This window comes from Verrucomicrobiota bacterium (assembly GCA_016871495.1).
In the GTDB taxonomy this organism is placed as follows: domain Bacteria; phylum Verrucomicrobiota; class Verrucomicrobiia; order Limisphaerales; family VHDF01; genus VHDF01.
The window spans coordinates 1-57,671 of record VHDF01000004.1 but is presented as its reverse complement, the minus strand read 5'-3'; the positions used below and the strand labels follow the sequence as shown (position 1 = coordinate 57,671).

Here is a 57,671-nt window from a genome sequence, read left to right as displayed (position 1 = left end):
AGGTGATGTCATATGTCTGCCATTGCAAAGGGGGCAAACAGGCATTGCCGCTGGCCGCTTTCACTCCATAGATGCTGCTGCAGTCGTTGATTTGCAAAGGCAGCAAACCGAAAGAGTCGAGCACCTGCACTTCGTAAATGGATTGGAGATACACTCCGCTGTTACCGCGGGCCTGGCCGCGGGCTTTGGGCATGAACGGCGTCTTGAATTCCAGGTGAAGCTTGAAACTCCCCAATTTCTCGGAAGTCACAATGTTGTTGCCCCCGACTTCCATGGCTCCGTCCCCCAGGACCTTCCAGTTGAAATTGGTAAACCTGCTGGTGTCCTTGCCGTCGAACAAGACAATCGCGTCCGAAGGCGGCCTGGCTCCCAAGCTGTCCGGTTGCCGGACGATTTTGTCTCCGCGAAAATGGCCCTGTCCCAAGTCGCCCGAGAACGTGCCTTCGAAGATTCCGTCTCGGAGGCGGGCTTCCACGGTTACCTTGGGCTGCAACTCGCCGCCGGGTTTTGCCGGCAGCGACAGGCCGGAAATTTTCACAGCCCCGGATTCGTTGGCACCGCCCGACTTCAGTTGCACCGCGGCGACATGGTTTTTGTCACGGATGAGGAGCAGGAAGCCGTCGTATTGTCCTGATCCCAGCGATCGCACCTGGGCGCTGAGTTTGAATTTGCCGTCCGGCGCCGTCCAGGTGCCTTCGTAGTTGCCCATCAACGGATCGGGAGTCAGCACCGACTCGAACTTCTCGGCGGCTTGCGGTTGGATCAGTGTCAGGAGGCCCGAGAGCAGGAGGAAAAGACGGGAGGCAAGTCGTGTCGAGTGCATAGCCAAGGATTAGCCCGTGGCGAGCGGGGGAGGCAATGGAAAAGGCGGTCTTTCCGAGGGGTGCGCTCCAGGAAACTTCAGGTGCTCAGCAGATCCTTGATTCCGGCCGTCAGCAGGGCATCAATGCTGTCGGCGCTGAAAGCCATGGAAACTTCATAACCGCCGCGAGGATATTCGTCACGGGTGGGAATATACCAGGGGCCTCCATCACCGTAGGCTGCCGAGGCGACGAATTGGCCCCGGCGCATCGATTGGGCGCGAAGTTGATACTCGACGAAACATTCGGAAGGCAGGTGAAGGATGGAGCCTTCATTGAGTTCCAAGGCGGTGAGCAGGATCGGTGCGTGATTTCGCAACCGCTCCGTGTAGGCGAGCCGCATGGCGGAACGGATGCGGTCCACCCGGGAAGCATCGGTCTTCCGGACGATGGCACGGAGTTCGTCCATGGCGGGCTGAGGCGGAGCTTCAGGGCGGAACCGATGGGTGCGCCAGCGCACTCGATCGAGCGGGCTTCGTGGCATGGCCGACTGCGAGGATTTCAAGGCCTCGAACAGTCGCTGAGTGAGCTGAATTCGCGCGGCGGGCGAGCCGTCGTTGTATTTCCCGGCCGCCAGATTGCCGGCACACCCCGTGAAGTAGATGTGGTGGCAGTCAGGTTCCTCCGCTTGCAGTCGCTTGCGGGCGAGCCCGGCAAAATCCGAACTGACTCGGCCCTGCCCATAATGGCTCATCGGATGGGTCGCGTAATAATGGCACGCCGCGATCTTTCGGTCTTCCTCGAAAAACGCGACCGTCCTCAAGAGGGGATCTATCAGGCCTTCAGGCATGGCGATCAAGTCCGCATCGCGGCAGGAGCTGCCTCGCATTTTGCGAACTTTGCCATCGGGACCTTGATCGACCCTACGGTTGCTCGCGATGCGGTCCACCACCGCGGATCCGAATCCCACGTGCGTCACGGGGCGGGCTTTGGGCAACGCCTCGCGTACCGCGGCACGACCCGCGGATAGACACCGGTGAAAAAAATCGAGAGCGACGACGCTCAGCCCGCTGCGGGCTTCATCGAGCAACCTCTGCCCGGCCAGGCAGACGAAAGGCGCGTCGTGTTGATGCACACACTGGACCGCTACCCGGTCCGGCGTGGTGCCAGCCGCCTCTGCCAATGCAGACCTCCAGACCTGATACGCGTCGTTAAGCAAACCGGTCCAGTCCACCGCACACACGACAATGGGGTCCGATGCGCCGAGGAGAACGAATCCCACCGCTTCCAGATCGTCCTCGATGGCTGCCACCGGGGCAATCCAGCCACCGCAAAGCGGGTGTCCCACGGGAGGCGTCACCGGGAAGCGGAAGGGCGCGATGCGGAAGCCGGGCTTGGACCCGCTCCACGCGGGTGACGGGATGATCGATGCGGCGGATGCTGCGCTGACGCGTTGAATGAAACTTCGTCGGGAGGAATCGGAATCGCGGATCATGCCGGTCATCATGCCCAACGTCGTGATTTACTCAAGCGATGAAGCTGCTTCGGAAACGCGGACGGTGTATCCCGATGTTGCCGATGTTGCCGGTGATGCAGGTAGGGCGCGTCCGTCCCGGCGCGCCGCCGGAGCATGATGTTTTGCATCCCGTGGGCGGCGGGCTGGAACAGGCCCGCCCTACCAACAACATCGGGATACACGGAGACGCGGATGAAAGGATTCGAACCGAGTGCAGGTGCGAATCGGCGTGGGCGGTTGCGGGTCATCGCGGCGGCACGGACACAAATGAGGTTCCGATCGGAACACCGTCTTTTCTGACCGACCCCCCGTCATCCCGGTGTGCGGCTGTTCGCCCCGGCATCGTTGCATTGTATAGCCCGCCAAAAATCTGCCGTCGGCCTGCCGGTTCGAGTCCGGTCCGCAGTGGGTCGGCTCCTCGCTCCGAGGATTTCAGTTGGCCCTGGCGCCCGCAGTTTGGATCTCTCATTTCCTGCTTGAAGTCTGGGGCGGAACGGTCGAGACCAAGGCGTGACTCACCGTGCAAAGAGCTTTTACGATCCCGACCGATACATTCCGTCCTTTCTCGAATTTTCGAAGGGACTTGGCACGGCCAGTGAGCCTTCGACGAACTTCCTCATTCCGGTGATGCAGTCCGAGGACGCTTCGGTCGAGCCGAGTGGCTTTGCACGATCTCAAATTCCTTTTGTCCATGGCGAGGACGTCAAGTTGTGGAATGCGCCGCCACTCCGGGAGTTATGCCGCGGGGAGGCGAAGCCTCCTGAGCTAAGAGACTACCCCTCGGCCTATTTGATGGAGTTCTCCATCTTCGACCAACACCTGACGCAGTACACACGGGTCGTGAAGCCGCCCCGAGACGCCGAGCTGGAAGAGATTTTCGTCGCGTTGCGCAAACGGCCCGACGGCAAGAGTCTCGGATCTCTGCATGACTATCTTTGGCGCGTTTCCGCCCTCATTCTCGCCACGCGTCCATTGAGTCTGGCCGAATTTGAGGCCATTGTCGGTCGCTTGGAAAAGTCGGCCCGAACCTTTGGCATGGGCTCGACCTCCCGGAATATGGCCAGCTCCATTGCTGGGTTGTATTGAGAGGGTGGATGCAGGCGCCAACCCGCCTATTTCACACTCGAGCTTGAATTCGGGAAAGCGTGCCGCGTGAGGGCACGCGGCCTATAATCGCGACGGCCTCTCTGTTTGGAGGCCCGGTGTCCTCACCGGGCGTCTCGTGCGTGAAATAGGCGGGCTAAGCGACTCCGCGTTCCGCCAAGGCCGGGATCAGGGCCGGGAGTTGGGCTTGAATCCAGGGCAGGCAGATTTCGCGAATGCCTTGCACCACACGATCCCGTCCGAACTCCTGCGCCGCGTCTCCGCGTCGTCGCTTTTCATTGCTGTCCAACTGCTTGGATGAAAGGTCCAGGGTGTCCGGGGCGACGCCAACGAACCTTGCCACTTCGTCCACTCTTTGTGTCAGTTCGTGCGTGAAGACCAGCAGCAAGCGATCGGGTGGCACCGCCTTCAGGATGCGGTCGCAGTGATCAACCCAGTATCGTAGATAAGCCTGCAGCGGGAATAGCCGCGCGTTGGCGGGCAGAACAGGCGTTTCGCCCGGGCGCACCCGGCCACTGTAACGGTGCTCTTCGTATTCCCGCCATTCCCGGCCCGGCAAGGCGTCGGTCACTAAATTCTGGGTCATTTCCGAATCCAGCCAACTCGCGGGTTCCCTCACCGTGAACACGAACCTCGCCCGCGGGAACAATTCCGCCAGCATCGGGGTCGAATAAACCAAGAAGTGGGAAGCCTCCACCTCAAACCCCAGATGGCGGTCTCGAAGGAGGAGAAAGGTTCGGTGTGTTTCATCCGTGCGTTTCCCCTGTTGCCATAACCGGATTTCCCGGAGCGTCGTCGCCGCCAGAGGTTCGTGTTCGGACCTCAGGGACCGTCCCAACAATCCGGCGATGGAATGAGTGCCGGGACGCGGAAGTCCGACTCCATAAGCATGTACCCGGCGCATCGGTTCGGGCTTCCATCGATGGGCGCGAAGGAACCTGAGCCACTGAGAGCCGTGGTTTGAAAACGCGAGATCCAGCAGTTTGCGTTTGAAAGGTTCCTTGTTCACGACGCGTTTTCAGATGACGGACAAGTCAACAAGATGCCAACCGACGATCAAGCCGTGGACACGGCTTGAGTCTGCCTGCCTTGACGGTCCCATCCTGATCGGCGCTTAGGTTCAGGTCCATGTCGGATCTTCTGGGCTGGCTTGGTCCCGTTCTCGTCAGGCTTGGTTTTTCTCCTGCTTTTGGTTCCGTTCCTGGAGCGGTTCGACTCGTTTCACTCCACCCGTTCGATCCTTGGTGGATGACTTTTGAAAAGCGTTCCGAACAATCGACAGAAATTCTCTTCAAGTTGCGAGCAAAGAATCGCGAGATCCTGGCCCAGCCACCCCGCGAGGAACTCCGCCACCGCCGCCAAGTTCGCCGGATGATTGGGAGTTCGCCCACCCGCGACGGGTTCCAGGCGGAATCGAATTCGATCCTCAGGCAACGGCTGGTCTGGCGCATCCGTTTCGATCAATAACCGGTCCGCAGGCACGACTTGAAATGCCGCCCGCTGCCGCGCTTTGCGTTCGTGCATGAAGTAGCCGGGAAACGAAAAGTAAGCTCCCAGTTTGACGAGGGCGGGAATCATTTCCACCGGTCCTCCATAGGAATGGAGGAGAAATCCCGGTCGCGGGACCGGGCCCTGCCGCAAGAGTTCCAGCAGTCGTCCCCAGGCTTGAAGACAATGGATGGAAGCCGGCAGTTCGCGGTCGGCGGCGAGCGCCAGTTGTTCAAGGAAGACCGGTTCTTGTCCGGCATAGTCGAGCCCGGTTTTCCAGCGATCCAGTCCGATTTCGCCGATTCCTCCAGGCGTGGACTCCAGTTGCTGCTGGAGCACGGCCTTCCATTCCGGAGTTCTCTCGTGGATGGACCACGGATGATATCCAAACGACGGGAGAACCCATCCCGAATTCTCTTGGGCCAAGCGGGCGACGAGCGGCCAATCTTTCTCGCATGAACCATTGACCACCATGGCTTGAACTCCGGCGGCGCGTGTTTCGCGAATGATGGCGTCACGATGGGGCGCCAGTCGATCGTCCTGGAGGTGATTGTGGGCGTCGAAGAGGCGCACGATGAGTCCTAGAAAAGTTCCAACTGGCCTTTGGATTCCCGGAGCGATTTGAGCACTCGCGGAGGGACCTGAAAGGATGCGGAGGAGAGTTCGGGTCCGCGAGGGGCAAGTCCCGAGCGAGTCCGCGAGATGCGGAACCAGTCGCGGAGGCGTTGTGCGGCGGGACCTGTTCCTCGCATGCGTTCTCCAAACTCGCTGGAATTCAAGTGTCCATCGCGGACATCGCGGAGGTTGGCCAGAATCTTGTTCTTTCCGAGAGGCGCCGCGCGGTCGAGCCATTCGAGAAAAATGGGTTTCACCGCGAGGGGGAGGCGGAGGAGGGTGTAGGATGCGAAGGAAGCGCCGGCTTCGGCCGCCGCGTTGAGGATGGCGGGGATTTCGGAGTCGTTCAATCCGGGGATGATGGGAGCGGTCAGCACCCCGACGGGAATGCCTGCCTTGCGAAGCGCGCGGATGGCCGCCAGTCGTCCTGCGGGCGGCGAAGTGCGAGGTTCGAGCCGCGAGCGAAGTCCGGGGTCGAGGGTGGTGATGCTGACATAAACCGAAATGGCGTGGTATTCCGCGAGTATTGCCAAGAGGTCGATGTCCCGCGCGACCAGTTGGTTTTTGGTCACAATGGTGACGGGTTGCCGGAATTCCGCCAGCACTTCCAAACAGCGGCGAGTGATGGTCATCCGGCTCTCCACCGGTTGGTAAGGGTCGGTGACCCCGCTCAACGCCATCCACTTGGGCTGCCAGCCTGGCGCGCACAGTTCGCGAGCCAGCAACTCCGGAGCGCGCGGCTTGAACATGATTTTCGACTCGAAATCGAGTCCGGCGGAAAAGCCCAGATACTCATGGGTGGGCCGCGCGTAACAGTAGGCGCATCCATGCTCGCAGCCGCGATAGGGATTCAAGCTGACCTCGAAACCGAGGTCGGGGCTGTCGTTGCGGCTGATGACCGTGGCCGAGTGGTCTGGCAGAAACTGAGTGGCTGGGGCGTCAGGCGGGGATTCGGCTTCGGGATCCGGTTCGAGATGAAGAGGGGAGAATCGATTGGCGACCCGCGAGTCCGTGCCCCGGCGAGAAGCAGCCTTCGGGGGAGTCGTCGGTCCGGAGTCGTTCATGTCCGAAATGTAGAATTGGGAATTGAAAATTGGAAATTCCGAAGTGAAATGCGGGAAAGGTCATGTCCAATCACGATTCGAATCTCGAGGTGCTGCTGGGCGACGGCATCCGTGTGTTGATGCTTCAAGGCGAGGAAGGGTTGTCGCGCCGGGTGAGCGAATGGCTGCACGAGCGGGTGAAGCCGAAGTACGCCGTCGCGGTGGCTGCGAACATGGAGGAAGCCGAGGCACGTCTGGCCTCGCCCGGCTGGCACGTGTTGCTGGCCGATTTGGATCATCCTGGTCTGAATGGATTGTCGGGCATTCGGCGGTTGGATGATTTGGCGGCCCAGATCCCCATCATCGTGTTGGGGTCGGCGGCTCAATTGGAAGGTGCCATCGGCTTGTTGGGTGGCGGCGCGCAGGATTGCTTGTCGAAGGAGCAACTGGACTCGGCCCTGCTCTCCCGATCGATTCAGTACTCGATCGGACGAAAGCACTCGGAACTGGCGTTGATCCGGTCGGAGGAAAAGTACCACCGCATTTGGGACAACATTGTGGAGGGCATTTTTCAGACCACGTCGGACGGGCATTTTTTGTCGGCCAATCCGGCCTTGGCGCGCATTTACGGGTACGAATCGCCTGAGGACTTGATGGCGCACATCACGGACATCGCTTCGCGTTTGTATGTGGATCCCCAGCGCCGGGGCGATTTCGTCAGGCTCATGGAGCAGAGCGACGTGGTGAATGGTTTTGAATCCCAGATCTATCGCAAGGATGGGAGTGTGATCTGGATTTCGGAGAACGTGCGGGCCATTCGTGGACGGAACGGGCAAGTGCTTTACTACGAGGGGACGGTGGAGGACATCACGACGAGGAAGCACGCCGAAGAAAAGCTGCGCAATTCGGAAACCCTGTATCACTCGCTGGTGGAGACGCTGCCGCAGAACATCTTCCGCAAGGATTTATCCGAGCGTTTCACGTTTGCCAACCAGCGTTTTTGTCTCACTCTGGGCAAACCCTTGGAGGAGATTTTGGGGCGGACGGATTTCGATTTTTTCCCTCCCGAGCTCGCGGAAAAGTACCAGCGCGACGATCGGATTATTTTGGAGACGGGCAAATCTTTGGAAGTCATCGAGGAGCATCAGCCTCCGGAGGGCGGTAAGCTGTATGTGCAGGTGGTCAAGACGCCGCTCTATAACGCGCAAGGCCGCATCATCGGGTTGCAGGGCATTTTTTGGGATATTACGGAAAAGAAGCTCGCGGAGGAGCGGGAGCGTCTGGCCGTGCGGGAACTGGCGGCGAGCCGGGAGGAACTGCGAGCGAAGAACGATCAGTTGGAGCAGGATCTGAGGATGGCCATGGAGATCCAGCAGGCCATGATGCCGTCGCAGTATCCCGTATTTCCTCGCGGTGTGGAGCCCTCGGCTTCGCGTTTTCGTTTTGCCCATTGTTATCTCCCTTCGGGAACGCTAGGGGGTGATTTTTTCAATGTGCTGCCCATCTCAGACACTCAAGTCGCGATCTTTATTTGCGATGTGATGGGTCATGGGGTTCGGTCTTCTTTGGTGACGGCCATGATCCGGGCGTTGGTGGAGGAATTGAAGGGAGAGGCGGGAGATCCGGGAGGGGTTCTCACGCACCTCAACCGGGACCTGCGGGGCATTCTGCAACCCACCGGAAGCATCCTGTTCACCACGGCTTTCATGGCGGTGCTCGACTTGAAGCGCCAGGAGATGCGCTGGTCTTCTGCGGCGCACCCAAAGCCACTGTATGTGCCGGGGACGGGAGCCACCGTGCAGAAAGTAGGCTCACCGGATCAAAAGGGTCCGGGCGCATTGGGGCTTTTTGAGGGGTCAGTCTATTTGACGCAGCAACAATCGATCTTTCCGGGGGACCGCTTGCTGCTTTTCACAGACGGTTTGTTCGAGGTGGAAGGTCCCAATGGGGTGATGTTCGAGCACGAGGATCTTGCCCGTATCGTCGGGGAGTTGAGGCTGCTCCCTTTGCAGGAGCTCTTGCCACAAGTTGTCAATTCCGTCAGAAATTTTGGCGTTTCGTCGGTTTTTCAGGACGACGTCTGCATTTTGGGAGTAGAACTGGCTCGCTAATTCTTCGCTTGCGGATGGAACGAATCAAACTATGAAAACGAATCCTTGGATGGTCGGCAGTTGGATGGCGGTGGCGGCGGCTTCGGTGGTTCAGGCGGCGGCGCCCCCTCAGCGTGGGCCTGCGCAAACTTCCCCAAGCGTTTTCAACGAGTGGCTGCGAGGCGAAAACGCGTCCTTCAAGGCCTGGGACATTGGGGGGCAGTTCCGGTTTCGATACGAAAATTTCAACAACGCAGGACCCGCGCTTCCGAGTTTGGATTTTCAAGGCGCCGGCGTGGACAACGACGACGACTTCTTCCTCCTCCGCGAGAAGCTTCATATCGGCTACACCCCGGTGTCCTGGCTGAGTGTGTATCTGGAGGGCCGGGATAGTTCGAGCAGCGGGGAGGCGTCGCCGGTCAATCCGGGGGCGGATCAGTTTGACTTGCACCAGGCCTACGTTCGCCTGGGGGATTTCGAAAAGTTTCCGGTCGCGGCCAAAATCGGGCGCCAGGAAATGAGCTACGGGGACGAGCGTTTGATCGGTGCCGGGGACTGGATCAATGTGGGAAGGGTGTTTGATGCGGCGAAGCTGCGTTACGAGTCCGAGGCCCAGTGGTTCGACGTGTTCGGCGGGCGTCAAGTGCTCGTGGACAACCACCAGTTCAATGTCGCGGACGACTACGATTGGTTTAGTGGAATTTACGGTTCCTGCTCGAAAATCATTCCCATTCAAGCGACGGAGATCTACGTCCTTTCACGGAACGCGTCCGCGGGAACGGCGGCGGCGGGTGTGCGCGGGACGGCGCCGGGCATGCCGCAAAACAGCAGCGCTGGCAGCGCACGTGACATCTATTCCTTCGGGACTCGGTTTAAATCTTTGCCAGGAAAGTTGGGGGCATGGGATTACACCGCGGAATTCGTTTATCAACTGGGGAGCATTAACGTTGGGGGCACGAGGGTTGATCACGAAGCGTGCGCGGGAAGTGTCAATGTGGGATATACCTGGGCCCGGGAGCAGACCAAGCCACGCGTGCACTTCGAGTACAACTACGCTTCCGGGGATGCCGATCCCACGGACGGAAAGAATCGCACCTTGGACAACTTGTTTGCGACCAATCACAAGCATTACGGATACATGGATTTGATCGGCTGGCGCAACGTTCACAATCCCAAGGTGGGCTTCTCGTTCAGGCCGGAAAAGACCCTGCTGGTGAGTTTGGATTACCACGCGTTTTGCCTCGTGGACGATCGCGATCTGTTTTATCCACAGCAAGGCGCAGGGCGATTGGGGAGCGGCTACGGCAGGAATTCCAGTTACGACAAGTTCTTGGGCACGGAGTTGGATTTGGACGCCACGTATACGCCCAACAAGTGGTTTACCCTCCGAGGTGGATATGGACACTTTTTTGCGGAGGGTTACATCAACCAGTCGAAGGCCGCCTCGGGGGGAGCGAAAGACGCCGATTGGTTCTACGTGCAAACCACGATCAACTTCTAAGCGAATCCGAGCCGAAACTCCAATCCTTCCCTGGCAAGGCGCGGACGATCGATCCTCGTGCTTTGAGGCACGCCGTTCATAGGGTCCATCCACGTCACAGCAGAAGCGGTTCCGCCAAACGGAAATGGGGTTTCGTCACAACCCCGTTGGGATTGGTTTGTATTTGCGAACTGTGACCCAAGGTCGCTCGTTCCTCGCAACCTTGGGCTTCGGGGCGGAATCCCGTTGGGATTCCTGAGGTGCTCGACATGTCTGCCCCTAAGTATTTTGTTCTATCTCTTTCGCAGTCGTTCTCATTTTGCCCCGGAGCGCGGCGGTGTCGTCCTTCGACCTGTCGCAGCCCGTTGAAAATCTGAAGTCATTGTTGCACGCTTCCTAAATCGCGAAGCTCATTTCGGCGAAGGGCTGGTCGAAGTTAGCGGCCAATCGGGGGATTCCCGGCGGGCTGATTTGAGCAGATCCGACAGCTTCATGGTGATCTCCTGTTGACTGGCGGCCACGTTGTTTGTTTCGCCCGGATCCCGAACGAGATGGTAGAGCTCAAGGTCCTTGCCCGGCGCGGTTCGCATGCCCTTCCATTCTTTGAAGCGGATGGCCTGCTGGAAGCCAGGTTCGTGGGATTCCCAGTAGAGGAATTCGTGTTGCTCGCTCTGTTCTTTTCCGAGCAGGGCGGGGACCATGGAGAGGCCGTCGAGTTTCTCCGGCGGCTTGGCCCCGGCAATGTCAGCCAAAGTCGGCAGCAAATCCCACATGGCCCAGACTTGATCGCTGACGATCCCCTCGGGGATCTTGCCTGTCCAGCGCGCGATCATGGGTACGCGGATGCCGCCCTCGTAAAGGTCGCGCTTGATCCCGCGCAGCGGACCTGCGCTGCGAAAGAAAGCCGTCTTGTTGCCGCCGTCCTCGTGCGGTCCGTTGTCGCTGGTGAACAAGATCAGGGTATGTTCGTCGAGTCGCGTGGTGCGAACGGCGTTCAGGATGCGTCCGACATCCTGATCGAGTCGGGTGATCATCGCGGCCTTGTTCTTCTCCGCTTGGGGCCAAGGTTCCTTGGTGTAAGGATGGTCGTTGGGAACTTCCAGGCCGTCTCGAACGGCCTTCTGGCGTTCCTGGTTGGCCTGCGGCAGCGTGTAGGCGATGTAGAGAAAGAAAGATTCGATTTCCTGTTGGCGGATGTAATTCAACGAAGCCTTCGTGAACCAATCGTGGGAGTATTCCGTGCGTTTTCCATAAAGGTTGCCTCGCAAGGTGAAGGTGCGTTCATTGCGCCAGAGTGACGTGGGGTAGTAGTTTTGCGAGTGAACGTCATCGAGGTATCCGAACCAATCGATGAATCCCTGTTTCGTGGGCATGCCGGTCGAACCGGCGGATCCCAGGCCCCACTTGCCCAGAGCGCAGGTCTTGTATCCCACCGCGCGCAGGACTTCGGCGAGGGTGGTGTCCTCCTGCGCGAGCGCGATGGGCTTGTTGCCGCGAATGCGTCCGTGGCCCGTGTGCAGTCCGGTCATGAGCGCGGCTCGGGAGGGGGTGGAATCCGCGGCCCCCGCGTAAAACTGGGTGAAGCGCATGCCTTCCGCCGCGAGGCGATCGAGGTTGGGGGTCTTGATTCGGGTTTGGCCGTAGCAGCCGAGATCACCGTAGCCCAAATCGTCCGCCACGATGAGAATGATGTTGGGCTGGGGGCTCTTGCGAAACCGCTCCCGCTGGGCTCGGGGGGCTTGAGCTTGCGCCACGCACGCCGCCAGCAAGGCGAGAGCCACGAGCAAGGTTCCGAGGGAAAAGCGTTTCGGAGGTCGATGGGTGGACCCCGGGAGCCCCGTGGTCATGACCCGGCCCATGGACAGGAACGCGGACGACTGGCGCACCGGGTGAATGAGGAGGCAGGCGGTTTGAAGGGAGGTTCGAAACAAAGGCATGGTGCAGGCTCAAGACTGGAATGGCGGCTGGCGTCCACCTTAACGGGACGGATCCGCGTTTGTCACGTGGAGGGATGAGTGAGTGGTTGAACAAGCGGTGTCGAAGGTGGGAGACGCACGCAGGGCCTTGGATGTCGATGCTGATCCATTGCCGTTTCCAGCAAAAGAACTCCGCCGGGCCGGGGTGCGGAATGGTGAGTCACTTAAGCATCAAGTTAGTCGGGAGGTTGAATCGGGCACGAAAAAGGCGGACTCCGGAGAGTCCGCCTTGTGGAAGGAAGTGGCGTGGTCGAGTGAGACTACTCGGGGCCCTTGACGTCCTTTTCGCGGGCATCGTCCGCCGCGTCGAAGGCGTGTTGCAGGGCCACGAGGTCTTCACCCGGCTTGAGGGAATCCAACATGGCTTGCTCGGCTTTGAGTTGCTCGGGCGAGTAGTTCGCCGCTTTGATGGACAGGCCGATGCGGCGGTCGCCTTTGTCGATCTTGATGACGCGGGCATTCACATCCTGGCCGACCTTGAGCACGTTCTTGATTTTGTCCACGCGCTCCTCGCTGACCTGGGAGATGTGAACCAAGCCATCGATGTCGTGCTGGAGGCCGACGAACGCGCCGAAACTGGCGAGTTTGGTGACCTTGCCCGAGACCAGATCGCCCACTTTGTAGAACTGGTCGATGTTCTTCCAGGGATCTTCGCTGAGCTGTTTGATGCCGACTGAAATGCGCTGGTTCGCCTTGTCGATTTCGAGCACCATCACCTCGACCTCGTCGCCCTTCTTCAGCACTTCCGAGGGATGGTTGATCTTGCGGGTCCAGGAAATGTCGGACACATGAACCATGCCGTCGAGGCCTTCTTCGAGTTCGATGAAGGCGCCGTAACTGGTGAGGTTGCGGACCTTGCCTTTGACCTTGGTGTTGTGGGGATATTTTTCGAGGGCTTTGTCCCAAGGATTGGTCTCCAGTTGGCGGATGCCGAGGGAGATCTTTTGCTCATCCCGGTTGATGCCGAGCACCACCGCTTCGACCTCTTGTTCCTGCTTGAGCACGTCCGAAGGCTTGGCGATGCGCTTGGTCCAGGAGAGTTCGGTGACGTGGACGAGTCCTTCGACACCCGGTTCGAGTTCGACGAATGCGCCGTAGGGAACCAGGTTGACGATCTTGCCTTTGACGCGGGTTCCGATGGGATACTTGGACTCGATGCTGTCCCAGGGGTTGGCCAACTTTTGCTTGAGACCGAGGCTGACGCGTTCCTTCTCCCGGTTGATATCGAGCACGACGACGTCGATTTCCTGCCCGACCTTGAGCATTTCCGAGGGGTGGCCGATCCGGCCCCAGGACATGTCGGTGATGTGAAGAAGGCCGTCAAGACCGTTGAGGTCAATGAAAGCGCCGAAGTCGGTGATGTTCTTGACGGTGCCCTTGCGAATATCGCCCGGGGTCATCTCCGAGAGAAGCTTGAGACGTCGTTCGTTGCGTTCCTGCTCAATGAGTTCCCGGCGGGAGAGGACGATATTTTGCCGCTCTTGGTTGATCTTGACGACCTTGAAAGCGTAGGTGTTGCCGACGAAGCCGTTCAGATTGCGGGGCGGAACGATGTCGATTTGGGAAGCGGGCAGGAAAGCCTCGACCCCGATATTGACGATCAAGCCTCCTTTGACCACCGCCTTGACCTTGCCGTTGATGGTGCCGCCTTCATTGCAAATGGTGAGGATTTTCTCCCAGTTCTGTTTGAATTCCGCCTTTTCCTTGGACAGGACGACCATGCCTTCCTTGTCCTCAAGTTTCTCGATCAGGACATCCACTTGGTCTCCAAGCTTGACGGTCTTGATGTCCGCGAATTCGGAACCGGGGATGGATCCTTCGCTCTTGTAACCGATGTCCACCAGAACTTCTTTGGGACGAAGTTCGATGACGGTGCCTTTGACGATTTCGCCGGCGGCAAAGCGCATATTGCTCTGCCGCAAGGCTTCTTCCATGGTCAGCATAACGGAATGATGATGAACGGTAACGACGGGAGGCTTTGGGGGGACGAGGGTCCCTTTGAAGACTCCATTGCCCTAACGGGACCAAACGTTGCGTAGGCAACGGAGGGTTGAGGTTAGGTTGTTGGTTGAACGACTTTTCTCAGCCTCATTGAAAACCGCACTCACGGCTTCCAGGCGGACGGGAGAGTAGCGTCTCCGGTTCGCCTGGCAAGGTGGAAAATTGAGCGGAGACCGGTGCCGGTGCATCCCGATGTTGCCGGTGATGCAGGTAGGGCGCGTCCGTCCCGGCGCGCCGCCGGAGCATGATGTTTTGCATCCAGCGGGCGGCGGGCTGGGACAGGCCCGCCCTACCACCAACATCGGGATACACGGGACCGGTGCCGATTCAACAAGTCGGTTTTCCGTGGTCAGAACTCCGGAGGGTCAGAGATACTCTTGATCGTCGAGCCCACGGCTTCTTCGGGCGCCTCACAGTGGTCTCCGCCTCAAGTCAACATCTCGATCCCGGTCCTTTCCTTCTCCTCAAGGCTTCCGGAGCCGGTAGAATCTCACTCCACTCGAGCCATCCACAGTCACCACTTGCTGATCACCCGACGTTTGAGGAACGGTAGTCACCGCGGTCCAAGGTGCCCCTGCGACGGCGGACGAGGATTCCAGCACATATCCTTGGGTGGACCCCGGCCATAGTATTCGGACGTTGTTCCCGGATTTTGCCGCCACCAGACTTGGAGCGGCCACGCCTCCTAAAAGGGTCTGATCGAGTTCCCCATGAGTGAATTGGCTCATGAGATCGGGATTGGTGCTGAACAGGAAGAGATCCACCGTCACCCCGCCTTCGCGATAAGAGATCGTAAAATCCAAAGGCTTGCCCACCTGGTCCGCCTTGACTTCATAGCGGAAGCGCAGACGGGGTTGACCCTGGGTTTCCGCGTTCAAGAACTGGCTCGAGGAGAGTTCGTTCCAATGAAAATTGCCCTCCCAATACGCCCGCCCCGCGTCGTCTCCCGCGTTCCGGGTCACGGGATCCAATCCTTTCTCGCGGATCGTCAAGAAGCCGCCGTCACAACACCCCTCGGTATAACCTCCACGGTCGCTTAACGGCCAGTCCGTCTGGGGATCTTTCCCAAAATCCGGCGGGACATAGAACGAGTCTTCGTTCAAGTAATTCGCCGGGTTCCCTCCGTTCTCGAACAACGTAAACCGCATGTAGAGGTAATACGTCCCGGCCTTCGCAAATTGCACCTTGTAGGTCACCTTGTCCGTGTGCTGGCCAAAGGTTGTCTGGGTAAAGAGCGCGCCTTTCTTGGAAGCCGTCGTGTCTTTGCCGAGCACGGGGTTGCCCAGGGCGTTGGTTCTCCCGGCGCTGTTGTCCACCCGGGTAAATCCCGCCGCCAGGTTTTCCCCGAGCTTGCTGTTGTAATCCTCGCCTTCGAGGATCAAGTAATGCCACGCCTTGTCGCCCGTTCCCACCACATGAGAGCCCGTTTGAATCGATACCACGTCTTCTGCAGCCAAGCGGCAACGGGTGTCAGCGATCAAAGCAGCCAAGGTCAGAACGAGGATCTTTCGTTTCATGTTCATAAGAAATGCAGGTTTGGGCCGCCCCCCCAATGGACTCCATGCCCTGGTTGGGCATGGGTTTGGCGGGGAGTGGGGATTCCTGGCCAGAAATAGGGAGTACGATCTTGTCAAGGTTTCCTTCGTTTCCCTAAATCCGCGCGTAAGAATTCCGACGGGGTCGCGAAAGGGGGTTCGCGCGGCTGAAAGAAGCGCGGATTTAGAACGGCCCGCCGTCGTGGGCGTGATCGATGGAATGTCGATGATGCGAACCTGTCCATCGCACCTCCAGGCGTCGTCCAGACATGCCTTGCTGCGTGTTACCCGTGGATTGAGGCGTTTCCCCAAAACCACTTGGGACTGGGGTACACAAAAGCTCTCCGCGACAGTTCGCTGGGATGATCAAAGCGGACGGCCTTCTTCAGGCCTTTCTCCTCGGGACTGTGGCTTGGCAAAGGGCAGGGCGGGGCTACACTGCCGGGCATGCGGTGGATGTCTTGTGGTCGTCGCCTGGACCTGATCATTTGAGTGCCGCGGAATTCGCCATGAACTTTTTCTTCATTCGAGGTGCCTTCGCCGGCTATTCCCCACGACCGGCGATTCTGCTGGTCATTCTTTTTTGCGGCTTCAGCGATCTGGCTGCGGCTGAGCCGGAACGAAGTTTGGCCCCCCCTCTGGATCCGCTGAAACGTTTGGTCGGCAAGACGTGGCGAGGCGAATTCAAGGGCGGACCCGGCGAAAAGCCGATCGTCGATGTCGTGCGCTGGGAACGCATCCTCAACGGTCATGCGATCCGGGTGGTGCATTCGGTCAACCAAGGCGAGTATGGTGGAGAAACCACGATTGTCTGGAACGTCAAGACCCTGCGGTTGGAATCGTACTACTTCACCACGGCGGGGTTTTTCGCGCGTGGAGTCCTGGTCATGGCGAAGGACAAGATCATGACGACGGAAGAGGTCATGGGCCATCCTCGGGGCATTACCGAGGTGCGAACCGTGATGGAATTCTTGCCTGACGGACGAATTCACCTCAAAGCGCGGTGTCTGAAGAACGGCGAACAGTCTGAAGGCCATGAGGCAGAATATGTCGAAGCTCCGGGGATGGGCGTCGTCCTGCGGTGAACGGATCCCGTGTATCCCGATGTTGTTGGTAGGGCGGGCCTGTCCCAGCCCGCCGCCCACTGGATGCAAAAAATCATGCTCCGGCGGCGCGCCGGGACGGACGCGCCCTACCTGCATCACCGGCAACATCGGGATGCGCCGGAACGGATCTCGCGCGTTCTTTTTGATTTTCGGGCCGCCAAGGATTTGCTTAGGATCGACGCACAACACCCCAGCCGATCGTTATGGGCCTTTCTACACAAAGCATTTTGAAAAGAAGCGCGGCCCTCTGCGGCGCGCTCGCCGTGTCCACCGCCGCCGCCGCGGCAAACTGGCCGCAATGGCGAGGACCCGAATTCAACGGTTCCACCTCCGAAAAGGGATTGCCAAGTCAATTCTCGAAGACCGAGAACGTGGTCTGGACCGCCGTCTTGCCCGGACCCTCGGCTTCCACGCCGGTGGTGTGGGGGGACACCTTGTTCGTGACCACGGCCGACAAGAACGCGCGCGAGTTGCGAGCCATGGCCTTGGATCGCAAGACCGGGAAGGAGCGCTGGTCCAAGAAGGTGATTGATGGATATTCCCGGGACGAACGCAGCAATTTCGCGTCGCCTTCGCCCGCCACGGACGGTGAACGGGTGGTCTTTTTCTTCGGCAATGGCGAGATGGTCTGTTTCGGACTTCAGGGGGAGGAGTATTGGCGGCGCAACCTCCAGGCTGACTATGGCGATTTCGCGTTTCAATGGACCTTTTCCAGTTCCCCTGTGATCAGCGGTGGCAAAATTTATCAGCAGGTTTTGCAACGCAATCAACCCGTTCATGGCAAGGGGAAGCCGGGAGCCGAATCGTTCCTGCTCGCTCTGGATCCTCAAACGGGAAAGACGCTTTGGAGACATGTTCGACCCAGCGAGGCCGTCGCGGAGTCCTTGGAGTCTTTCTCCACCCCGATGCCCTGGACGTACCAAGGCCGGAAGGAACTGCTCATTACGGGGGGTGATTGTGTTTCGGGCCACGATCCGGAGACGGGCAAGGAGTTGTGGCGATGGGGCACTTGGAATCCGACCAAGATTGGTCACTGGCGGCTCGTCCCTTCGCCGATCGCCGGGGCCGGCGTCATCCTGGCGTGTGCCCCCAAGGGTTCTCCCATCTACGCCGTGAAAGCGGGAGCTCACGGCGCGGTTCCAGATTCCGGGCTGGCTTGGACCAGCGCCGAGCAGCGCACACTGAGCAGTGACGTGCCCACGCCGGCGTTTTACGGCGGCGATTTCATCATCCTGGGGGACCAGCGCCGCAGCCTGAGTCGCGTGGAGCCGGCGACCGGGAAAATCAAATGGACGTTGGAAACGCCGGGACGGTCGAAATACGAGGCCTCGCCCCTGGCCGCCGACGGCAAGATCTACATCATGAATTTTGCGAGTGAAGTGACGGTGGTGGACGCCGAGAAAGGATCCATTCTAGCCACCGTCCCCATGGGTGACCCAGGCGAAAACGAATCCCGGGCATCGATCATTGCGGCGCACGGGAAGCTGTTTATTCGGACATTGCAGAAGATTTATTGCGTCGGCCAGCCGTGATTTATGTCTCTGTATCAAGAAGCGCAGATCCAGGAGATTTCGAGGCAATTCCAGATTTACGGCGAGATTCTTCACGCCGAGCCTTGCAAGATTGGGCACATCAACGAGACCTACACCGCCACCTACGGGCAAGGCGGAGTGCAAGTGCGTTACATCCACCAGAAAATCAACACGACAGTCTTCAAGGATCCCGATGGATTGACGGACAACCTGATGCGGGTGACCGGGCACATTCGCGCCAAGCTTGAATCCTCAAAAGCCAAGGACATCACGCGACGGGTGCTGACACTGGTTCCCACTCGCGACGGGAAACCCTATTACAGATCGGCCCAGGGCGATTGCTGGCGCACGTTTGTGTTCGTCGAACGCGTGAAAACTTTCGAAGCGGTGGAAACGTCCTCCCAGGCTTATCAGGCGGGTTGTGCCTTTGGCACTTTTCAGGCGCAGCTCGTGGATCTGCCGGGAAAACGACTGAACGAAACCATTCCTGATTTTCACCACACTCCCAAACGATTCCAGGCGCTGCAAAAGGCGGTTACCGAAGACCGGGTCAATCGAGCCAGCACCGCTCAGAAGGAGATCGCTTTCGCCTTGGAGCGGGAAAAAATCGTTTCCGTCATTGTCCAGGGGCTTGCGAAGGGACGGATTCCCGAGCGAATCACCCATAATGACACCAAGTTCAACAACGTCATGCTCGAAACCGTCAGCGGCGAGGCGATGTGCGTGGTCGATCTCGACACGGTCATGCCGGGGTGCGCGCTTTACGATTTCGGCGACATGGTGCGGACGACGACGAGTCCGACGCTCGAAGACGAGCAGGATCTCGACAAAGTGCAAATGCGCATGCCCATGTTTCGGGCCTTGGCCAAGGGGTACATCGAGAAGACCGCGGGTTTCTTGACCAAACCGGAGAAAGCCCTCGTTGCCTTCTCGGGAAAGCTGATCACGTTCACCATCGGGTTGAGGTTTCTTACGGATTACCTCAAAGGAGACACGTATTTCCGCGTTCATCGGCCGAATCACAATCTGGATCGAGCGCGCACCCAATTTAAACTGGTGGATTCGATCGAGAGGCAGGAAGAGGCCATGCAGAAATTTGTGGAAGGCCTCTGACGCCGGCCGGCCCGGTGGATCCGGCGCGTTCGCAGGATGCCGTTCGGACCGCGGCGTTCACGCCGTTTCGGATATGTCTTCGCAGGGGCATGGCAGGTGCAAGGACATGGGTGTTGCCAGGGCCAAGGCCTACACGCGGGGCGGGTTGAACGGTGCGCGTCGGCCCATCGGCCCGGCGGGTGAAGAACGAGGCCCTTCCATGATCTCCACGCGCCGGGTTCACTTCGTCGCCCCGCAGGCTGGGCCGCCTGCACCACAGCAGACAGGGCTGTCTGCGTGACCACGACAACCCGGTCACCGACAACCTCTGGATGAACCGGCCAAGGTCCCGTGTATCCCAATGTTGTTGGTAGGGCGGGCCTGTCCCAGCCCGCCGCCCGCTGGATGCAAAACATCATGCTCCGGCGGCGCGCCGGGACGGACGCGCCCTACCTGCATCACCGGCAACATCGGGATGAACCGGCCAAGGTCGGCGATCGAGGCTTTTCGTTGCCTTTCGTGGAGATCGGGTCGAGAGTGGTCGCCCTAACCCCGAACCGTTTTTGCTATGACCTCCATGCTTCCTGAAGTCTCAGAATTCCTCTCGCATCAACCCCTGCGCATGTTCATCGGCGGACAATGGGTGGAGGCCGAGGGTGGCGCAACATTCGAGACGCGTGATCCCGGCGATGACAAGCCGATCGCTCGCGTCGCCGCCGGGGGCGAGCGAGAAGTGGATCGAGCGGTCCGGTCCGCCCAGGATGCCTTTCGAGCGAGTGGCTGGGCTGGATTGCCGGCCAACGAACGCGCGGTTTTCCTGCACCGGCTCGCCGACTTGGTGGACCAGCGCCGGCCCGTTCTCGCCCAGATCGAGTCCTGGGACGTCGGGAAACCGTTCGGGGCGGCGCTGCAGGGAGACATCCCCAATGTTTCCGCGACGTTGCGGTATTTTGCCGATCTCTCCGTCCACGCGCGTCGCCGGGAACCCATTGCGGTTTCCGGATTCGAGGCCCGATCCATACGAGTACCCTACGGTCCATGCGGATTCATTTTTCCCTGGAATTTTCCCTTGCTGTTGGTGGGGTGGGGGATCGCACCGGCGCTGGCCGCGGGAAACACGGTTGTGATCAAACCAGCCGAGGACACGCCGCTTTCGACCCTGTATTTTGCCAAGTTGGCCGAGGAGGTAGGCATTCCCAAAGGTGTGGTCAATGTTGTGACGGGATTGGGGGAAACGGCGGGCGCGGCTCTGGCAAGGCATCCGGGGCTCCGGCGCATGTCCTTTACCGGTTCGCCTGAAGTGGGGCGCCTGGTAGGCGAGGCCGCCGGACGCAATTTGATTCCCGCGAAACTGGAACTGGGAGGCAAGGGGGCTGCGGTGGTGTTTGACGACGTCGACGTGGAAGCCACCGCGAAAGCTCTCGCGGGCGCCATCACCTTAAACGCGGGCCAGGTCTGTTGCACAGCCACACGGTGGCTGGTGCATGAAAAGATATTCGACGCGCTGGCGGACGGGGCAGCCAAAGCTTTGCGGTCCACCCGCATCGGCCATGAATGGGACGCGGAGACTCAGATGGGTCCCGTCGTGAGCGCCAAGCAGCGGGATCGAGTGCTGGGTTATCTGGAAAAGGGTGAAAAGGAAGGAGCCCAGTGTCTTCTGCGAGGCGGAGTCGCCACCGTGGCCGGCCATGAAAAAGGGTTTTACGTCTCTCCCGCTCTCCTGACCGGCTCGCCGGACAACGTGGCGTGCCGGGAGGAGATCTTCGGTCCGGTCGCGTATCTCGTTCGTTTTCGCGACGAGCAGGAGGCGGTCGAAATCGTGAACCGGTCCCATTACGGATTGGCCAACAGTGTCTGGAGCCGAAACTTGGAGCGCGCCAATCGCGTCGCCGAAGCGATGGTGGCGGGGAACAGCTGGATTAACGCCCACAACTTGTTTCCGCACGGCGTGCCGTATGGCGGCTGCAACCTGAGCGGCATGGGTGGAGGCGTCAACAGCCCCGAAACCTTCTTCGATTATCTGCGTCCACAGTCGATCTTGCGTCCGTTGTGAATCCATCCTCAGAACTCCTGACCTGGCGTGGGATCAGTTTGAGCCCACTGGTCGGTAGATGAGCCGGAGGTCGGAAGAATCGTTTCGTTGAGGTGAGCCAGCCGCGGAGCTTGATGACCGTCGGCTCATGCCCTGCGCTCGGTGTTGTTCCACGTCGAAGCGGGCTGAAGCCCGCGCGCCGATGGCCAAGTTTCTCACGGAGGCACCAAGACACGGAGGGACGGAATCCCGGTCACGAATCAAGATCAGGATCACTCCCTCGCTCCTGCCGCTTCCGAAAAATCCAAGACCTCCTCATTGCGGCTCCTTTTCGTTCCACGCCCCACCCTTCCCCCCCTTCAAGGTCAGAGGGTCTGAGCCTGGACGTCGGCGACGGGTTGGAATTTGCCGCGAATGGGGGGGAAGGCCTGTGTGTCCGCGTTACGACCAGATCTGCCGGTCCAAGGATCGAAAGCCGATGGCTTCCCCGACGTGGTCGGGGTTGATGGTTTCCTGCCCGGCTAGGTCGGCGATGGTGCGCGCGACTTTGATGATACGATCGTAGGCTCGGGCGCTCAGATTCTGATCCGTCATCACCGCCTTCAAGAGATCGAGGCAGGTGGTGTCGAGAGGGCAGTATTGCTTGAGATCTCGCGCACCCATGCGCGCGTTGCAAGTGAGGCGAGGCCGGTTCTTGAATCGCTCCTGCTGGCGATGGCGGGCCGTGATCACGCGGGCTCGGATGGCAGCGGAAGTTTCCCCCGGCGCTGCGGCGGCCATGTCCTTGAACGGAACCGCCGGCACTTCGACATGCAAATCGATGCGATCCAGGAGCGGACCGGAAACGCGTCCCAGGTAATTCTGAATTTCGCGAGGCGAGCAGCGCGATTCACCAGGCATCTTGCCGTCCGGGGAGGGATTCATGGCCGCGACGAGCATGAATTGGGAAGGGAACGTGACGCTACCGGCGGCACGAGAGATGGTGACGCGACCTTCTTCGAGGGGTTGTCGCATCGTTTCGAGCACGCTTCGTTTGAACTCAGGCAGTTCGTCCAGGAAGAGCACGCCATGATGGGCGAGCGAGATTTCTCCAGGGGTCGGATGCGCGTTGCCGCCCAACAATCCGGCATCGCTGGCCGTGTGATGAGGGGAACGAAAGGGTCGTCGAGTGACCAAGGCCTGGTGCGCTTCCAGCAGCCCGGTGACACTATGAATCCTGGTGGTTTCGAGGGCCTCATCAAGGGTGAGGGGCGGGAGAATGGTGGGGAGCCGGCGGGCAAGCATCGATTTGCCCGTGCCAGGAGGGCCGATCAGCAGCGCGTTGTGCCCGCCGGCGGCGGCGATTTCCAAGGCGCGCTTCACCGATTCCTGCCCCTTGACCTCCGCGAAATCCACATCGTCCTCCAGGGGCGCATCAAACATTTGTTCGGCGTTGAGGTGAACAGCCGGCAGCGCGCGCGCGCCCTCAAGAAACTCGGAGGCTTCCCGCAGATTTCGAATCGGAATGGCTTCGATGCCCCGGACGACACCGGCCTCATTGGCGTTCTCCGCGGGAAGCAGGATGCCGCGCCGCCCCTCGGCTTTGGCTCGCAGGGCAATGGCGAGCGCGCCTTTCACAGGCCTCACGGCGCCGGTCAGCGCGAGTTCTCCCGTGATGACGAAATCCTCCAGCAGATCCGTTTCGACCTGGCCGCTGGCGGCGAGCAGTCCCAAGGCGATGGGCAAGTCGAAGCTGGGTCCTTCCTTTTTGATATCCGCCGGGGCCAGATTGATCGTGGTTTTGCCCATGGGGAATTTGAAGCCGGAATTGGACAAGGCGGTGCCCACGCGGTCGCGCGATTCGCGCACGGCGGCGTCGGGAAGGCCCACAATGACCACATTGGTGTCACCCCATCCGGAATTCACTTCGACCTCGACAGGGTACGCGTCAATCCCCTGAACCGCGGCCGCACACACCTTGGCGAACATGCCTGGAGTGTCGCTCGGGGCCCGTGCAGCCGCAATGTGAAAATGGCGTGAGGGGCGGGAGACCGTGTATCCCGATGTTGTTGGTAGGGCGGGCCTGTCCCAGCCCGCCGCCCACGGGATGCAAAACATCATGCTCCGGGGGCGCGCCGGGACGGACGCGCCCTACCTGCATCACCGGCAACATCGGGATGCACTGGGCGGGAGAGGCACGACACAATGCATCAACCTCCCGGTCGAAAGCCCAAGCGGTGAGAATGGGGTCGAGGAACGGGATGGGTGGAGGTTGACGTGGATTTACTGGAACAACAGCTTCACCTGCTCATCGAAGGCGCGCAGAACTTCCTTCGCGGCCAGGAGAACTCGAAGGTGCGGGTCGCAAGAGTGTCGAAGAACGAGGCGGCTTAGAATTCATCCGCCGGTTCAACTCGATCTTGGCTTTATGCGATGGGGTGCTCTGGATAGATGAGCACGCCTTCGCGGGCGATCCTTTCGAGAAGCCGGGGGTTGTGCGCGCGTTCGGTGCGGACGACGTCGAACTCGTAGATGATGGGGGCTTCGTCGAGCGCATCGGTCAGTGCCAGCCACTCGTCGATGGTGGCGCCCGGGGCGGAGATGGCGAGATCAATGTCGGAGGTGCGGCGGGCGTGGCCGGTGGCGCGTGAGCCGAAGAGGTGCACAGAACGTACGCACGGGAATGAGCGGAAGGTGCGGCGTAGCATGGCAAGGTCTCGTTCGCGGAGGGCGAGGGTCTTCATGCGGTCAGTCCCATTTCAGGGTTTGGATCCTCTCCGCCATGCCACCGAGCAAGGGAGCGTAGTCTTGCACGATGTGTCGGTAGATTTGGATGGCGAGGGCTTCATCGTAGGCGTGGCTGGTGAGGTTGCGCTCTTCGAGCATCTGGAACCAGCGGTCGGCTTCTTCGGTGGTAGAGATCAGGTTCTCGGCGAAGGCCTTCTTGAGCGTCGGCCGTGGCCCGCCACATTCGTGCCCCTGACGTTCGAGGTAGAGCTTGAGGGTCTTCCACACGACTTCAAAGGTGAACTCAAAGCGGTGGATGGTGGCGTCGCGGATAAGATCGCTTTCCGGTTGGGCCACTGCTTCGGCAAGGCGGGCGGCACTCTCGCGCACGTCGGCCTGACGCTCGGTGAATCGTGCTTTGCTCATAGGTTGCAGTCTAGCCTCTTTAGGCTGGCGCGTATAGCGGCTTCCCTTTTCGTGGACTCGGCGAACCCGCCTCCGCCAAAGCTACGGCGGCCAGACTGGGCTGTGGCCAGTGCGTTCAATTGTAGCCTGGACCTTTCAAGTCTGGCCGACTCTGCGAACTGACCCTGTCGTTCGGCGACGAGGCGCGGCATCTTTTCCTCGAAGGTATCGCCGTCGGCTTGGCTTTTCGCGAAGAACCAGAGGCGGACGAGAATCTGGGTGCGGTTGAAGAGTTGGCCGGGTAAGGCGACCATGCCGTCCACGCGGTCGGCCTCGATGAGGGCGCACCGAAGGGAGTCCGTAGAAGCCTGCAACATCGTTGAGTCATCCCCAGCCGACTGTCTTTTCGTCATGTGTGGGTTTCCGATGGTGGGCGCTCATCCCAACGGCGAGCTTTCTGCCGTGCATCCCGAAGATGTCTGTCGTGTGGCGCAGGCTGCCCAGCCTGCCGTATCGCCGACGGCCCGTCGGCCCGGCGGGTGAAGAACGAGGCCCTGCCCTGTTCTCCACACGCCTGGTTCCCTTCGTCGCCCCGCAGGCCAGGCAGCCTGCGAAACAGCAGACAGGGCTGTCTGCGTTACCACGACAACCCGGTCACCGAAAACCTCTGGATGCACCGACCTTTCTGAGGGAGCGGTGAAACTGCTTGCCGCCTCGTTCGACTAACCCGTAATAAGTCTGTGATGGCTTGTGTCGATCGAGGCATTCTGCAACCCGTTCCCAGTCGGAGAGGGGTCAAGCGACGTTTTGAGCGTCTCGATTCGAGTCGTTCGTGCGTTTGGAAGTATCGGTTTACAGGAAAGGGTTACAAAACTCCATTCCTGACTCAGAGTCTCATGCGGCAGGTCGCTTTTCTTCGCGGGTTTGCCCCCATCGCTCAAAAGGATCGAGCAGCAGGTTCGCTGACCTTCGAGCGTTTTCTCGACGCCATGGCTGCGTCCTCCACGCCATGGACGGCATAGAAACCGATTCCAGGAACTGAGTGCAGGCCATGGTTCCCTTTCTGGTGACGGCGGTGGTTTTGGCCCTGCTCTATCCATGGACACGAGTTCAAGATGCCCCAAGCGGGGCCAAGCTGAAGCTCGTCGTGACCGCACCGCTGGTTTGGCTCCTGGCGAAGGGTTGGATCGAACCCATGGCCCTCGGAACCACGCTGCTCTTCTTCGTGTTTGTTTTCGTCGTCGTGCTGTGGGCGCCCTACTTTGCCCATCGCTACTCGATTTCCTTCTCGCGCTTCTTGTTCAGCATCCCGGTGAAACTCGGCGCCTTCCGACCCCATTACGACGAAGCTCGATTCGCGGCTTCCGAAGGCCGGCTGAAAGAGGCGGTGGAGTTGATCCAGGACGAACTGGACAAGTCGCCTACGGACTTTGAGGGTTTGATGCTTCTGGCGAGCGGTTATCAGGCGATGGAGGAGCCGGAGAAGGCGATCGCAGTCGCCCGCCAGATCCAGAACAACCCGGACGCAAACCCGGAACAGCAAGCGGCTGCTTATCATGTCGTCACGGAATGCTTGGCCCAGCAGCATGATTTGCAACTGCGCGGGCGTCCGCCGAAACCTATTCCTTCGCCATGACCAAAGAACTCCATCCGGCATTAAGCGCCCAGGCAAGGTCGAACATCCCGACCCATGTGGCGGTGATCATGGACGGCAACGGGCGCTGGGCCAAGGCACGCCAGTTGCCCAGGGTGGAAGGGCATCGCCAGGGCGTGGAGTCGGTGCGGTCCATCGTACGAGCCGGGGGCGAACTGGGAATCAAGTACCTGACGCTTTACGCGTTTAGTGTCGAGAATTGGAATCGTCCCAAGGACGAGGTTGATACCCTCATGAAGTATCTTGCCCGGTTCTTGAAAATGGAGATCGGAGAATTGCAGCGGAACAATGTCCGGCTCGAAGTCATCGGGCAAATCTACCGCCTGCCCGAGTTTGTGCAGAAGCAGTTGGCGAAAACGCAGGCCGCGCTCGCGAAGAATAAGGGCCTGACGTTGATCCTCGCGCTGAGTTACGGCGGCCGGACTGAAATCGTGGAAGCGGTGCGTGAAATTGGCGACAAGATGCGAAGAGGCGAGATCGAACCTGCCGAAATCAATGAACAAGTCATTTCGCAACACCTCTATACCAGGCATTGGCCCGATCCGGACTTGCTGATCCGCACCAGCGGGGAAATGCGGGTGAGCAACTTTATGCTCTGGCAGATCTCGTATTCCGAGTTGGTGGTGACGCCGACGCTTTGGCCTGATTTTCGCAAGCCACAATTCTTCGAAGCGCTGGAGGAATATACGCGCCGCCACCGCCGGTTCGGGGGGGTTTAGCGCTCCTGTCCGTCGGGACGCGGGGATACGCGTCCGATCCTCTTTCGAACCGCGCGCGAATAGACCGCGATCACCGCGAGGCTGAACAAGGAAATGAGGCTGATGAGAGTCTTTTGACCGTCTCCCGAGAGCGTGTCGGCCAAGAAATGCCGCGCGATGTCATCGTTGGCGTGGGGTGCGATCGCGATCTGCTTGGCCACCTACGAAGGGCTCGTTCGTTCAACGTTTCTGGGGTGGATCTTGTCCGGACGGCGTAGACAACGAACCTGGCCCGAACTGGCTTGGGTGGTCGGGAGAAAGGACCATGGCCGGGCCTGACCGTCCACATGAAGTGATTCGAGAACCGGGATTCTCCATTCGGTCGATGAATTATTCGTCCTCCGTGGTTTTCCGGGCGCTTGGGTGTGATCGGAAGTGGCTGACGATCCCGCCTTGGCCCTTCGATGGGGCGCGATTGTGTCCCGCCCGGCGGGATCAGTCGCAGCGGCTTCGTCGACGCGGGCTCGACTGAGGAATCCCTTGCGTCTCGAAGTTCGAACCTGGCTGCGGCTGGTGGTCTGGCACCTGGCCGTGCTCCGCGCCCGCCCCTTCCATTCACACCCGGCACTTTCCCCATCTTGCTATTTGCGCGACGGGTTTTAGACTTGGCGCCCGTGTCCTGGCGAATTCTTATCACCGCACGCACTTTCCGTGAAGTAGGCGAGGCGGCCACCAAGTTCCTCAAAGCATCGGGCGCCGAAGTCCTCGTCCCGCCCAAGCTCGGTCCGCTGACCGTGCCCGAACTGTTGCCGCAATTACCCGGCGTGGACGCGGTTTTGGCCAGCATGGACCACTTTAAAGCCGAGTTGCTGCGTGCTCCCGAGGCGGCCTCGCTGAAAATGATTTCGCGTTGGGGTGTGGGTTACGACGCCATTGATGTCCCGGCCGCCACGGAGCAGGGGATCATGGTGGCTTATACTCCCGGACTCCTCAATGACGCCGTCGCGGACTACGCCTTTTCTCTCCTGCTCGGAGTCGCCCGCCGTTTGGCCGAGGGCCACGAGTCGATGAAGCAGGGTTTGTGGAAATCGGCCTGGGGTCACGACGTGCATGGCAAGAGCCTGGGTTTGATCGGCTGCGGCCGCATCGGGCAAGCCATGGCCAAACGGGCGCGAGGTTTCGACATGCGGATCCTGGCCTACGACATCGCGCCGAATGCCGAGGCGGAAAAGTTGGGCATTCGTTTTGTGGATCTCGACACGCTGCTGGAGCAAAGCGATTTCGTCAGCCTCCACGCCTCGTTGACGCCCGACAACCGTGGCCTGCTCAACGAGACTCGCTTGAGGAAAATGAAGTCCACCGCCTACTTGATCAACACCGCCCGGGGAGCGCTGGTGGACGAGGCGGCCTTGGTCAAAGTGCTCCAGGAAGGAGTCCTCGCGGGGGCGGCGGTGGACGCCTTCGCCGTCGAGCCGCTTCCGGCGGACCATCCGCTCCGCTCCACTCCGCGTTTGTTGCTCACGCCGCATCAAGCCTCGTTCACGCGAGAAACGGGCGAAAAAGTCAGCATGGCCGCCGCGGAAGCCATCGTGAACGCAATGCAGGGAAGGCGTCCGCGCTGGGTCGTGGATGAGGCTGTGTATCGCAGCCCCAAGTTGCGCGCCAAGGTCCAATAGATTTTCGATCCTCATGAAAAAGAACACGGTGCGATCCCGCCTGGCCCAAGGCGAATCTTGTGTGGGGACTTGGCTGACGTTGCCGGATCCCTTGGTGGCGAGTTTGATGGCGCGGACGGGGTTCGATTGGCTGACGATTGAGCTGGAGCACAGTCCGACCTCGTTTGAGAGCGCGGCGCAGAGCTACGCCATCCTGGCGGGTGCGGGATGCGTGCCCCTGACGAGGGTGCCCTGGAATACCGGGGAAAACATCAAGCGTGTTCTGGACACGGGAGCCTGGGGGGTGGTGGTGCCAATGGTGAATTCCAAAGCGGAGGCTGAGGACGCGGTGGCGGCGGCCCGTTACGCTCCGTTGGGGCGACGTTCCATCGGTGGACTGCTTCATGCGACCAATTTCGACACGGACGCGGCGACCTATTATGCGAGAGCCAATGAGGAGATTCTGGTCGTGTTGATGGTCGAGCATATCGATGCGGTGGCGAATCTGGAGGCGATCGCCGGGGTGCCGGGCATTGATGTATTGTTTATCGGGCCCAACGATCTGCACAACTCGATGGGGAGGCCCCCTTCCTTCGAGAGCGACGATCCACGCTTTGTCAGCGCGCTGGAGAAAGTGCTGGAGGTGTGCCGGAAACGGGGCATTGCCCCGGGCATTCATGTGGCGGACGCCGCGTCGGCGAAGCGTCGGCTGGAGCAAGGTTTTCGATTTGTCGCCGTGGCGAGCGAGGCCGGGTTCTTGCTGTCCAAATCGCGCGAAATTCTCAACCATCTTGGCCGGGGCGGAAACAAGGAAGCGGCCAAGTACTAGACGGAAGCCGGGTCCATGCCGCGCCTCGTCATTCTCGACGGTCATACGCTGAATCCCGGGGATTTATCCTGGGACCCTCTCAAGGCGCTGGGAGACTGTGTCATTTATGACCGCACTCCGGCGGCGGAGGTGGTCGCGCGGGCCCAAGGGGCGGAACTGGTCCTGACGAACAAGACGCCGGTTAGCGCCGCCGCGATGGAGGAGCTTCCATCGTTGCGTTACATCGGCGTGCTGGCCACGGGCTTCAACATTGTGGACGCGCAGGCGGCGAGAAGCCGGGGCATCGCTGTTTCGAATGTCCCGGCCTATGGCACCGCGTCTGTTGCGCAGATGACCTTCGGACTGATTTTAGAACTTGCTTTGCAAGTGGGGCATCACGCCAGCACCGTCCGGAAAGGCCGGTGGTCGCAATGCCCTGATTTTTGCTACTGGGATCATCCCCTGGTGGAATTGCATGGTCAGACGCTGGGCATTGTGGGACTGGGGCGTATCGGGGCCGCCGTGGCAAAGCTCGGCCAGGCCTTCGGGATGAAGGTGATCGCGTCTTCTTCGAAGCCAGACCGGCCCGCGCAAGAGGGGATCGAGTTCGTTGAGCTGGACGCGTTGTTCTCGGGGGCTGACGTGCTGAGTTTGCATTGTCCGCTGACCCCCGCCACGCAGGGGCTGGTCAACGAGCGCCGGCTGGCGCTCATGAAGCCCACCGCGTTTTTGATCAACACCAGCCGAGGGCCGCTGATTGATGAGACAGCCTTGGCCAGGGCCTTGACCGAAGGTCGACTGGCCGGCGCGGGACTGGACGTGTTGTCCGTGGAGCCTCCTCCCGGGGGCAATCCATTGTTGACCGCTCCGCGGTGTTTGGTCACTCCGCATATCGCCTGGGCCAGCCGGTCCGCACGCTCGCGTTTGATGGCGGTCGCCGTGGAGAACGCACGGTCGTTTCTGGCCGGTTGTCCGGCGAATGTGGTCAACCTTTCGTGAGGAAGCGATGGATGAGGCGCTTGCGACCGCGGCGGAATCGGTGGGCCTTTTCGGGGCCACCCGGCATATCTTTCTGTGCGCGGATCAGACCGAGCCCAAGTGCTGTGCGAAGGAAAGGGGACTGGAATCGTGGGAGTTTCTCAAGCGGCGCCTGAAGGAACTGGGCTTGGCGGGGACGAAGGGTTCGGTGCTGCGAACGAAGGCAAACTGCCTGAGGCTATGCGTGCGGGGGCCGATCGCAGTGATTTATCCCGACCGGGTTTGGTATCATTCCTGCGCCCCGGACGTGCTGGAACGCATCATCCAGGAGCACTTGATGGGCGGACGCGTCGTGGAGGAGTTTCGGATGGCGCCGCCGGGTTGATCGCCCCACGATTGGCCATCGCGTCCCCGGCCGGCTTCACGAGCTCACGCTCTCGCGCTCGCCAATTCCTCCTCGAAATCGACGATCTCTTTGATTTGGGTCAGGAACCAGGGATCGATGGAGGTGAGGTGGTTGACCTCTTCGATGGTGAACCCGGCCCGGAGAGCGTGGCGGATGAAGAAAATGCGCTCGGCGTTGGGGGCGCTCAACTTTCCCTTGATGAGATCCCGCGGCAGGAGGTCACGGTCTCCGTAAATCTCGGCGCCGATGCGCCAGGGCTTGCCGTCGCCCCCCAGCCCGCTGCGACCGATTTCGAGGGAGCGCAGGCATTTCTGGAGCGATTCCTTGAAGGTGCGCCCGATGGCCATCGCCTCGCCGACCGACTTCATCTGCGTGGTGAGCGTGGGGTCGGCTTGGGGAAATTTTTCGAAGGCAAAGCGGGGGATCTTGGTGACCACGTAGTCGATGGTCGGTTCGAAGCTGGCCGGTGTTTCGCGCGTGATGTCGTTTCGAATCTCGTCGAGGAGATATCCGACGGCGAGTTTGGCCGCGATCTTGGCGATGGGGAACCCGGTGGCTTTGGAGGCCAGGGCGGAACTGCGGCTCACCCGCGGGTTCATTTCGATCACCACCATCCGCCCGTTTGCGGGGTTGACCGCGAACTGGATGTTCGATCCGCCGGTTTCGACTCCGACGGCACGGATGACCGCGAAGCTCGCGTCCCGCATGATTTGATATTCCTTGTCGGTCAGGGTCTGGATCGGAGCCACGGTGATCGAATCGCCCGTGTGAATGCCCATCGGGTCGAAATTCTCGATCGAGCAAATGATGACGCAATTGTCGGCACGATCCCGCATGACCTCCATCTCGAACTCTTTCCATCCGAGCAAGGATTCCTCGATCAACACCTCGCTGACGGGGGAGAGGTCGATCCCTCGCTTGGCGATGGCTTCAAATTCCTCCCGGTTATAGCCAATGCCGCCGCCGGTGCCGCCGAGGGTGAACGCGGGACGGATGATGAGCGGGAACTTGCCGATACGTTCCGCCACGTTCCGGGCCTCGTCCATGTTGTGGGCCGTGCCGGAAATGGGAACGTCCAAACCGATTTGCAGCATCAACTGCTTGAAGGCTTCGCGGTCCTCCCCTTTGTGGATCGCCTCGGCCTTGGCGCCAATCATTTCGACGCCATGCCGTTCCAGGACACCCTTTTTGTGCAAGGCCATGGCGGTGTTGAGTGCCGTTTGACCTCCCAGGGTGGGCAGGAGCACGAGCTTGTCCGGTCCGCCGGGCCGGGTCAGCCGCTTCAACTCGGCCAGTTCCCGGACGATAATCTTTTCGACGGCTTCGGGCGTGATCGGCTCGATGTAGGTGCGGTCGGCGAATTCCGGATCGGTCATGATCGTCGCCGGATTCGAGTTGACCAGGACGACGCGATAACCTTCCTCCCGGAGCGCTTTGCAGGCCTGGGTGCCGGAGTAGTCGAATTCGCAGGCTTGGCCGATGACGATCGGGCCGGCGCCCACGATAAGAACGGAGTGAATGTCGGTGCGTTTGGGCATGTCGAGTGCCGTCCGCGTGGGCGGCCCAGCCGCGCCGCGTTCGAGCGGCGCAAAGTCAACGCGATCAGCCCTGGTTTGTCATTCGTTTTGTGCGGATTCCGCCCTGATCCCCACGAAATCCAACGTTGCTTCCAGTGGGAATCGATGCTTAACTTCATTAGATTTTGTCATGATCCACCCCTCATTCCCCGCCGGTGTCCGGCCCCCGCTTTTCCCGCTTGAGGCTGTCGGTGGTGCGGTCAGTTTGCAATCGCCCTTTTACGTGGAGCGAGCGGTAGATCAGGAATTGAAGGATGAAATCTCGAAGGGAGAAGGGGTGATTCTGATCAAAGGAGCCCGCCAGATTGGCAAGACCTCCTTGCTGGCCCGGGGGTTGGAGTATGCGCGGCAAACCGGCAAAGGGGTGGTGCTGACAGACTTTCAAAAACTCAACACCGCTGACTTGAAGGATCTGCCTTCCTTCTACCGTGCTCTGGCCACCTCATTGGCGGCGCAGCTCGATTTGGATGAGGATCTCACGGACCATTGGGACGACCGGCTCAGTCCCAATCGAAACTTTGAGCGGTTTGTGAAGGAGGCAGTGCTTGGAGACCGGCAACAGCCGCTCGTGTGGGCGATGGACGAAGCCGACCGGCTGATCGTGAGCAGTTTGGCGAGCGAAGTATTCAGCCTGATGCGCGCCTGGTACAACGAAAGGGCGCTGGATGTTCAGGGACCCTGGTCGAAGCTGCAATGGATCGTCTCTTATGCCACCGAAGGGCATTTGTTCATTACGGATCTGAACCTCTCCCCGTTCAACGTGGGGAAGAAGCTGGACATCCAGGATTTGACCCGGGCTCAAGTCGCAGATCTCAATGATCGCTACGGTTCGCCTCTGAAATCCGAGGTGGATCTCGACGCTTTTTACGACTGGGTCGGAGGCCAGCCCTACCTCGTGCGGCGAAGTCTGCATGAGCTGGTGCTGAATCCGTCCCTCTGGGCGAAGTTTGGCGAGGCGGCCGGCCGGTCGGATGGAATTTTCTCCGACCACCTCAAGCGCATCGTTTTGTTGCTTTCGAAGAATCGACCCTTGCTCGAAGCGTTGCGACGGGTGTTGGACGGTGGCGCTCAGCCCGACGAGCATCAGCTCCATTGCTTGCAATCCGGCGGGGTGATGGTGCCGGGTCGTGGGGGCGAAATGAGGCTGCGCAACCGTCTCTACGAGGGCTACTTTTCGCGACATTTGGGCTGACTCGCTTGACAGGCGAGGGGAGAGAAGGGTTGTTTGGGGGGCATGGTCATTACCGCACCTACCTTGGTTTGGCTCCTGGCGGCGCTTCCCTTTCTGGCGGGAGGTTTGCCGGCGTTTCCGTCCGGCAAATTTGGAATCGAACCCTCGAAGGAAGGTGTGGCCATCCGAAATCGCGACGGCCACGTTGTGGCACGATATCAGACGGTCGCCCCCGCGGGAACCGGGCTTTCGGTTGAAAGTGGCGCCTTCTTTCACCCTCTGACGACGCCATCAGGGCTGGTGATGACCGATCTTGCCCCCGCCGATCACAAACATCATCGCGGACTTTTTCTCGGCTGGGTTGAGGTTCGGGGAACGAAGAAAGGAGACTTTTGGGGCTGGGGAGAACCGGCGCCCAAGGTGGGCCGCGTGATCCGCCATCGTGGGTTGCGGGGCGTCAGGGCGTTCGGGGTTTCGGCTGATTTTCAAGCGGACAACGAGTGGGTTGCCGACCAGGAGGTCCTGATCAACGAAACGCTGGAAGCCAAACTGCGCTCGGCCCCCGACGCCAACGTCCTTGAGTTGACTTACAAGCTCACGCCGACCGCGCCCACCCAGTTGGGGAGATGGGCCTTCGGAGGCTTTTGCGTCCGGTTGCGCAAGGAGGGCCGCATCGAAGCGTTCAATCCCGCAGGCAAAGTCGCGTTGCCGGATCCGGTCCATACCAAGCCTGAATCCGATTGGCCGGACGCGCCGTGGTACGGTTTCACCATCGATTTTCCGGATGGCAAGCGGGGCGGAGTGGCGGTGGTGCAGCACCCGTCCAATCCGCCCACCTGGTGGCACAACCATCGGGTCACGCGCATGATCAATCCGTGCATTACCGCGCCCGCGGAGGTCGCGCTGGATCCGACCCGTCCCCTGGTGCTGCGCTATCGCGTGGTCATCCACGACGGCCCCGCGCCAGTGGCCCTGCTGGATCGGTTGGCGGCGGAGTGGGCTCGTCCGGCACGGCGCTAATCCGCAGGTTTCACGCTCAACCGGGCCGGCGATTCCGGGTCGTGGAACAGGCATTTCATGGGCGGGCTCGAGGGCTTCGCTGGGAATGATGGGCGGGGTTTGTGCGTCCCTTTCCGCTGGAAAAGTGATGCTTGCCAGCGCGGGGTGGTTGGAGAAAAGTGAGTGCATGGTTCCCCCGAATTTCTTGGGCTCGCGCTGCCCTTCCACTCGTGAGGCACGGACCGGATTCACCCTGATCGAGCTTCTGGTGGTGATCGCCATCATCGCCATCCTGGCGGGACTCCTTCTGCCCGCGCTCAGTTCGGCCCGGGAGAGAGGCAAACGCGCGAATTGCATTGGAAACCTGCGCCAGCTCGGCATCGCCACGCATGTCTATGCGCTGGACAACAACGACAGGGTGTTTGACGGCATTCGCAATGGCGGGGATTCCTTCCTCATGAGTATTTCCACCGTGATGTATCAATCGATCAGCAATAGTTTTGGCGACAAAGTATTCGACTGTCCGAATGTCTATCCCTTGTCTTTGCCGGGGATCACCGACCGGCCGAACAGCCGCTTTCAGACGGGCACTGGTTTTTACATTGGTTACCATTATCACGGAGGGCGCAGCATGCCTCCGACGGCGGGGTGGCAGTCGGTGATCAAGCTGGGAGACTTGCCGAATCTCGTCAATACCAACGCCCTGGCCGAAACGCAGAAGCTGGTGCTTTTCTCAGATCTGAACAGCTGGGCGGCGAATGGAGTGGGTGGTTACAATTGGGTGATTGCGCCGCATGGAAGGGCTGGAGCCATCAAGAGGAAAGGGCATATCTATCATTACCCGATTCAACAACCCACCACCGCACGCCAGGCAGGGTCCGTGGGCGGGCATGTGGCTTATGTGGACGGCTCGGTTCTTTGGAAGCCGATTCAACGCATGTACGAGAAGTATTGGACCTACACCGGGGATGGCGGCCACCGCGGCGCGTGGTAATGTGATTCTGAATTCCGGGTTGGCGAGCCGGGCGCGAACTCGCTAGGCTCGGGGGCATCCATGAAATTCGCCCTCTGGCTCCTTGGTCTCTTTGCGCTCGCGCTGCGCCTGCATGCGGCACCGGTTCCGTTGTTCGATGGCCGCAGTCTGGCGGGTTGGGAAGGGGAGACGAACGCGGTCTGGCGGGTCCGAGAGGGCGTCATCGTGGGCGGATCCATGGCCGGCAATCCGCGCAACGAATTCCTGGCCACCACTCAGCGCTACAAGAATTTTCATCTGCGCCTGGAGTATCGACTGGTCGGCACGGAGGGGTTCATCAACGGCGGGGTTCAATTCCGCAGCAAACGCATCGCGCAACCGCCCAACGAAATGTCCGGATTTCAGGCGGATATCGGGGCTGGATTCAGCGGCTGCGTTTATGACGAATCACGCCGCAATCGCATGCTGGTCATGGCCGACACCAACTTGGTGGCGAGCCTCGAACGGCCCGGGGAATGGAACCGTTACGAAATCATCGCCACGGGCCCGCAGGCGACCCTTGTGCTGAACGGGCAGCGGACGGCGACGTGGGTGGAAAGGGACCCGGCGATCGAAACCGAGGGGGTGATCGCCCTTCAAATTCACGGCGATTGCAAGGCTGAGATTTCCTTCCGCAACATCACCCTCGAAGTCCTTCCCGATTCCATCATTCCACCCGAAGCGGAGATCCTCGGGCGGATCGGACACGGTCAACCCGCACTGCCCACGCCCGAATTTCCCGGCGGGATCTTCGAACTGGGCACGAATGAAGTCGTGGTGTTGGTGGGGCAGGAGAATTTCGTGCGCGAGCAGAAGTCAGGGGCGCTGGAAACCCTTCTCGCTTCCGGATTCGCTTCGCAAGCGCCGCGAGTTCGATCGATGGCCTGGGAGGCGGATACCGTCTACGAACAATGGCGCGATCTGAATTTTGGATCGTGGCTGCGCCAGTTGGAAGCCGCCGGGGCGACGGTCATCCTCGCGCAGTTTGGCCAAATGGAAGCACTGGACGGAGTCGGGCGGCTGCCTGAATTTGTGGCGGCTTACCATCGATTGCTGGATCAATTCGCGGGCCGCACCCGGAAGGTCGTCCTGGTCTCACCGATGCCCTTCGAGAAACCCCTGGCCTCGCACGCGCCCGACCTGACGTTGCGCAATGGTGATGTGGCGGCTTACACAAGCGCCATTCGAGACCTGGCCCGTCGGCGAGGCGCCCTTTTCGTCGATCTATTCCGGCCGATTCTGGAGCGGCCCCTCGGTTCGGTCCGGCTCACCGAGGATGGTCTTCATGCCCACGAAGCGGGCCTGGAAGAAGTGGCGCGCGTGATGGCGAGCCAGCTTGGAATCAGGCCTCAAGCGGCCGCCCTCCTGAGTCCGCTGCGGGAGGCCATTCTGGAGAAGAACCGGCTGTGGTTCGACAGTTGGCGGCCCGCCAATTGGTCGTTTGTGTACGGCGACCGGGTGGCGACATCGTTCGCGAAGGCGGGCGGTGGCGAACCCTCTTTGAAGGAAGCCCTCGAACGTCACCGCCCGCTGCTGGCCACAGCCGACGCCCGCATTCATGCCCTGGCGCGAGGCGAGGCGGTGGAGGGGCGTTTGACCCCGCCGCGGGCCGCTTCGCCCGAACCTTCCAAGGGGCTTACCCCTGAAGAGCAACTGGCCAAGTTCGAATTGGCGGACGGATATCAGATCAACTTATTCGCCTCCGAGCGCGAGGGGGTTGTGAAGCCGACGCAATGCTCGTGGGATGAGCGAGGAAGGTTGTATGTCGCCTGTTCCCCGACCTATCCGCAGTCCCAGGCCAGTGCCACGCCGGCCGATTATATTTTGGTTTTGGAGGATTCGGATGGCGACGGACGTGCGGACAAGTCGTGGCGCTTTGCCGAAGGATTGACCATGGTTCAGGGAGTGGAACCGGGGGATGGAGGTGTGTTTGTATGCGATTTCGATCAGATTGCGCATTACCGCGACACCAACGGCGATGGCAAAGCAGACGTTCGGCGGGTCGTGATGAGCGGATTCGGCATTGGGGACACGCATCAGTTGGTGAATTCGATCTCCCACGGTCCTGATGGGAGCCTTTGGTTCACGCAAGGTTTGCATGCTTTTTCGCGCGTGGAAACGCCATGGGGCATCGCCCGGCTCGACCGCTCGGCGGTTTGGCGCTGGCGTCCGCGGACGTTGCGTCTGGACGGATTTTTTGGAGGCGGCATGGCGGGGGCTAACTGCTGGGGAGTGGCCTTCGATGATTTCGGCCAGGTTTTCCACAAATCGGGGGACCGTCCCCACGGTTACTGGACCGTGCCGGGCATGGTCCGGGGCGGGAGCCCGATCGGGAGTGGCTCCACGTTGTCGGCGGATGTTTCCTACGCGAAATCGCCCGAGCAGTATCACTCCGTGGGGCCGCTGTTTGACACCTCGCCCAAGACGACTTCGTTGGATTGGATTGGCACCCGGGCATTGCCGGACGACATTCAAGGGTGCGCAGTGATCGGGGGATATTTCGGCGCGGTGGTGGAGTTGCACCGGTTGAGCGACGCGGGTGCGGGGTTCAAGTCCGCGCAGTTGCCCAAACTCGTCCGGTCGTCCACCCCCGACTTTCGTCCGGTGGATGTGAGCGTGGGTCCCGATGGCGCTATTTATGTGGCGGATTGGTATAATCCCACGATTGGTCATTATCAGGCCAGTTATGCGGATCCTCGCCGCGACAAGACACGCGGGCGAATTTGGCGAGTGACGGCGAAAGGAAGGGCCGGGGTGAAGCAGCCGGATCTCGCCTCCATGCCCGCTGCGGCCTTATTGAAGCAACTGGATTCATCCGAACGTTGGACGCGTTATCAAGCGAAGCGGTTGCTCTTTTACCGCCCGGCGGCGGAAGTTCTGCGCGAGGTCGACGCCTGGGTGGATCGACTTTCTGATTTGAATCCCGCGAGCGAGCGGTTGCTCCTGGAAGTGACGGGGGTGCTTGAAGCTCACGAAGCTCCGCGGGCGAAGGTGCTGCAGAAATTGATGCGAGCCCGAGACGCGAGAGTGCGGGCCTACGGCGCTCGCGTGGCGGGGGGATGGGGGGAAGCTCTGGCGGAAGCACGAACCTCCCTCTTGTCCGCGGCCCGAGACGAGCATCCGAGGGTTCGACTGGAAGCCGCCGTGGCGTCCACTTACCTGCCGGGTCCCGATGCCGTGGAGGTGGTGGCAGCAGCCTGGGAAGGAGGCCGCGATCCTTTTCTGGATTACGCTCTGCGCTTGAGTGCGCGAACCTTGCAGCCTCGCTGGGCGCCTCTTCTGGCTCAAGGCGGACTGTCGCTTTCGAAGACCGGGGAGGAGGCCCTTCGAGCCTTGATATCCAAGCCTTACGTCCCGCCGTCTGAAGGCGGGCAGCTTTATGACATGGCGTGTCTGCCCTGTCACCAGCCCGAGGGAAAAGGGCTGCCCGGGGTTTATCCGCCGCTCGCCGGCAGTGAATGGGTCAAGGGTGATGCCGCGCGGCTGATCAAAGTGGTCTTGCATGGCCTGACGGGTCCGTTGACCGTCGCTGGGCAGAGCTATGGAGGACCGAATTCGGTGCCCATGCCCGGAATGGCGGGAATGACAGACGCCCAGATTGCCGAAGTATTGTCCTTTGTGAGATCCCGTTTTGGGGAGGGAGCGAGTCCCGTCAAGGCGGAGCAGGTTCGCGCCATAAGAGAAGCGCACATGGGAAGGGAGCGACCTTGGGCCGCGAGCGAACTCGAATGACTTTCCGATGCTTCCATTTGGAAGCATCGATGAGGCAGCCTTCGGGTCCGCTCGAGTCCGACGGGGTAAAGGCCAAGAATCGGCAAACTTTCTTCAACCGCCGAATTGCCTGGCCCGCCCTCCGGCTTTAGACTGGTTCAGATCAAGCCATGATATCCGCCCGTTTTCCCTTCCTCAGCCCCGGCTCCATCTTTGCAGTGGGGTGGGCGCTCGCGCTCCTGGTCGTGGCGTCGGCCTTGCCGGCCGCCCGGGCTGACGCGAAAGCGGCTTCTGGGATTGATTTCAACCGGGATATTCGCCCGCTTTTCGCTCAGCACTGCACCGCCTGTCATGGCGGAGTCAAAGAGGCGGGCAAACTGTCTTTTCTTTATCGTGACCAGGCGCTGGCTCGCGGCAAGTCGGGGAAATGGTCCATTGTTCCTGGAAAACCGGAGGAGTCGGAGTTGATCCAGCGGGTGACGACCTCGGATGAGGACGACCGCATGCCGCCTTCGGATCACGGACCCAGGCTTTCGGTTGCCGAGGTCAACAAGCTTCGGCAATGGATTCAAGCAGGTGCGCGTTGGAGCGAGCATTGGTCCTTCATTCCTCCCCAGCCGCAAACCCGGCCGAGAGTCCGGCAAGGCGGATGGCCTCGCACTGGGGCGGATTACTTTGTTTTGGCGGCGATGGAATCCCAGGGGCTTCGCCCCTCCCCGGAGGCTGCCCCGGCCGAATGGCTGCGCCGCGTTTCTCTGGATTTAACCGGTTTGCCACCCACGGTGGACGAATACACGGTGTTTGTGCGCGAGTCCAAGCGGGACAAGAAGAAGGCCAAGGAGGACGCGGTGGATCGTTTGCTGGCCTCCTCCGCGTTCGGCGAACGCTGGGCGTCCGTTTGGCTTGATCTGGCGCGTTACTCGGACACGTTTGGATTCGAAAAGGATCCCTCACGTGAAATCTGGCCCTGGCGGGACTGGGTGATTCGCGCGTTCAACGCGGACATGCCCTACGATCAGTTTACCATCAAGCAACTCGCGGGAGACTTGCTCCCGGAACCGTCAGCCGATGACCTGCTGGCCACGGCTTTCCACCGGAACACCCAGAACAACACCGAAGGAGGCACGGACGACGAGGAGTATCGAACCGTGGCCGTTCTCGACCGGGTGAACACCACGTGGACAGCCTGGCAGGCGACCACCTTCGCCTGCGCGCAGTGTCATCACCACCCCTACGATCCATTTCCGCACCGCGACTATTATCGCTTTGCCGCCTTTTTCGACAGCACCGAGGATTGTGATCAGAACGACGATTTCCCCCGGCTCTTTTTTGCCAACGACGAAGGTCAAAGGAACGAGTTGTTGCGGACCCAGGTGGAGGCTCGGCGCGAGCGGCGACGGCTCCACGAGGAAGGACGCAAGGTTTGGGGGCAAATCTCCGATTGGCGGATTCTGAAACCCACGGAAGCAAGGCCCACCGGGGGTAAGTTGGAAGTGACGGATCAAGGCCGGGTCACTGCGGGCGGCACTCTCCCGGTGTCGGTAAAGTACACTTTGAAGTCCGAAGTCCCGGCCGGGGCCACCGCGCTGCGGGTGCGGATCTTTCCGACATCCGTCGATCCGAAGAGTCCTCCGGAGCGAGGCCAGATCTTCTCCAAACTCCTGGCGAGCTACTCGGTGCCGGGCGCCTCGAACCAGCCCGTGCTGTTTCGGGAAGTGGTGGCGGATTATTTGGCGGGTCCGTTTGAACCCATGAGAATCATCGAGGGTGGCGGCGGGGGTTTTGGCAGTTACCCCGTGATGAAGGGAGCCCGCGAGTGCGTGCTGGTGTTCGCAGAGCCGCTCACCCCGCCCTCGGGCGCGACTTTGGAGTTGACCCTTGAACATGGCATCGCGTCGAACTCGGGTGTGCAAGGCTGCGCCTTGACGCAGTTCGACCTGGCCACCTCGCAGGATCGGCGATGGACCGAAATGGCCGGATCAACCCCGCGGCAGGAACGGTGGAAAAGCTGGAATTCCGCGCGCACCCTGCCCAAAGAAGTGAAGGGAGCCAATGTGCCCGTGGTGTTCGAGCGTGACGCCGACGCCCGGCGCGAAACGAGAGTATTCATCCGTGGCAATCGCATGACCTTGGACGAAGCCGTGCGTCCCGGCATTCCTGAGCTGGTGCGTCCTCCCCGGGGGGCGAGTGAACTGACAAGATTGGATCTCGCGAAGTGGCTCGTCGGGAAAGACAATCCGCTGGCAGCGCGAGTGCTGGCCAACCGGCTTTGGGCGGAGATGTTCGACCAGGGCCTGGTGGACACGCTCGGCGATTTCGGGACCTCGGGATCGCGGCCCACGCATCCCGAGTTGCTCGATTTTCTGGCTTTAAGGCTGCGGGATGATTTGCGCTGGTCGATTAAGGGCTTGCTGCGAGAGTTTGCTTTGTCCGCGACCTACGGACAATCCGGACGGGTATCCTCGAAGCATTGGGAGAAGGATCCGCGGAATCGTTGGTATGCGCGGGGGCCACGGGCGCGCTTGACGGCGGAGATGGTGCGGGATCAGGCCCTGGCGGTGACCGGATTACTTTCGACCAAGACCTTTGGGCCTCCCGTTTTTCCCCCACAGCCGGACGGCGTATGGAACACGGTGTACAGCGGGGAAAAGTGGCAGATCGCCACCAATGAGAACCGGTTTCGCCGAAGCTTGTACACCTTTCACCGGCGCACGAGTGGTTATCCCTTGTTCCTGACCTTTGACGCTCCAACACGCGACGCTTGCACGGCCAGGCGAACCCCGAGCAACACGCCTTTGCAGGCCCTGGCGACGATGAATGACCCTGCATTTCTGGAGATGGCCGTGGCCATGGCGGGTTCGATGAGCGATGGGGGAGGCAAGCCGCGCGATCAAATTGAACGCGGGATCCGGAAGCTCACTCTGGCGGCTCCTCCGAAAGCGATGGTGGCGGCCTTGACGGAACTTTACGGCGGTGCTTTGCGCGATTTTCAAACCAAACCGGAGGAGGCCCGGAAACTGGGAGGGTCTCCCGAGCGCGCAGCTTTGACGGTGGTGGCCAACGCCATCCTAAACCTTGACGCCTTCATGGTACGATAATGCCTATGAACTTCTGGGATGAACTGATGCATGAGGATCTCCTGCACCGGACGAGGCGACACTTTTTGAGGGATTGCGGGCTGGGCTTGGGCGCTTTGTGGCTCGCCCAGTCAACCGGTCGAGCGTGGGGATCCTCCGCGCCTTTGGTTCGAAACCCTGCTCAACCTTTGTCACCGATGGCGGCGCCGCTTCCCGCGAGAGCCAAGCGCGTGATTTACCTGCACATGGCGGGTTCTCCGAGCCAGTTGGAGCTGTTCGACTACAAACCGGAACTGGCGAAGCTCGACGGTCAGGATTGCCCGGAATCGCTTTTGAAGGGCAAGAAATTCGCGTTTATTCAAGGTGTGCCCAAGATGCTGGGGCCTCAGTTCCCGTTCAAACAGCATGGCCAATCCGGGCAATGGATCTCCGACCGTCTGCCCGAGTTTGCCAAAGTGGCCGACGAGATTTGTTTCGTGAAATCCATGGTCACGGATCAATTCAATCATGGTCCCGCACAACTCCTGCTCCACACCGGCAATCAGAATCCCGGTTTCCCTAGCGCTGGCGCGTGGACCACGTACGGCTTGGGATCGGAGAATCAGAATTTGCCGGGATTCATCGTGCTCACGAGCGGCGGCAAGAATCCCGACGCCGGGAAATCCGTGTGGGGCGCGGGTTTTCTGCCTTCCGTTTATCAGGGCGTGCAATGCCGGTCTCAGGGGGATCCGGTGCTTTTCCTCTCGAATCCGCCGGGAATTTCGCGGGACATGCGCCGGAGGTCCTTGGATGCCATTACGGCCATCAACCGCCAAACCGCGAAGGAGGCCGGGGATCCCGAGACCTTGACGCGCATCGCCCAATACGAGATGGCGTTCAAGATGCAGGTCGCGGCCAGCGACGCGTTTGATATTGGCCAGGAACCGGCGGCGATTCACGAACTCTACGGCACTCAGCCCGGCAAGGAATCGTTCGCAAACAATTGTCTGCTCGCCCGGCGATTGGTTGAACGTGGCGTCCGTTACATCCAGCTTTTCGACTGGGGTTGGGACAGCCACGGCGCCGGGGAGAACGAGGCGTTGAACAAGGGATTCAAGGACAAATGCCAGAGTCTGGACAAGCCCATCATGGCGTTGATCATGGATCTCAAACAGCAGGGGTTGCTCAAAGACACGCTGGTCCTCTGGAGTGGCGAGTTTGGCCGGACCTCGATGCGAGAAAACCGGAATGGGGTGGAGATGAAGTTGATTGGACGCGACCATAACCCCGCTGCCTTTACCCTGTGGATGGCGGGGGGCGGGTCGAAACCTGGCCATAGCCTTGGCGAAACGGATGAGTTCGGGTACCAGGCTGTGATCGACAAGGTTTCCGTCCATGATTTGCATGCGACCATGCTTCATCTGCTCGGCTTCGATCACCTGAAGTTGACCTACCCGGTCCAGGGAGTGAATCAACGCCTGACCAATGTGACCAAGCCGGGCAGCGAAGTGGTTAAGGGGTTGCTCGCGTGACGACGCGCGAAGCCTGGGTCGAGATCGCGGTTGAGATTCCGGCGGCGAGTGAAGAACTCGTGGAAACTCTGCTCGGAACAAGGTTTGGGGTCTCTCCGGCCATCTATCACAATCTCAAGACCGGACGGTCGAGGGTCTCCATCTATCTAGCGAATCCAAGGCCCGGAAAAGGAATGTTCGGGACCAAAGTGATGTCGCGACTGCGCCTGGAATTACGCCGGTGGGTTGGGGAGGGGGCGATCACCGGACCGTTGCGGATGCGCGTTGCGGGCGTCCGCAAAGAAAACTGGGCGGAGTCCTGGAAGAAGCATTTCAAGCCCTTTGTCGCCGGTGGGAAACTTTTGGTTCGACCAAGCTGGAGCATTCGCCGTCCTCGGGTTGGCCAGGTGGGCGTGGTGCTCGACCCGGGGCTGAGCTTTGGGACCGGGCAGCACGCCACAACGCGCTACTGCCTCGAACAAATCGTATCCTTGCGGCGGCCCCTGGCAAAACAGTCCTTTCTGGATCTGGGGACCGGCACGGGTATTTTGGCCATCGCGGCGGCGAAACTGGGGTATGGTCCGGTCGAGGCCATGGATTTCGATCCGGCCTGCGTGGAAAACGCGAAGGCCAATGCACGACGGAACCGGGTGGAGGCGCGCGTTGCGGTATCCTGGGGCGACGTTCAGCGGCTGCCCCTACGACCGTCCCGCCGTTTCGAAGTGGTTTGCGCGAACTTGATCGACGATTTGCTGGTGACCCAGGCCAGGCGCCTTGCGGTGCGGGTGGCACCTGGAGGAGATTTGGTGGTTGCGGGGATTTTGCGGCGTCAGTTCGCGGCCGTGCGACAGGCTTTGGAGTCCTACGGACTGGTTTTCAAGCATGAGAAGTCGGAGGGGGAATGGACCTCAGGCCGGTTTGCGGCTCTTCCGCTGACTCGATAAATGCTGGCTAAAGCAACAAAAATCGACATTTTCTTGAACGTTTTACGAATTCTGGCGATCATAAGAGTGAGTCGATAACCGGCTATGATCGCACTCCTGCCAGCTTGCGGTGCCAACATGAGAGTCAACAAAGGAGGTTGGCATTCTTCCCGCTGTCAGCACATCTGTAGAAAGGACCGATTGAACTATGAACAAGTCTCTCGATGTCGTTACGGACGTGATTCGCAACACCAAACATCCCTTCCGGCAGGTGGATGATCGCCCCGCCAAAGCCCAAAAGCATCGTTACGAGCGTCGCAAGATCAAAGAGATCATGAGGCAGCGAGACTGGGCGGAATCTTTTGAGGATTAGCATTCGATTTTTTGAGTTGGGTTGAGTTGGGTTGAGTTGAGTGGCCAGGCCATCCGCAAGGGTGACCTGGCTGTTGTTTTGAAGGAGAAGCGCATCCGCCGGATCGAAAGCGCCCCACGCTCCTGGTTCCCTACGTCGCCCCGCAGGCTGGGCAGCCTGCGACACAGCAGACAGGGCTGTCTGCGTTACCAGGACAACCCGGTCACCGACAACCTCTGAATGCACCGCCCTCGATGTCATCCCCTCTCCGTGCCTTCGTGTCTCCGTGAGATCCCTCGCTTTCCTAGTCCGCTCGTCACTGCTCCATCACGGCTCGGACCGCGGCGTTCACGCCGCTTCAGCGTCGAAGATCGAGAACGTGGGTCATATCCCGTGCTTGGTGTTCTTCCACGTCGAAACGGGCTGAAGTCCGCGCGCCGGTTGCCCTTGTTCTCACGGAGGCACCAAGACACGGAGGGGGGGAATCCCGGCCACGAACCAAGATCAGGATGACTCTCTCGATTCAGTTGGGTTTGAGATGCTGCCACCCGATGAACCACCACTTTGCAGCCTGGGCCGACATCCGCCATCGGTGGGCGCGTGCCCGCTCGATTTCGTGTTGAGGGAAGGGGAATGTTACGTGCCGGGCACGTTGAAGTTTTCGTCTTTGTATTTGAGAACGTTGATTCGCCCCTCGACGTGACCGTCCGCCAGAATGGCGTTGGGTCCGCGCCGAATGTCCTTCCGACGGTCCGGGCGAGGATCCGAGTGGCGGAAAGTCGTTTGAAAGAGGAAGTGAGACGGCGGGAGCTTTTGGACAGGGTCCAGCAACTCTCGAACACCGGCGAAACCAGTGCCCATAGTCCATGTGGGCTCGTGGCCGTCCCAAACCATGAACATGCTGGAGGGATTCTCGATGCGTGTCGTTCTGAACGGACTCTGCTTTGGAAAACTCCAAGGGATGCGTCGATTGGGCATGCCCCAACCGATCGCAATGGCGGAATAATCGAACGGGAAAAGCTCCAGTTCTCGGGGTAAATCACTGCTCAGCGGCTGCCAGAAATTTGTTTCCGTCAGTGTGTATTTCCGGCGATCGGCTGGGCACCGAAACACGTTCACCGGCACACCGCTCCGCGTCATGAGCATGCCGAAGACGGTATGGCCGCGTCCGTTGCCCACGGCACCCGGAATGGGTGGGTCACTGAAGTGCCGTTCCCAGATCAAAGCCGACGCGTCGTTGTGATCGGTGGCATAGATGGCCAGGGCGATGCCCATTTGCCGCAGATTGGAGGTGCACGCCGTGTTGTAGGACGATCGTTTCGCTCTGGCGAGCGACGGCATGAGCAACCCCGCCAGAATGGCGATGATCGCGATGACGACGAGAAGTTCAATCAGCGTGAAGGCGTGCGCTGACCGAGGCTTGCAGAGAGCACTACTCATAAAGGTATCCGGCTCGGGTCAAAATTCATGCCAGGACCTCCGTGACGGGAGCGCCCCCCGGAACCAAGGGGTGGGGGCGCCCATCCACCCCGTGGAGCATGGTGCCAGGGTCGATCCCCATCGCGGCGAAAAGGGTGGCGATGAGATTCGCCGGTGAAACGGGGTGCGACTCGACATGAAACGCCCGGTAATCCGAAGAGCCATAAGTAAACCCGTGCTTCACGCCCGCCCCGGTCAGGAGGACATTCTGCAAATAGGACCAGTGGTCTCGTCCCCCTTTGGCGTTTACCTTGGGCGAACGCCCCATTTCGCCCATCACGACCACCAACGTTTCATCGAGCAGACCTCGCGACTCCAGGTCTTCGCACAGCGCGGAGTAAACTTGATCCAGTGCGGGCAAATGAAAATCCCGCAGGACGGGGAAATGCCGCTCATGCGTGTCCCATGCCGTGGGATCACTGCCTTGTTTCTCGAAACTCTCCCACGACACGGTCACAAAGCGGACGCCGCGTTCGATCAAGCGCCGGGCGGTCAGCGCCGACTCGCCGTAGAGGTGCCGCCCATAACGGTCACGCAATGCCGCGGACTCCCCGCTGAGATCGAACGCACGCCACGGACTCTCGCCAGTGCGCCGATCGGATAGAATTTCGAACGCTTTGCGCTGGAAATCGTCGAACGATTGGTAATCCGCCCCGCGGAAGCGGTCCGCACCCGCCTGCAATTGCTCGACCAGTGACCTTCGCTGATGAAAGCGATCCAAGGTGATCTCCGTGTTCAGCAGGGTCGAAGGCACCTGCACGTGGCCCGCGGGCTCCATGCGAGTGTCGTAAAAATCCTTCGCTTCGTACTTCTCCGTGATCACGCATTGCGTGAACAGAGGATCATACTTCCGACCCAGGTATCCACCGTAAGGGCCAGGTCGAAAGATGTCCTGCCCCCATCCCGGATAACACGGCATCCACACCGACGCTGGAGCTGTCCGGCGCTCATCCCGCGCAAGGTATTCAAGGACGGCACCCATGCCCGGGGCCTGTGTAGGAAGAATCGGAACCAAGGACTCGATCCGCTCGGGTGCGACACCGGTCATGGTATGGAGCAGCCCGGCGCTGTGGTCGTTGGAATCGTGGGTGAACGAGCGGATCAACGTCGATCGGTCCATCCACTTGGCCATTCGTGGCAGATACTCGCAGAAATGGATGCCGGGGACATTCGTGCGAATGCTTCCGAATTCACCACGATATTCCCTCGGTGCATCCGGTTTGGGATCGAACGTCTCCTGAACGGGCGGCCCACCGAAGAGAAAAAGAAGGATGACGCTCTTGGCTTTGCCACGACCCGGATCAGTGGAAAGGCTCGCTTCGGCTCGAAGCAGTTGCGGCAATGACATGCCAAACAGGGATAGGCCGCCGACGCGTAACATTTCCCTGCGGGTCAGACCACCGCATACCCTGTTCGTGGATCCTAGAACACGAATCATAACTCGATCGCGGCACTGCGTCCTTTCAGCCCGACGAGAACAAGGCCACGGCCTTTGAACGTTAGTTGCGCCACACGGCTGAAGTCAACGGAAACCGGGCAGGTGCCAGTTCTCACCGTGCATCCCGAAGTGGTCTGTCGTGTGGCGCAGGCTGCCCAGCCTGCCGTATCGCCGACGGCCCGGCGGGTGAAGAACGAGGCCCATCCATGCTCTCCACGCGCCCAGCCCGGATCATTCATACTGAGCTTGAATCCGCGACAGTTTGCCGCGTGAGGGCACGCGGCCTACCATCGCGCCTGCCTCTGTGTTTGTGCCAGGTGTCCTCACCGGGCGTCCCGTGCATGAAATAGGCGGCCTGGTTCCCTTCGTCGCCCCGCAGGCTGGGCAGCCTGCACCACAGCAGACAGGGCTGTCTGCGTGACCACGACAACCCGGTCACCGCCAACCTCTGGATCCACCTCAAGTCTCACCTCGCCACCGACAGTCGCTGAAACGGGTCGCAGAAAGACGGGGCGAAAGGCCGCGCGACGCAGGCGGGAGCACCCTCACACGCTCCGCGACAACACGCAACGACCGGACCGGGACTCCCGAACGCGGAGAAGCGTGTTGGACTGAGGATCAAGGACCGCCTGATTCCGTCCTCCCCGCCAGACGATTTCCACGGAGTCGATCCTCGCATCCCTGCGCAGCCCGATGGTAATGGGCCGTTCAAGAGTCGGACTGCTGGCGTCCATCACCAACGCCTTGTCACGGCCGCTGAACTGGTGACCGAACAGCTTGTGCCGCCCTGTCTGCGTGCGGCACGCACAGCCAAGCGGTTGAGTCGGCTCGTGTCGGCGTCGAGAGACCGTTTCATCTCGGCGACCAGATTCCCCTGGGGCATCTCGACCACCAGTTGAAAATGATTTCCCATGAGACCATAGGCGTGGACCAGCCAATCAGGTTCGGCGCACGCCTCGGCCAGCGTGGTGATGAACAACTCCCGGTCCCGGTCCTCGTGGAAGATCGATGCCCCTCGGTCGCCGCAACCAGAAAGTCCTAGGCCGCGCTACCGGAAACGCAGCGAATACAGGTCACCATCCCTGAGCACGAGCCGCAGGCCAATGGTCTTGCCCCGCAGGGATCCGAGGTCCGGGCTTCCCCGCCACGAGACGATCCGCTCGATGTCGTCCCCGATCAGTTCCTCGCTGTCAGCCAGGGCGAATCCCGGGATCGGCCGCCCGTCGGCGTCCTGGATTTCCACCCTGAGGCCACCGGCTGCGCTGGTCGAGAGGTTCACTTCAAGGGCGCGGCCGTCGAAGCGCAGCGGTTTCGTCAACAGTTCGCCGCCCTCATAGCCGGCATGGATCGAAGCAAAGCCGTCGGTCCGGAGGGTAAGGCGCTCAAGGAAAGCGGACCTCTGCCCGTAGTTCCGTTGCACGTAGACGGAAATCTCGGCCGGCCCCGTCGGCAACACTCCCAGCGCCGCATAATTGGAACGCGAGACCCAGTGGCTGGCTCCCAGGCCCGGCCGGATGAAGCTTTCCCTCCGGATGAAATCGTAAGTCGCCGAGCCCGCCCGGCTCGTCATCAGGACCGTGTCCGAGATGTCCTCCGCCCCACCGGTGTCGGCGGTTAGACCGAGCTGGGCCGCCTGCTCCTCGCTCAGGGCACGACGCCCACGCTGGAAGCGCGCCGCCAACGAGAGGTAGAGGTGGGGGGCACGGAAATAAGGCGTCGTTTGGTTGACGTAGAGGTGCTGCGACGGGCGGCTCGAAGCAGTGTCGCCGTAGGTCATCGGCACCGGCGGACTCCAGGTCCGGAAATCCGGCGAGGTCGCGCGTGCGGTGGACCGGATTCCGCCGGCACGTTCGCTCTTCCCTCCCACCATGTACCGCGCCAACAGCACGTAGCGGCCCTCGGCGGCCGACCAAAACATTACGTTCTGCGAGTCGAAGTGGTTCGGGAGGCTGCGCGGCACGAGTATTCCCGGCAACCGGCGCCAGCGAATGCCGTCGGACGAAACGAACCCCACCAGTCCTTCCTTCACTTCGACGTTCGCCTTGTACCGCTCCTCCGCCGGCACGCCGGGCCGGTCGTCGATGAACGGGCAGAAGGTGTCGCCCTCGAAGAGGATCGCGTTGTTGCGCGACGATCCGTTGATCTCCACCACGCCGACCTCGGGCTTGACCCAGACGATGCCGTCCCGGCTCTCGGCGTAGCAGGTCATCGCGTGATGTTCCGCTGGTCTCGCCGCCCGGTAGTACATGCGGAACCGGTCGCCGTCCTTGAGGACCGTGGTGTAGAAGCAGGTTTGCGGATCCTCATGAGGCAGATCGTAGCGAATGGCGACACCGGCCGGACGCGGCTCGTGCAACCTCACCGTCAAGCTGGTCAGTCGTTTGATCAGAAGGTCATCGACGAAGAGCTCGCGGCGAGTGCCGACATCAATGATCTCCGCCCGGGCCAACCCGGTCACGATCAGCCCCGCCGCCAGGAGCGCTCTGACGATCGCCTTCACAAGCCAAGACGCTGCTCCCGCCGTGGTCCGGGACAAGCGCAAACATCCGGCTGGTCGGCGACCGCCACCCGTTCAGCGGCGACGACACTTTCCTCCGCTTGCGGCCTCATGGCCACCTTGCTAACCCCATTCGTTCCACCAAGTCCGACTGCCGTCGAATGGGTACGCAGGGGTGCGCAACTGATAGGAACTTGCTTGCTCAAGGTGGACCAAGGATAGCTGTCGAGAGGCGTTTGGTCGAGCAAGAATTCCCCTCGATTCGCGGAATCAGGAATCACCCCTTGGGGGGCCTCGGAAGTTACCCCAGGAGGGACTCCTCCCGGACATTCCCCAGCAACACTTGATGCTGGAAGGTCTCACCGCGGGCCTGACTCGTGATGCTGGGTTGATCCGCTATCTCGAGCGGGTTTGAAGGTGCCCCGGAAGTTTTCTGCTCGCAGTCCATGGGGCCGTTTCATCGGAATTTCCTAATTTTCCATGTCCGGTGAGGTCTTATTTGTTTGCCGATGGCAAGTGTGGTCTCTAAAGTTATAGGCCAGATGCCAGCAAGGTGCCACGTCAAGCACAGTGCATTCTTTGCCTGACCCTGCCAACATCCCACTCGCTCCCATGAACTCGCCCTTATCCAACCTCATCATCATGTCTCTTCTCGCTGCAACTGCTGCGGCCTGGGGCGCGGATGGCAAGAAGCCGCGCACCCTCAACTCCCAGCCCAGCTTCATCGTTACCACCAAACAAGTGGAGCTCGCAGTGACCGAACTCGGCGGACACATGGCGCCGGTCACGTTCTTCCGCGACAGCGCCCAGCCCGTGCAGCCGTATCACATCAGCCCGTGGCAGAACGAAAAGCCGTCGAAGATGCCCGCGCCCGTGCTGGTCGTCTTGCGGGGCGACTTTTTCTGTCTGCCGTTTGGCGGGAATTCCGAGGCGGTATCAGGCGAGAAACATCCGCCCCACGGAGAAATTGTCGGCGACGCGTGGAAGCTCGAAGGGACCACGAAAGTGGGTGACGTGACGACGCTCACCATGGCCATCGATACCAAGGTTCGCAAAGGTCGAGTCACGAAGGAACTTTCTCTGGTGGAAGGCCACAACGCGGTCTATTCGCGGCACAGCATCGCGGGGTTCACCGGGCGTGTCCCGCTCGGGCATCATGCCACGCTGGCGATGCCGGAGAAGGAAGGCGCGGTGCGGATTGCGACGAGCGCATTCCGCTTTGGCATGACGTACCCGGGGCTTTTCAGCGATCCGAGGCAGCGGGAATATCAGGCGCTGCTGCCCGGCGCGAAATGGACCGATCTGACGAAGGTTCCTGCCGCTTGGAAGGGGGCTGCGGATGCTGACCTCACGCGCCTGCCCGGACCGTACGGTTACGCGGACCTCATCCAGCTCGCCCACGAGTCGTGGGGGAAGACCGGAGGTCCCGCCTGGACGACCGCGACGTTCGCCGAGGCCGGTTACGTTTGGTTTGCGCTTAAAGATCCCGCGGTGCTCAATAGCACGGTGTTTTGGATGGAGCATCACGGACGTCACGGCCACCCTTGGAATGGCCGCAACAATTGTCTCGGCCTTGAGGATGTCACCGCCTATTTCGCTGATGGCCTTGCCGCCTCGACACGCGACAACTTGTTCACCCAGGCGGGCGTCGCCACCGCCGTGGAGTTGAGCGCCGGTCAGCCGACCGTGGTGAACTACATCCAGGGCGTGGCAAGAATTCCGGCAGGCTTCGAGAACGTGCGGACGCTCGAATTCGGCCCTGGCCAAGTGACATTCGTCTCAACCACTGGACAGCGTGTCGTCGCTCCGGTGCGCCACGAGTTTCTGAGAACCGGGAAATTGTAACTCGAACCCCAACGACGCTTCGACGATTTTATGATCAAACCTACCCTCCTGGCTGTTGGCGTCAGCACGCTCCTGCTACTGACGGGATGCGGCGACAAGCCTGCAAACACAGCAACCTCCCCGTCCACCGCTGCCAAGGCACAAGGCACCATCGGCGTGTCCTTGCTCACCCTCGACAACCCCTTCTTCAAAGTGATCGGCGACCACATCACGGCGGAGGGCAAGAAGCACGGCTACGATGCGATCGTGGTCAGCGGCGACAAGGACGTCGCCAAGCAGAGCAATCAGATCAAGGATTTCATCGTCAAGAAGGTGAGCGCCATCGTTCTCAGTCCCTGCGATTCCAAGTCGATCGTTCCCGTGATTCAGGAGGCAAACGCGGCTGGTATCCCGGTCTTCACGGTTGACATTCCATGCAACGAGCCCGGCGTGAAGATTGTGACCCAAATCGCGACCGACAACTACGGTGGCGGCAAGGAAGCGGGTCGCGCGATGATTGAGGCGCTCGGTGAAGCGGGCGGGAAGATTGCCGTGCTCCACTTCAAACAAGCCGAGTCTTGCCTGCTTCGAGTGAAAGGTTTCCGGGAAGTCATCGACGCTCACAATGCGGGCGGCAAGGGCCAGATTGCCATCGTCACCGAGTTGGAGAGCGGCGGAGCGAAGGACATGGGCTACAAGGCCGCGGAAGATGCATTGCAGGCGCACTCGGATCTGCGCGGTATCTTCGCCATCAACGATCCTGCAGCGCTCGGGGCTCGGGCTGCACTCGAAAAGGCCGGCAAGACTCACGTTTTGATCGTTGGATTCGACGGCCAGCCCGAGGGCAAGCAGGCCATCAAAGACGGAAAGATCTACGCGGACCCGATTCAATTCCCCGACAAGATGGGTGTCCAGATCGTGCAAGCGATCATGCGCCATTCGAAAGGTGAAACGCTCCCGGCGCAGATGCTCATCCCCACAAGTCTCTATCGCAAGGCCGATGCGCAAAAGGATCCTGAACTGAAATAGGGCCGTGACCATGAGACATCGATCCATGCGTTGCCCCGCGTTTGGTCCGGAGCGAGGAGCGACGAAGGAGCAGCGCCGCCAGAGCCCTGTGACTGAGGAGCAACACGGCCCCAGGTCCAACCCGGCGCCACCCTCCGGGCGGCAGTCCTCTTTCGCGCTGACTTCGTTGCTCACTCCTGACGGACCGCTCACGGGTATGCGCGTCGCTCGCGCCTCGTCGGCCCGAAAGATTCCTTGCCGCGCAGGGTTCGATATTTCCTTGCCACAGCATTAGCACCCCCACACCCCTCTATGAACGAACAAGGCAAATTTCTCCACGAACTCGTTGGCTCGATGTCGCAAGGCGCGGCGGGCAATCCCACCGTGGTCATGATCGAGGCCGCTTTCGCGCACCACCGCCTGCATTGGCGTTACGTCAACATGGAGGTCGCCCCTGCCGATCTTGGCTCGGCTGTGCGCGGCGCGAAGGCGATGGGATTTCGAGGCTTCAATTGCAGCCTGCCGCACAAGGTCACCGTCATTCCGCATCTCGACGGACTGGGCGAATCCGCGGCCGTGATGGGAGCTGTCAACTGCGTTGTGCGACGTGGTGAGAAGTTCATCGGGGAAAACACCGATGGAAAGGGATTCCTGAAATCGCTCGAAACGGCGATCCATCCGAAAGGGAAATCCGTCGTGCTCTTCGGCGCCGGAGGCGCCGCGCGCGCCATCGCCGTGGAACTTGGCCTCGCTGGAACCAAGCGAATCACCCTCGTGAACCGATCCGAGGCCCGTGGCGCGGAACTCGTCGCCCTCCTGCGCGACAAGCTGAAGCTGGAGGCCGAACTCGTCGTTTGGCGCGGCGACTACCGTATTCCAGCCGGGACGGACATTGTCATTAACGGCACATCGATCGGCCTGTACGCTCCGCAGGCGCAGCTTGCGCTCGATCTGAATTCGCTCAAGCCTGGGATGGTGGTGGCCGACGTCGTCTTCAGCCCGGTCCGCACGCGCCTCCTTGAGGATGCGGCCGCCCGCGGCTGCCGCGCGCTCGACGGACTTGGCATGCTCGTGAACCAAGGCGTCGTGGGCGTCCACTATTGGACGGGGCTGGACCCGGATGCGACGGTGATGCGCAAGGCGCTCGAAGCCGCCATGGGCGTATGACCGGCAACGCACCCGCGTCGCTCCTGGAGATGCGCGGCATTGCGAAGTCCTTTCCGGGTGTGCAGGCGTTGCGCCACGTGGATCTCAGCCTGAGGTCGGGCGAGGTGCTCGCGTTGCTCGGCGAGAATGGCGCGGGCAAAAGCACCCTGATGAAGGTGCTTGGGGGGGCGCACCGCGCGGATGCAGGCACGATCGTCATCGACGGACGCCAGGTTTCCTTTCAATCGCCGCAAGATTCGCGCGGCGCCGGCGTGGCGGTGATCTATCAGGAGTTCAATCTTGTCCCCGTCCTTACCGCCGTGGAAAACATGTTCCTCGGCCAGGAGGTGACACGCGCAGGATTTGTCGCCAAGAAAATGGAACGTGAGCGTGCGGCGGCGCTCTTCAAACGGCTCGGCGTTGAGGTTGATCTCGAGGTCCCTTGCCGTCGGCTGAGCACGGCGCAGCAGCAGTTGGTCGAAATCGCAAAGGCGCTTGCCTTCGAGGCCCGCATCATCGTCATGGATGAGCCGAGCGCGGCATTGACGTCGCACGAAGTGGTGCGGTTGTTTGAGATCATCCGCGACTTGAAGAGCCACGGCATCGGCATCATCTACATCAGCCATCGTCTGGATGAAGTCTTCAGCATCGCCGACCGCGTCACCGTCTTGCGCGACGGCAGGAACGTGGGCGAACGGCCCATCGCGCAGATCACACGCAACGAGATGATCGAACTGATGGTTGGCCGTGACTTGAAGGACGAGTTTCCCGCGCGCCAGGTCGCGATAGGAGCTCCTCGGTTGGAAGTGACCGGGCTGCGGCGGGGCGGCTCGGTGCGCGATGTGTCCTTTTCCGTGCGGCGGGGTGAGATTCTCGCACTCACCGGCCTCGTGGGGGCCGGCCGTACGGAGACCGCACGGCTCATCTTCGGAGCCGATGCGCGTGACGCGGGTGAAATCCGCCTCGATGGAAACCTCCTGGCGATCCGCTCGCCCCGGGAAGCGATCGCGGCGGGCGTCGGCCTCCTGACCGAAGACCGCAAGTTGCAGGGGCTCGTCCTGGCCCACACGGTTCGTGAGAATTTCGGACTGCCGAATCTCGACCGACTTTCAGCGCGCGGCTTCGTGCAGTTGGGCCGCGAGCGAGAGGAACTGGGCCGCTATGTAGAGCAGTTGAAGATCAAAATGCCGAGCCAGGAGCAGCGTGCCGGCCATCTTTCCGGCGGCAACCAGCAGAAAGTCGTTCTTGCCAAATGGCTCGCGCGCAACTGCGAAGTGCTGCTCTTCGACGAGCCGACACGCGGCATCGACGTCGGCGCGAAGTACGAAATCTATCTGCTGATGAACCAACTCGTTGCGGAGGGGAAAGCCATCGTGATGATCAGTTCCGAACTTCCTGAGGTGCTCGGCATGGCTGACCGCATCCTCGTGATGCATGAAGGACGGGTGACCGGCGAAATTCCCGAGGCACGGAGAGCCACGCAGGAGCAGATCATGGAACTCGCCGTCGCCTGACCCCATGAATCACACCCTCTCCCGATGGCTGTCCGACTACGGAATGATCTTCGTCCTCCTGTTGCTCTGTGCGTTCTTCAGTGTGGTGACGTACACCGAGCAGTCGCCCACGGGCGAGGCTGCGGCGCATCAGGTCGTCAGCGCCATTCGGCAGCAGTTCGGGACGACCCCGCGCGTGCTGATCGCCGCCAGCGACCAACCTGGCGATGCGGCGTTTGCTGTGGCCGTGGAGAAGGAGCTTTCCGCATCGGGCGCTCAAGTCCTCGCGACGGTGCAAGGCGAACCCAAGCACGCCCGCGAGGCGCTGGTGAAAATCAGCGCATCCGGTGTCCAGCTCGACGCGATCGCCTGCACGCAAGCCGCCGGAGCGTGGCGGGTCTTTTCCGACTTGAAGGCGGACTTTCCCGCGCTCGGCGAACCGCGCTTGATGACGCCTCGCAGCTATCGCTGGCCAAACTTTCTGAAGTCCGAAAATTTGCTGAACATCGCGAACCAAATCGCGGTCATCGCGATCGTGGCGATCGGCATGACCATGGTCATCATCACCGGCGGCATTGATCTTTCCGTTGGCAGCTTGCTCGCCCTTTCGGCGGTGCTCACGGCGGGGTTCATCCGCGATTTTGCGGGAGGCGTGACTGCCTCGAGCGGGGGGATGCTGGTTGCGTGCCTTGCGGCGATCACCCTCTGCGGATTCATCGGAGCCTTTTCCGGGGCGATGATCACGCGGTTTGCGATTCCGCCCTTTATCGTGACGCTGGCCATGATGCTCGTCGGGAGCGGGCTTGCCTACATCCTGGCGAAGGGGCAGTCCATCTACCAACTCCCCGATTCCTTCGTCTGGCTCGGACGCGGCGCAGATTTGATGAGCCTGCCCAACGCCGTCGTGCTCATGCTCCTCCTCTATGCGCTGGCGCACGTGCTGATGTCACGCATGAAGCTGGGCCGCTACCTCTATGCCGTTGGGGGCAACGCGGAAGCGGCGCGCCTCTCCGGCGTCCCCGTGAATCGCGTGCTGATGTTTGCCTATGTCGCCAGTGCGCTGCTGGCCGGACTCGGCGGAGTGATCATGGCCTCTCAACTCAAGAGCGGCTCAGCGACCTACGGCTCGATGTATGAGCTTTACGTGATCGCGGCCGTCGTCGTCGGCGGCACGAGTCTCAGCGGAGGAGAAGGGAGAATGTTTGGCACGCTCACGGGCGCTTTCACCATCGCCGTGATCCAGAACGGCATGAATCTTACCAACGTTGAAAGCTACACGCAGAAAGTCGTCCTGGGCCTCGTCATTCTGAGCGCCGTACTGCTGGACAAAATCCGCCATGGTCGCTGACAAGTAAACGGATCTTTACGGGTCATCAACGATACTTTGATCGCCTCGCGGGAGCGTCTCGGAGTACGCCGGCTACTTACCCCTTAGTATGAACCCTTCTCCTGCGTGCGAAAGCGGTGGAGGGCCACCGCAGTCCAAGACGCTGGCGCGTTGGCGATGAGGTTCGAGATTCGCGAAGCGTCTTGGAGTGCGCCAGCCCTCTGGCGCTTTGGGCGATGGGACATGGCGGCGGTGGATTTGATGCAACGACTTCGACGGCGGATGGGGCCATCTACTGATATCCGCATAATATAGAGACATTTTTCTAGCTTTTCTGGATTTACCTTGTAAACTCCGTGCATGGGTAATCCACGTGGAGTAAAACGCGACTTCCAAGCGCTCGAAAACCGCCGTTTGGAGGCTTATC

The 57,671-nt window shown here is 60.6% G+C and carries 46 protein-coding genes (1 of these 46 running past the window's edge); 26 read left to right on the top strand and 20 right to left on the bottom strand.

Going from position 1 to position 57,671, the window contains the following annotated elements; all coding sequences use genetic code 11:
* On the bottom strand, positions 1-373 hold the 5' portion of the coding sequence (locus tag FJ404_01875; GenBank protein ID MBM3821631.1) for a DUF1080 domain-containing protein. The gene continues 206 nt to the left of window position 1, outside the view; 373 of the gene's 579 nt are visible here — the first part of the coding sequence; its start codon is at positions 371-373; its stop codon lies beyond the left edge, outside the window.
* A 527-nt stretch (positions 374-900) separates the two neighbouring features.
* Positions 901-2,307: a hypothetical protein gene (locus FJ404_01870; GenBank protein ID MBM3821630.1), complete on the bottom strand. Its 1,407-nt coding sequence runs from the start codon at positions 2,305-2,307 to the stop codon at positions 901-903.
* A gap of 519 nt (positions 2,308-2,826) precedes the next feature.
* Between FJ404_01870 and FJ404_01865 the strand changes: the two genes are divergently transcribed.
* Entirely contained in the window at positions 2,827-3,402 is a 576-nt protein-coding gene (locus FJ404_01865; GenBank protein MBM3821629.1) for a hypothetical protein, read from the top strand.
* Positions 3,403-3,556: 154 nt separating this feature from the next.
* Here FJ404_01865 and FJ404_01860 read toward each other — a convergent pair whose 3' ends face one another.
* From FJ404_01860 to FJ404_01850, 3 genes are all read right to left on the bottom strand, one after another.
* Positions 3,557-4,324 carry a hypothetical protein gene (locus FJ404_01860; GenBank protein ID MBM3821628.1) on the bottom strand — a complete coding sequence of 256 codons (768 nt, stop codon included), beginning with the start codon at positions 4,322-4,324 and terminating at the stop codon, positions 3,557-3,559.
* Between the two features lie 317 nt (positions 4,325-4,641).
* Positions 4,642-5,484 (bottom strand): TatD family deoxyribonuclease, encoded by an 843-nt coding sequence (locus FJ404_01855; protein ID MBM3821627.1) that lies wholly within the window; start codon positions 5,482-5,484, stop codon positions 4,642-4,644.
* Between the two features lie 5 nt (positions 5,485-5,489).
* Positions 5,490-6,587 (bottom strand): PA0069 family radical SAM protein, encoded by a 1,098-nt coding sequence (locus FJ404_01850; protein ID MBM3821626.1) that lies wholly within the window; start codon positions 6,585-6,587, stop codon positions 5,490-5,492.
* Positions 6,588-6,649: 62 nt separating this feature from the next.
* Between FJ404_01850 and FJ404_01845 the strand changes: the two genes are divergently transcribed.
* Both FJ404_01845 and FJ404_01840 read left to right on the top strand, forming a co-directional pair.
* A complete protein-coding gene (locus FJ404_01845) occupies positions 6,650-8,677 on the top strand; it encodes a PAS domain S-box protein (GenBank protein MBM3821625.1) in 2,028 nt (675 codons plus the stop codon).
* A 31-nt stretch (positions 8,678-8,708) separates the two neighbouring features.
* On the top strand, positions 8,709-10,157 hold the full coding sequence (locus FJ404_01840; protein ID MBM3821624.1) for a hypothetical protein: 1,449 nt from the start codon (positions 8,709-8,711) through the stop codon (positions 10,155-10,157).
* 389 nt (positions 10,158-10,546) lie between these two features.
* Here FJ404_01840 and FJ404_01835 read toward each other — a convergent pair whose 3' ends face one another.
* Positions 10,547-12,073: an arylsulfatase gene (locus FJ404_01835; GenBank protein MBM3821623.1), complete on the bottom strand. Its 1,527-nt coding sequence runs from the start codon at positions 12,071-12,073 to the stop codon at positions 10,547-10,549.
* A gap of 299 nt (positions 12,074-12,372) precedes the next feature.
* On the bottom strand, positions 12,373-14,055 hold the full coding sequence (gene rpsA / locus FJ404_01830) for a 30S ribosomal protein S1 (protein MBM3821622.1): 1,683 nt from the start codon (positions 14,053-14,055) through the stop codon (positions 12,373-12,375).
* Between the two features lie 250 nt (positions 14,056-14,305).
* Here rpsA and FJ404_01825 point away from each other — a divergent pair, with 250 nt between their 5' ends.
* Positions 14,306-14,494 (top strand): hypothetical protein, encoded by a 189-nt coding sequence (locus tag FJ404_01825; GenBank protein MBM3821621.1) that lies wholly within the window; start codon positions 14,306-14,308, stop codon positions 14,492-14,494.
* A gap of 83 nt (positions 14,495-14,577) precedes the next feature.
* Here the strand turns inward: FJ404_01825 and FJ404_01820 are convergent, their stop codons facing one another.
* Entirely contained in the window at positions 14,578-15,630 is a 1,053-nt protein-coding gene (locus tag FJ404_01820) for a hypothetical protein (GenBank protein ID MBM3821620.1), read from the bottom strand.
* A 380-nt stretch (positions 15,631-16,010) separates the two neighbouring features.
* Between FJ404_01820 and FJ404_01815 the strand changes: the two genes are divergently transcribed.
* The 4 genes from FJ404_01815 (at position 16,011) to FJ404_01800 (ending at position 21,431) form a co-directional block, all read left to right on the top strand.
* Entirely contained in the window at positions 16,011-16,733 is a 723-nt protein-coding gene (locus FJ404_01815; protein ID MBM3821619.1) for a hypothetical protein, read from the top strand.
* Between the two features lie 224 nt (positions 16,734-16,957).
* Positions 16,958-18,286 carry a hypothetical protein gene (locus FJ404_01810; GenBank protein MBM3821618.1) on the top strand — a complete coding sequence of 443 codons (1,329 nt, stop codon included), beginning with the start codon at positions 16,958-16,960 and terminating at the stop codon, positions 18,284-18,286.
* Positions 18,287-18,289: 3 nt separating this feature from the next.
* Positions 18,290-19,399, top strand: coding sequence for an aminoglycoside phosphotransferase family protein (locus FJ404_01805; protein ID MBM3821617.1), 1,110 nt, complete (start codon positions 18,290-18,292; stop codon positions 19,397-19,399).
* 547 nt (positions 19,400-19,946) lie between these two features.
* Positions 19,947-21,431: an aldehyde dehydrogenase gene (locus FJ404_01800; GenBank protein MBM3821616.1), complete on the top strand. Its 1,485-nt coding sequence runs from the start codon at positions 19,947-19,949 to the stop codon at positions 21,429-21,431.
* A 420-nt stretch (positions 21,432-21,851) separates the two neighbouring features.
* On the opposite strand, the gene FJ404_01795 is transcribed toward FJ404_01800, so the two are convergent.
* The 5 genes from FJ404_01795 to FJ404_01775 form a co-directional block, all read right to left on the bottom strand.
* The gene (locus tag FJ404_01795; protein MBM3821615.1) at positions 21,852-23,378 is read right to left on the bottom strand and encodes a YifB family Mg chelatase-like AAA ATPase; all 1,527 of its coding nucleotides are present in this window, start codon (positions 23,376-23,378) and stop codon (positions 21,852-21,854) included.
* Positions 23,338-23,562 carry a hypothetical protein gene (locus tag FJ404_01790; GenBank protein MBM3821614.1) on the bottom strand — a complete coding sequence of 75 codons (225 nt, stop codon included), beginning with the start codon at positions 23,560-23,562 and terminating at the stop codon, positions 23,338-23,340. The genes FJ404_01795 and FJ404_01790 overlap by 41 nt, the downstream gene beginning before the upstream one ends.
* Positions 23,563-23,815: 253 nt before the next feature.
* Positions 23,816-24,133, bottom strand: coding sequence for a nucleotidyltransferase domain-containing protein (locus tag FJ404_01785; protein ID MBM3821613.1), 318 nt, complete (start codon positions 24,131-24,133; stop codon positions 23,816-23,818).
* A 4-nt stretch (positions 24,134-24,137) separates the two neighbouring features.
* Positions 24,138-24,542, bottom strand: coding sequence for a nucleotidyltransferase (locus FJ404_01780; protein ID MBM3821612.1), 405 nt, complete (start codon positions 24,540-24,542; stop codon positions 24,138-24,140).
* The gene (locus FJ404_01775; protein MBM3821611.1) at positions 24,539-24,934 is read right to left on the bottom strand and encodes a hypothetical protein; all 396 of its coding nucleotides are present in this window, start codon (positions 24,932-24,934) and stop codon (positions 24,539-24,541) included. Before FJ404_01775 ends, FJ404_01780 begins: the two co-directional genes overlap by 4 nt.
* Before the next feature lie 638 nt (positions 24,935-25,572).
* On the opposite strand from FJ404_01775, the gene FJ404_01770 reads away from it, so the two are divergent.
* Together FJ404_01770 and FJ404_01765 are read left to right on the top strand one after the other, a co-directional pair.
* The gene (locus tag FJ404_01770) at positions 25,573-26,157 is read left to right on the top strand and encodes a hypothetical protein (GenBank protein MBM3821610.1); all 585 of its coding nucleotides are present in this window, start codon (positions 25,573-25,575) and stop codon (positions 26,155-26,157) included.
* The gene (locus tag FJ404_01765) at positions 26,154-26,894 is read left to right on the top strand and encodes an isoprenyl transferase (GenBank protein ID MBM3821609.1); all 741 of its coding nucleotides are present in this window, start codon (positions 26,154-26,156) and stop codon (positions 26,892-26,894) included. Before FJ404_01770 ends, FJ404_01765 begins: the two co-directional genes overlap by 4 nt.
* On the opposite strand, the gene FJ404_01760 is transcribed toward FJ404_01765, so the two are convergent.
* A complete protein-coding gene (locus tag FJ404_01760) occupies positions 26,891-27,094 on the bottom strand; it encodes a hypothetical protein (GenBank protein MBM3821608.1) in 204 nt (67 codons plus the stop codon). The genes FJ404_01765 and FJ404_01760 overlap by 4 nt on opposite strands.
* A 243-nt stretch (positions 27,095-27,337) precedes the next feature.
* On the opposite strand from FJ404_01760, the gene FJ404_01755 reads away from it, so the two are divergent.
* Genes FJ404_01755 through FJ404_01740 form a run of 4 tightly spaced genes read left to right on the top strand, consistent with a single transcriptional unit; the run spans position 27,338 to position 30,699 of the window.
* A complete protein-coding gene (locus FJ404_01755) occupies positions 27,338-28,549 on the top strand; it encodes a hydroxyacid dehydrogenase (protein MBM3821607.1) in 1,212 nt (403 codons plus the stop codon).
* On the top strand, positions 28,503-29,357 hold the full coding sequence (locus FJ404_01750; GenBank protein ID MBM3821606.1) for a 2-dehydro-3-deoxyglucarate aldolase: 855 nt from the start codon (positions 28,503-28,505) through the stop codon (positions 29,355-29,357). The genes FJ404_01755 and FJ404_01750 overlap by 47 nt, the downstream gene beginning before the upstream one ends.
* Positions 29,358-29,372: 15 nt before the next feature.
* Positions 29,373-30,335 (top strand): D-2-hydroxyacid dehydrogenase, encoded by a 963-nt coding sequence (locus FJ404_01745; GenBank protein MBM3821605.1) that lies wholly within the window; start codon positions 29,373-29,375, stop codon positions 30,333-30,335.
* A gap of 7 nt (positions 30,336-30,342) precedes the next feature.
* Complete coding sequence (locus FJ404_01740) at positions 30,343-30,699, top strand: (2Fe-2S) ferredoxin domain-containing protein (protein ID MBM3821604.1); 357 nt, start codon at positions 30,343-30,345, stop codon at positions 30,697-30,699.
* Between the two features lie 44 nt (positions 30,700-30,743).
* Here the strand turns inward: FJ404_01740 and carB are convergent, their stop codons facing one another.
* Complete coding sequence (gene carB / locus FJ404_01735) at positions 30,744-32,258, bottom strand: carbamoyl-phosphate synthase large subunit (protein MBM3821603.1); 1,515 nt, start codon at positions 32,256-32,258, stop codon at positions 30,744-30,746.
* On the opposite strand from carB, the gene FJ404_01730 reads away from it, so the two are divergent.
* The 7 genes from FJ404_01730 (at position 32,239) to FJ404_01700 (ending at position 44,701) form a co-directional block, all read left to right on the top strand.
* Positions 32,239-33,489 (top strand): hypothetical protein, encoded by a 1,251-nt coding sequence (locus FJ404_01730; GenBank protein MBM3821602.1) that lies wholly within the window; start codon positions 32,239-32,241, stop codon positions 33,487-33,489. The two genes, carB and FJ404_01730, sit on opposite strands and share 20 nt — an antisense overlap.
* A 42-nt stretch (positions 33,490-33,531) precedes the next feature.
* Entirely contained in the window at positions 33,532-34,488 is a 957-nt protein-coding gene (locus FJ404_01725; protein ID MBM3821601.1) for a hypothetical protein, read from the top strand.
* A gap of 166 nt (positions 34,489-34,654) precedes the next feature.
* The gene (locus FJ404_01720) at positions 34,655-35,461 is read left to right on the top strand and encodes a type II secretion system protein (protein ID MBM3821600.1); all 807 of its coding nucleotides are present in this window, start codon (positions 34,655-34,657) and stop codon (positions 35,459-35,461) included.
* Positions 35,462-35,521: 60 nt separating this feature from the next.
* On the top strand, positions 35,522-39,211 hold the full coding sequence (locus tag FJ404_01715; protein MBM3821599.1) for a DUF1080 domain-containing protein: 3,690 nt from the start codon (positions 35,522-35,524) through the stop codon (positions 39,209-39,211).
* 149 nt (positions 39,212-39,360) lie between these two features.
* Positions 39,361-42,288, top strand: coding sequence for a DUF1549 domain-containing protein (locus FJ404_01710; GenBank protein MBM3821598.1), 2,928 nt, complete (start codon positions 39,361-39,363; stop codon positions 42,286-42,288).
* A 5-nt stretch (positions 42,289-42,293) separates the two neighbouring features.
* Positions 42,294-43,778, top strand: coding sequence for a DUF1501 domain-containing protein (locus tag FJ404_01705; protein ID MBM3821597.1), 1,485 nt, complete (start codon positions 42,294-42,296; stop codon positions 43,776-43,778).
* Entirely contained in the window at positions 43,775-44,701 is a 927-nt protein-coding gene (locus FJ404_01700; GenBank protein MBM3821596.1) for a 50S ribosomal protein L11 methyltransferase, read from the top strand. The genes FJ404_01705 and FJ404_01700 overlap by 4 nt, the downstream gene beginning before the upstream one ends.
* Before the next feature lie 967 nt (positions 44,702-45,668).
* Here FJ404_01700 and FJ404_01695 read toward each other — a convergent pair.
* The 5 genes from FJ404_01695 to FJ404_01675 all read right to left on the bottom strand — a co-directional run bounded on the left by FJ404_01695 (position 45,669) and on the right by FJ404_01675 (position 50,449).
* Positions 45,669-46,472: a type II secretion system protein gene (locus FJ404_01695; GenBank protein MBM3821595.1), complete on the bottom strand. Its 804-nt coding sequence runs from the start codon at positions 46,470-46,472 to the stop codon at positions 45,669-45,671.
* A gap of 25 nt (positions 46,473-46,497) precedes the next feature.
* Positions 46,498-47,949 (bottom strand): DUF1501 domain-containing protein, encoded by a 1,452-nt coding sequence (locus FJ404_01690; protein MBM3821594.1) that lies wholly within the window; start codon positions 47,947-47,949, stop codon positions 46,498-46,500.
* Positions 47,950-48,494: 545 nt separating this feature from the next.
* A complete protein-coding gene (locus FJ404_01685; GenBank protein ID MBM3821593.1) occupies positions 48,495-48,683 on the bottom strand; it encodes a hypothetical protein in 189 nt (62 codons plus the stop codon).
* Complete coding sequence (locus tag FJ404_01680; protein ID MBM3821592.1) at positions 48,683-48,955, bottom strand: hypothetical protein; 273 nt, start codon at positions 48,953-48,955, stop codon at positions 48,683-48,685. The genes FJ404_01685 and FJ404_01680 overlap by 1 nt, the downstream gene beginning before the upstream one ends.
* A 42-nt stretch (positions 48,956-48,997) precedes the next feature.
* Positions 48,998-50,449: a hypothetical protein gene (locus FJ404_01675; protein ID MBM3821591.1), complete on the bottom strand. Its 1,452-nt coding sequence runs from the start codon at positions 50,447-50,449 to the stop codon at positions 48,998-49,000.
* A 609-nt stretch (positions 50,450-51,058) separates the two neighbouring features.
* Here FJ404_01675 and FJ404_01670 point away from each other — a divergent pair.
* The 5 genes from FJ404_01670 to FJ404_01650 all read left to right on the top strand — a co-directional run bounded on the left by FJ404_01670 (position 51,059) and on the right by FJ404_01650 (position 57,265).
* Positions 51,059-52,291, top strand: a complete 1,233-nt coding sequence (locus FJ404_01670) for a hypothetical protein (protein MBM3821590.1) — start codon at positions 51,059-51,061, stop codon at positions 52,289-52,291.
* A gap of 30 nt (positions 52,292-52,321) precedes the next feature.
* Complete coding sequence (locus FJ404_01665) at positions 52,322-53,299, top strand: sugar ABC transporter substrate-binding protein (protein MBM3821589.1); 978 nt, start codon at positions 52,322-52,324, stop codon at positions 53,297-53,299.
* A 291-nt stretch (positions 53,300-53,590) separates the two neighbouring features.
* Positions 53,591-54,445 carry a shikimate dehydrogenase gene (gene aroE, locus FJ404_01660; protein MBM3821588.1) on the top strand — a complete coding sequence of 285 codons (855 nt, stop codon included), beginning with the start codon at positions 53,591-53,593 and terminating at the stop codon, positions 54,443-54,445.
* A 29-nt stretch (positions 54,446-54,474) separates the two neighbouring features.
* Positions 54,475-55,938, top strand: coding sequence for a sugar ABC transporter ATP-binding protein (locus tag FJ404_01655; protein ID MBM3821587.1), 1,464 nt, complete (start codon positions 54,475-54,477; stop codon positions 55,936-55,938).
* Positions 55,939-55,942: 4 nt separating this feature from the next.
* Positions 55,943-57,265, top strand: a complete 1,323-nt coding sequence (locus tag FJ404_01650; protein ID MBM3821586.1) for an ABC transporter permease — start codon at positions 55,943-55,945, stop codon at positions 57,263-57,265.
* The last annotated feature ends 406 nt before the right edge of the window (positions 57,266-57,671 follow it).

What these genes read in the sequence shown, in the direction of transcription:
- FJ404_01870 (MBM3821630.1), bottom strand. Translation starts at nt 2,307, where the DNA reads ATGATGACCGGCATGATCCGCGATTCCGATTCCTCCCGACGAAGTTTC.
- FJ404_01860 (MBM3821628.1), bottom strand. Translation starts at nt 4,324, where the DNA reads ATGCGCCGGGTACATGCTTATGGAGTCGGACTTCCGCGTCCCGGCACT.
- FJ404_01850 (MBM3821626.1), bottom strand. Translation starts at nt 6,587, where the DNA reads ATGAACGACTCCGGACCGACGACTCCCCCGAAGGCTGCTTCTCGCCGG.
- FJ404_01845 (MBM3821625.1), top strand. Translation starts at nt 6,650, where the DNA reads ATGTCCAATCACGATTCGAATCTCGAGGTGCTGCTGGGCGACGGCATC.
- FJ404_01840 (MBM3821624.1), top strand. Translation starts at nt 8,709, where the DNA reads ATGAAAACGAATCCTTGGATGGTCGGCAGTTGGATGGCGGTGGCGGCG.
- FJ404_01835 (MBM3821623.1), bottom strand. Translation starts at nt 12,073, where the DNA reads ATGCCTTTGTTTCGAACCTCCCTTCAAACCGCCTGCCTCCTCATTCAC.
- rpsA (MBM3821622.1), bottom strand. Translation starts at nt 14,055, where the DNA reads ATGCTGACCATGGAAGAAGCCTTGCGGCAGAGCAATATGCGCTTTGCC.
- FJ404_01825 (MBM3821621.1), top strand. Translation starts at nt 14,306, where the DNA reads ATGTTGCCGGTGATGCAGGTAGGGCGCGTCCGTCCCGGCGCGCCGCCG.
- FJ404_01820 (MBM3821620.1), bottom strand. Translation starts at nt 15,630, where the DNA reads ATGAAACGAAAGATCCTCGTTCTGACCTTGGCTGCTTTGATCGCTGAC.
- FJ404_01815 (MBM3821619.1), top strand. Translation starts at nt 16,011, where the DNA reads ATGATCAAAGCGGACGGCCTTCTTCAGGCCTTTCTCCTCGGGACTGTG.
- FJ404_01810 (MBM3821618.1), top strand. Translation starts at nt 16,958, where the DNA reads ATGGGCCTTTCTACACAAAGCATTTTGAAAAGAAGCGCGGCCCTCTGC.
- FJ404_01805 (MBM3821617.1), top strand. Translation starts at nt 18,290, where the DNA reads ATGTCTCTGTATCAAGAAGCGCAGATCCAGGAGATTTCGAGGCAATTC.
- FJ404_01800 (MBM3821616.1), top strand. Translation starts at nt 19,947, where the DNA reads ATGACCTCCATGCTTCCTGAAGTCTCAGAATTCCTCTCGCATCAACCC.
- FJ404_01795 (MBM3821615.1), bottom strand. Translation starts at nt 23,378, where the DNA reads ATGTTCGCCAAGGTGTGTGCGGCCGCGGTTCAGGGGATTGACGCGTAC.
- FJ404_01790 (MBM3821614.1), bottom strand. Translation starts at nt 23,562, where the DNA reads ATGTTGCCGGTGATGCAGGTAGGGCGCGTCCGTCCCGGCGCGCCCCCG.
- FJ404_01785 (MBM3821613.1), bottom strand. Translation starts at nt 24,133, where the DNA reads ATGAAGACCCTCGCCCTCCGCGAACGAGACCTTGCCATGCTACGCCGC.
- FJ404_01780 (MBM3821612.1), bottom strand. Translation starts at nt 24,542, where the DNA reads ATGAGCAAAGCACGATTCACCGAGCGTCAGGCCGACGTGCGCGAGAGT.
- FJ404_01775 (MBM3821611.1), bottom strand. Translation starts at nt 24,934, where the DNA reads ATGACGAAAAGACAGTCGGCTGGGGATGACTCAACGATGTTGCAGGCT.
- FJ404_01770 (MBM3821610.1), top strand. Translation starts at nt 25,573, where the DNA reads ATGGTTCCCTTTCTGGTGACGGCGGTGGTTTTGGCCCTGCTCTATCCA.
- FJ404_01765 (MBM3821609.1), top strand. Translation starts at nt 26,154, where the DNA reads ATGACCAAAGAACTCCATCCGGCATTAAGCGCCCAGGCAAGGTCGAAC.
- FJ404_01755 (MBM3821607.1), top strand. Translation starts at nt 27,338, where the DNA reads ATGGGGCGCGATTGTGTCCCGCCCGGCGGGATCAGTCGCAGCGGCTTC.
- FJ404_01750 (MBM3821606.1), top strand. Translation starts at nt 28,503, where the DNA reads ATGAGGCTGTGTATCGCAGCCCCAAGTTGCGCGCCAAGGTCCAATAGA.
- FJ404_01745 (MBM3821605.1), top strand. Translation starts at nt 29,373, where the DNA reads ATGCCGCGCCTCGTCATTCTCGACGGTCATACGCTGAATCCCGGGGAT.
- FJ404_01740 (MBM3821604.1), top strand. Translation starts at nt 30,343, where the DNA reads ATGGATGAGGCGCTTGCGACCGCGGCGGAATCGGTGGGCCTTTTCGGG.
- FJ404_01730 (MBM3821602.1), top strand. Translation starts at nt 32,239, where the DNA reads ATGTCGGTGCGTTTGGGCATGTCGAGTGCCGTCCGCGTGGGCGGCCCA.
- carB (MBM3821603.1), bottom strand. Translation starts at nt 32,258, where the DNA reads ATGCCCAAACGCACCGACATTCACTCCGTTCTTATCGTGGGCGCCGGC.
- FJ404_01725 (MBM3821601.1), top strand. Translation starts at nt 33,532, where the DNA reads ATGGTCATTACCGCACCTACCTTGGTTTGGCTCCTGGCGGCGCTTCCC.
- FJ404_01720 (MBM3821600.1), top strand. Translation starts at nt 34,655, where the DNA reads ATGGTTCCCCCGAATTTCTTGGGCTCGCGCTGCCCTTCCACTCGTGAG.
- FJ404_01715 (MBM3821599.1), top strand. Translation starts at nt 35,522, where the DNA reads ATGAAATTCGCCCTCTGGCTCCTTGGTCTCTTTGCGCTCGCGCTGCGC.
- FJ404_01710 (MBM3821598.1), top strand. Translation starts at nt 39,361, where the DNA reads ATGATATCCGCCCGTTTTCCCTTCCTCAGCCCCGGCTCCATCTTTGCA.
- FJ404_01705 (MBM3821597.1), top strand. Translation starts at nt 42,294, where the DNA reads ATGAACTTCTGGGATGAACTGATGCATGAGGATCTCCTGCACCGGACG.
- FJ404_01695 (MBM3821595.1), bottom strand. Translation starts at nt 46,472, where the DNA reads ATGAGTAGTGCTCTCTGCAAGCCTCGGTCAGCGCACGCCTTCACGCTG.
- FJ404_01690 (MBM3821594.1), bottom strand. Translation starts at nt 47,949, where the DNA reads ATGATTCGTGTTCTAGGATCCACGAACAGGGTATGCGGTGGTCTGACC.
- FJ404_01685 (MBM3821593.1), bottom strand. Translation starts at nt 48,683, where the DNA reads ATGGACGCCAGCAGTCCGACTCTTGAACGGCCCATTACCATCGGGCTG.
- FJ404_01670 (MBM3821590.1), top strand. Translation starts at nt 51,059, where the DNA reads ATGAACTCGCCCTTATCCAACCTCATCATCATGTCTCTTCTCGCTGCA.
- FJ404_01665 (MBM3821589.1), top strand. Translation starts at nt 52,322, where the DNA reads ATGATCAAACCTACCCTCCTGGCTGTTGGCGTCAGCACGCTCCTGCTA.
- aroE (MBM3821588.1), top strand. Translation starts at nt 53,591, where the DNA reads ATGAACGAACAAGGCAAATTTCTCCACGAACTCGTTGGCTCGATGTCG.
- FJ404_01655 (MBM3821587.1), top strand. Translation starts at nt 54,475, where the DNA reads ATGCGCGGCATTGCGAAGTCCTTTCCGGGTGTGCAGGCGTTGCGCCAC.
- FJ404_01650 (MBM3821586.1), top strand. Translation starts at nt 55,943, where the DNA reads ATGAATCACACCCTCTCCCGATGGCTGTCCGACTACGGAATGATCTTC.